Here is a 47,242-nt window from a genome sequence, read left to right on the forward strand (position 1 = left end):
GCTATTTATATTATAAGGAATACCTACTTTATTTTAACTAAAAAACGTGCAATATCTATGGCTCCTAAACAAATTTTTATGTATTAGAATATTGAAAAAATAAAATTCCTATAGAAGATTATAGTAATATAAGATATATTTTATAATAAAAAATAATTTATTGATTTAGTTTTGCAACAAACCTATTAAATCTATTATTACAAATATAATTAGTGAATAAAATACTATAATCAATTAAATTTATTTATTTTTTATCATTTTTGCCTTTAAGAAGCGGCATATAATCAAAAAATGAATATATAGTAATAATAGTTACAACAAGTAAACTATAATATATTATTTTATCATAAGGCAAAACTATAGAAGTATATTTAAGTATCTTTATTAAAAATATTATCACAACAGCCATAGCCCTTGAAGCAGTTTTTAATTTTCCGCTAAACTTGGCAGCAACAGCAAATCCTCTAAGCCCTCCAAGTATCCTTACAAACATAGAAAACATATCCCTATAAAGCGAAATAATATACATCCACATAGGCATAGAGCCTTCATACAAAAATATTGTAAACATAGTAATATGAAAAACAGTATCAGCAAAAGGGTCTAACACTTTACCCAAATCACTTACTATGTTTAATTTTCTCGCTAACATACCGTCTAAAGCATCGGTTATCTCTAATACAATTAAAAATATTAAAGCAAGCACTGCCGTAATGATAGAATTATAAAAATACAAAAATATCACTAAAGGCGATAAAATAATTCTGCTGAAGCTAAGTAAATTAGGAATATGCTTTTTCATAGTTTTATCCTTAAATTATTTTTATAAAATTATTTTTCTAAACTCTCGTATAATTTAAGACTCTCTTCAGAGGTTAATGCTTCTTCATTATCTTCCACACTATCGCTTTTTTCATAATAATCTTTACTTCTCATAGCAGCATCATATATAGAATAATCTACCTCATAAACTATACCGCTTTTAGGCTTTACATATATTCTGTCATCTACAGTATAAATTAATTCATAAACTTCTTTAGTATTATCTTGCATATATATTGTAATAACAGCATCTGGAACTTTGAATAACTGCTTCATCAAATCTTGATCATATACAAAAGCAGACGCCTTTACTAAAGATAAAGTTTCAAAATCTCTGTATGCCTTATCTAAATCTGTTTGCTCAGCCAAATCATCAACAACCCAATTAGTTCTATTTAATTTTTCTATTGTGTTAGTATAATCTTTAGTAGCAACTTCTATCATTTTTACAGAATCTAAAACTATAGGGCTTTCAAATATCTCTTTATCTCTAAGCATATCTACTGTTTTTTTAAGAGCTTCTATATAAACATATTCCACACTAAAATACTCATCATTATATTTCACATAATATCTCTCGCCGTCAGGAGTTTTATTTCCAACATATATTTTATGTTCTTTTTTTCCGTCCCAAACTGTAAACTCATTAGTTGGATTATCTAAACCAAAAGATGAAACTTCACTTAAATTTGTTATTATCAAATCTATATTAAGAGTATTAAAGTTCTTAACATTCGCAAAAGCTTCCATTTGATCAACTTTATAATTGTTATCCGGAGAAGTTATAGTCCAAATATTATTTTTCTTTTCAACTGTAATATCCTCGTTATCATATACAAGATGATATTTATTTACATTGGTTTCGTTAAGCTCAAAAATCTGAGTTCTTGGCTTATTTGCTATTAATTGCTCTTTTTTATATTTAGTGGTAAAGAAAGCAGCAAAGCTAATAATGATTAATACTGCTAAAAGAATAATTATTTTTTTTAAGTTTTTATTCATATGTTTATCCTAATTTTATTTTTTATATATCTTATTTTCTGTTTTGAAGAATTATATTTGCTAAATACAAAAATATAGTAGTTACAGAAAGAAAATAAACAATATCTCTTAAATCTATTACCCCTCTTGCAATATTTGCAAAATGATAATCTCCGCTAATAAATAATATAAAATTAGAAGTATTTGGGAAAAGAAGCCCCAAAAACTTTAATAGTATATTTAAAGATACCATTATAGCTAAAGCAACAATCAAAGCTATTATCTGATTTTTTGTAACAGATGAAGCAAACACCCCTATAGCACATAAAGCAGATATTAAAAATACACTTCCAACATATCCTCCTATCACAGGACCAATATCTAATCTTCCCAAAAAAAGCAAAGTGATAGGATAAAGTATTGTAGGCACTAAAGCAAAAAGCATAAATACTACAGCAGATAAAAACTTGCCCATTATAATATCTAATGTAGTTACAGATTGAGTGCTTATTAATTCATAAGAACCGCTTGAAAACTCGCTCGATAATAAACCCATTGTAATAGGCGGTATTATTAAAGAAAGTATAAAAGGCAAAATTGAAAAATAATCCTGCATATCATTTTGCGATATTATAAAAAATCTTGAGAAGAAATATATTCCTGAAGCTATTAAAAATATTGCAGAAAATATATATGCTATTGGCGATAAAAAAATATGCCTTAATTCTTTTTTTAATATTATTGTTGTTTTATTAAAAGAAAAAACATTAGTCATTAATTTTCTCCTTTAGTTAAAGTATGGAACACTGTCTCTAAATTCTCTTTCTCTTTTACAAACTCGTATATTATCCAATCTGTACTTTTTATAAATTTGTATACCTTTTCAATAGGCTCTTTGTCTGTTGTTTTTATAATAATTGTTTTTATATTATTATCATCTTCTTCAATTAAAGTTATATCTTGAATATTTTCTAAACTATTTAATTTTGCTTTTATAGTATCAAAGTTATCATTAGTTTTTAGAGAAAGTTTAATAGAAGCTATTTTGTTGTCAACGCTTAAATGTTTAGGGTCATTATCAGCAATAATAGTTCCCTTGTTTATAATAATAGCCCTCGAACAAGTAGCCTCAACTTCGCTTAATATATGCGTAGATATTAAAACAGTCTTTTCTTTTCCAAGTTCTTTTATAAGCTCTCTAATTTCAACAATCTGATTAGGGTCAAGTCCATTTGTAGGCTCATCTAATATAAGTATTTTAGGGTCATGTATAATAGCACCAGCAAGCCCTACTCTTTGTTTATAACCCTTAGAAAGCTCTCCTATAGGTTTGGATATTACATCTTTAAGAGAACAAGCTTCTACTACATAATTAAGTCTCTCTGACAATTTATTTCTATCTAACTCCTGTATATCAGCCATATAAACTAAATAATCAAAAACACACATATCATTATATAAAGGAGCAGATTCTGGAAGATATCCTATTATTTTTTTTATCTCTATATCTTTATCTAAAATACTCTTTCCATCTATTATAGCATCTCCGCTTGTAGGAGAAAGGTATGATGTTAATATTCTTAAAGTTGTGGATTTGCCGGCACCATTAGGCCCCAATATGCCAACAATCTCTCCAGATTTTATTTCAAAACTAATGCCCTTCAAAGCTTGAAAATCATCATAATATTTAGTTAAATTCTTAACAGAAATCATCTTATCTATATCCTTAAAACTTTTATTGAAACAAAAATTTATAATCTAAATTATTAAAACCGTATAATCTGCAACCAATGAAAAAATATTATAATATAAATAATAGAAAATCTCAACTATAACAAAATCGTTTCAAAATTAAATTAGTAAATAGCATTTAATAGACTTGTTTCAAAACTAAATTAATAAATATTTATATGTTTTTAGTTTAATATTTAGTATGTAAAATATAATTAGTATTACTTTCTTAACTTGCACTTTTTGGTTCTTTGACGAAGTCCGCACCGCGAAGGCGGGAAAAAGAACAATTATTATAAACTTAAAAATTTTTATGTTTTTATTATTTGTAGTGGCTTTGCCCCCTGCGAAGCGTACCCGTAGGGTAAAACCCCAGTTCTTTTGCCGATAGGCACCTACTCGGTATTGGTATAAAAGAACCTTATATCCTACGGATACACTTCGCGAAGAACTGCATTTTTATATAATAAAATAATTAATGATACAACATGTAAAACACAATTTTATAACTAAAATTATGTTGAAAATTACACAACTAATTTTGTCAAGTACTTTTGAAACAAGTCTAATAGTTTTTAATAGTAAGACATTAAAATGTTATAAGATTTTTTAAAATAAATAATTATATATAAGCTTAACTAATCAAGATAATATTTACACATATTGAGAACATATATTAATAATTATGATTCATTCACAAAAACTAAAAATAGGTATTTTTTTTTATTTTACAACTTATATATTGTTTTTTTAAACTCAAAACTTCATATAATATAAAATATTCTATTACAAGAGGTCTTTATATATGGAAAATGAAATCTTATTATATAATTTAGGCTACAATATAAGATTACTTAGAAAAAGCAAAAAGATGACTATAGATACCTTAGCCGAAAAAGCAGGCGTATCAAGTAAATATTTACAAGGTATAGAAGTTGGTAATAGAAACATATCAATAAAAAGATTGAATAAAATAGCAAAAGCTTTAGAAACAACACCAGAAAGTTTGTTAACTATAAAAAGCAATAATTTAGAAAATAGAGATGATAAATTATTAAATACATTTGAAAAGCTTAAGCAAGTAGAATCTAGTAAATTAGATATTATTTCTAATCTAATTGATGATATAAATAAATTAGTAGTTTTAGACAATGATAAAAAAAGACCTTAAACAAAAATCGTTTTTGTTATAGGTCTTTTTATTTATCAAAAATTCATTAGGCAATTCTTAATTAATAGCTAATAATGTTTCTTGTAATGCTGCCATATAATCTTTAGCTCTTGAAACATTAGGATTATCCGGATAAGTATTAACAAATGTGTCTAAAGCTTTATAAGAATCTGAATATCTTCCAACTTTGAAATATGATAAACCAATATAAAGCAAAGCCTCAGCATCAAGTGTATAAACATTATTTAATCTTACTTTATTAAAATATTCTACAGCCTTATTATAATTTTTTTCATTATAGTAAGACTCTCCAATTTTAAATAAAGCCTCTTCCTGATGTTTGGTTCTAGGGAAAAGAGAAGCTATTTTATTATAATACATTCTCGCCTTAGTATAATTCTTTTCAACATACATTCTATGAGCTATAGCAGGAACCTGAATAAGATAAGTTCTCACAACCTCATTATAATATATGCTAGTATGATAATATTTTAAGAAATCTTCGTATATTTCAAAAGCCCTGTCATACTCATTCATAGCAAAATAAACTCTCGCCCTTCCCAAAACAGCCAACTCTCCGTCAGACCTTAAAAAATAACTCAAAGCTTCGCCATACTTTTTTTCAAAGAACAATTGATATCCATATTGCATATTTATAGTAGAAGCCAAAGATTTATCAGAAGGTTTTAAATTATTCTGCAATTTAGTAATAATATATTGGTCAGCACTATTTTCTAATCTTGCTATATCCGCATAAGCTATTATAGCATCAAGCTGATAGGCTTCAAACCCTACACCATCTATTATTTCAGACAAACGATTTTTAGCTAAATTATAATTCTTCATTTTTTTTAATGAATCAGCTACAAGAAAATAAGATTCGGCCACATTGCTGACAGGCTTTGACCTGCTGTCTATAGACAAATATTCATTTAAATTATTAATAGCTTCATTATAATTTTCTAATTCATAATATCTTTTTCCCTTTTGGAAATATCTTTCAGGAGAAGATAATACAGAAACTTTAGTGATAAAAACACCTATCAATATAGCTACTACCGTAATAACAGACGCTAAAACTGCTGCGTAAGTTTTCATAATCTCTCCTTTTTTTATTATAAATCGCTTAAAACCTGATTAATCCAGAAATTAACTTCATTAGGATTAATAGATTTTATTTTTTTAAGTGTATCTAAAGCATTCTTTTTTCTTCCGGTATTTTTATAAGACTTACCAAGCAGCAAATTAATATCATAATATAAAGCACTATCAACTTTTTTTCTTGATATAGGCTCTAAAATAGAAATAGCTCCGGCATAATTATTAGCTCTAAATTGAGCTAAAGCCCTCTGATACTCAGAACTATATCTCTGATATTCTGTTGGAGTTGTCTTTTTAGTATTATCTTTTTTTATCTCAACTATATTCTCATTCTTACTATTTGTAAAAGTAGTGATTTCTAATTCATTGGTAACGTTTTCAATCATACGGCTTTGATTTGTAAAGTCATTAGTATTATCCATCTCATTAGTATACAAATTATCATTAGTAGGATTAATTATATATATCTTTGTAGTATTATAATAATTAGTATAATTGTTAGTGTAATAATTAGTATAATTATAATAATTAGTAGTAAAAACTATTCCCCTATTTGAGTCTATTCTATTAGTAGTGTAATAGAGATCAACATAGTTAGTAGGAGGCAATATACTATAATTTGTATCAAATAAATTAGTATTAGGGTAATAACTTAAAAAATCATTACTGTTTACTATATTTGTAATCATATCATTTGTGAAGTAAGTATTATTAGTATCAAAATCATTAGTAATAATATCGTTTGTAATAATTTCATTAGTATTTATTTCATCACTGAAATTAGTTATATCATTTTTAAATTGGTCATAATACTCAAACTGCATCAAATCCATATTCTCTGTAGCGGTATAGAAATTAATATTATCTATATACGATATTACAGCATAATAATATTTATCGTATTTAGGCAAATTATCATATATAGTATATGTAGTAGAAGCATTTGTAGCCTTTGTAGAAGCGACTACTTTTGCATTAGTAAGCACAACTTTACTTAATATAGGCTCTTCGCTTCTATAAACATAATACATCAAATTGGGGTGATATATACCAACCCAGCTCACTTCCACTTTATTTTCTTCTATATGTTTAATATTAAGTTTAGTTACAAGTCTTCGAGAGTTAGGCAAATCATTATAACTTTCCATACTAATTCTATCAGAAGATGTCTGAGCAATCAAACTAGTGTATAAGTATATAAAGGCCACTAATACTAAAGTTAATAATAGATATAATTTATTGTTATTTAATCTTTTCATCATTATTATCCTCTTTGTACTACTACAATACTCGGATGCATATATAATAAATTTTAACTATACTCTATAAAAAAATAAACAAAAACTCTATATTTTTTCCATAATCATAGCAATTAAAAATCCAAAGCACATAGATAAAACAGTAGCTGTAAGCATTCCCAAACTTAATGTTGTGATATTAGGCCATAAACTTAAAAAAGACACAACAATTATTCCAAGTACAAAACCAAATAATACAGACTTATGTTTTTGTATAACAATGGTAACAAGTTTAGAAATAGTAAAAATACCTATAGCAACTCCAAGACCTAAAAATATTAATGGATATACATTGGCAAAATTTTTAGTAAGAGTAGATACAAGATTAGATACATTCTCATACTCGCCCAATATCAATAAAAGCAAAGAGCCGGATATTCCCGGTATCACCATAGCAACAGCAGCAGCTATACCGCATAAAAATAATTTGATTCCATAAAATATAGAAAAATCTCCAGTATATGTAGTCTCTCCTGCAGGCTTATTAATATCAAAATAAACAAATATTGCCATTATAAAAGCACCTATAAAGAAAGAGATAAATACTTTAAAATCGAATTTATCTATTGTTTTAGTAACGAAAGGGAAAGAACCAAGTATAAGCCCTACAAAAAATATCTTAGTAGGTATAGGATAATACTGAAACAAATAGTTAATAATATTTAGAAAAAGAACTATTGAAATGCCGGCACCCAAAAAAACAGGCACTAATATTTTTAAGCTCTCTCCTACTTCCTTCCATTTTAATTTAATAATAGCGGTAGGCAAAATAGATATAGCATAAGTAAGATTTTCGTATATTCCAAGTACAAATGCTATAGTTCCACCCGAAACACCCGGTATAGCATTAGCAATACCTATAGCCATACCTTTAACAAGATAAGATATATAATTTCTTATGTTCATTTTATTCTCTTTTAAGTTATTTGATTTAGATTTTTATGGTTTTTATTAACATATAAAAAATAAAGTGATTAAAAAATAAGCCATGTATAAAAACACATGGCCTTTTAAAAGTCTAATTATTCTACAACAGCTATAATCTCAACTTCTACCAAAGCATCTTTAGGTAAAGCCTTAACAGCAACAGTGCTTCTTGCAGGAGGATTTTCTGTGAAGTATTTAGCATATACTTCATTGAAAGCAGCAAAATTAGCCATATCGCTTAAGAAACAAGTAGTTTTAATAACATTAGCAAAAGTTAGATTTTCAGATTCTAATAAACCTTTAATATTTTCCATTACTCTTTCTGTTTGTGCTTGAATATTGTTTTCAGCCATAGCACCGCTAACAGGGTCTAAAGGTATTTGACCTGAAGCAAATATAAAATTTCCGCTTTTAACAGCTTGAGAATAAGGACCTATAGCTTGAGGTGCTTTATGAGTTTTTATTATTTTTTTCTCCATAAAAAATTCTCCTTTTTTTTATATTATTAATTTAATCACCATTTTATCTGATGAATTATAATAATTTTTTACAAAATATCAAGCAAATAATAAAAAACTTTGTATATTTTATACAAAATAAAACAAAATAAAATATAAAATATATTTATTAAAAAATGCTCTTGACAATTTTTTATTATATAGTATAATTCGGTACTCATAAGCTTTTAGAAATAAAAAAATCAATACTGGGGTGTCGTCAAGCGGTAAGACAAGTGGTTTTGGTCCATTTATTCGGGGGTTCGAATCCTCCCACCCCAACTTTTCTTTATTTATGGTTGTTAATTATGGGTATAGAAGAAGAAATATTAGTTTTAAGCGGTACAGCTAACCCTCAGCTTGCTAAAGATGTTGTTGATAATTTAGGTATTAAATTGGGCAATATGCAAATACGCAAATTCGCTGACGGTGAAACTTTCGTACAAATAGAAGAAACTGCAAGAAATAAAGATACATACATAATTCAGCCTACAGGAAGACCTTCCAGTAATGAAAGCTGGATGGAATTATTTTGTGTAATAGATGCCTTAAAAAGAGCTAGTGCTAAAAGAATTACTGCTGTTATACCCTACTACGGCTATTCTAGGCAAGATAGAAAAAATGAGCCGAGAGTACCTATAACTGCTAAATTGGTAGCTAATCTTCTGCAGGCTTCTGGTGTTCACAGAGTTTTAGCACTTGATTTGCATGCTGCTCAGATACAAGGCTTTTTTGATATACCTGTTGATCATATGCTTTCTAAAAATGTTTTCTTAGAAAAAATAAGAAAGGATATAGATATATCAAATGCCATGGTTGTATCTCCGGATATAGGCGGCGTAGGAAGAGCAAGATTTATAGCAAAGACCCTTAATCTTGATATTGCTATTATAGACAAAAGAAGAGACAGAGCCAATGAATGTGAGGTTATGAATGTTATCGGCAATGTAGAGGGTAAAGATGCTATTATTATAGATGATATTATTGATACTGGCGGAACATTGCTTAAAGGTATTGCCGCTCTTAAAAAAGCAGGCATGAGAAAAATATACATATTCATAACTCATGCAGTATGTTCAGGCGATGCTTATGAGAGAATTAATGCAAGCGAAGTAGAAAAACTTTATATCACTGATAGCTTAAAAGTAATGACAGACAGATTAGGCAGCAAAATAGAAGTGCTTTCTGTTGCTCCTGTTATTGCTAATGCTATTAAATATATACATTTAGAACGCTCTATAAGCGTTTTATTTGATCAGTAAAACATTATTTTTTGAAGGAAACTAAAATGAGTGAAAATTACACTATTAAAGCTTTACAAAGAGACACTACTAAAAAAAGCGTTGGCCACAAACTAATCAATGACGGATATGCTTTAGCTACTCTTTATGGAAGAGGAAAAGAGTATTCTATTGCTGTAGAATTAAAAGAATTCGTAAAAGTATTCTCTTTAGCTGGACAGCATGATATTATTACTTTAGATATTGAAAATGATAAAGCAAGAGAAGTTTTAGTAAAAGACTATCAGCTTGACGGCATTAAAAGAACTATCAGACATATAGATTTCTATGAGATAGACAGAAACAAAAAAATCAAAACTTTTGTACCTATTCGTATCGAAGGTACACCTGAAGGCGTTCGCTTAGGCGGCGGTACATTAGAGCAAGTTGAATATGAATTGCCTATAAAAGCTTTCCCTGCTTCTATACCTAGAGAAATTACTATCGATGTTACAGACCTTAAAGTTGGAAGCAGCTTACACATAAGCGATATCAAATTCCCTGAAGGCGTAGACCCTGTAGGTGATGCTTCTAAAGCTGTTGTTACTGTTGTTACTACACAAGATGAAGATACTCCTAACAAAGGTGCTGCTGCTGAAGCATAATAATAAAGTTATAGGATAATCTTATTTTATGATGAAATTAGTTATGGGACTTGGCAATCCTGGAAGTGAATATCAAAATCATAGACATAATGTAGGTTATATGATACTCGATAAGGTTGCCAAGAAACTTAATGTTGAATTAGATATTAAAAAAAAGAAAACCGTATTTGGTAAGGCAAAATACGGCAAAATAGAATATCTTCTCCTAAAACCGCAAACTTTTATGAATCTTTCTGGCGAGGCTGCTTTATATATGGCTAGCTTTATGAAGATTGCTGTTGATGATATTATCGTTATATATGATGATATGAATATACCTGTGGGCGAGTTTAAACTTGTAGTTGCTAAAAGCGATGCTGATGAAAATGATGATGAAGAGAAGGAAGGCCCTATAAAGCATAACGGCATAAAAAGCATAGAAGATTCATTAAAAAGCAATAATTTCACCAGAGTTGGTATTGGTATAGGTGCACCTGCCGAAGGTCAAGAAATAGCTGATTTTGTACTTTCACCTTTCACTAAAGATGAAAGAAAAAAAATAAAAGATATCACCGATGATGTAGTTGATGCTATATGTAAGGTTTTATTTGAATCTAATAATAAAACATCTAAAAAGAAGTATCTATGACTAAGCTTATAATTGGACTTGGAAATCCGGGTGAAGAATATAAAAATCATAGACATAATATAGGCTTTATTATTATTGATAAATTGGCACAAAACCTATCTCTTAAATTCGATAACAACAAAAAAAAGTCATTATTCACAAGAACAAAACTTAACAACATAGATTTGATACTATTGAAGCCTCAAACATTCATGAATCTATCTGGGGAATCTGCCATTTATATATCTAAATTTTTTAATGTAAAACCAGAAGATATAATAGTAGTATATGATGATATGGATATACCTTTTGGAACTTTTAGAATAAAAAAAGGAGGAAGTTCCGGAGGGCATAATGGAATTAAAAGTTTAATAGCACAATTACAAACTGATGATTTTATAAGAGTGAGAGTTGGTATTGGAAGACCAAGTTTCGGAAAAAAGGTCAATGATTATGTTCTATCTTCTTTTAGTAAAAGCGAAAGAGAAAATATAGATAATGATTTGGGAGAAAATGTAATAGAAGCTATAAAAACTATATTATTTGAATCATACACTATAGCTCAAAATAAATACAATAAAAGAATTAATAATAAGGATATAAATAATGATTAAAATTGTGGCTAAAAATTATATAAAAAATGATAAAAAAGATATATTTCTAAAATTGGCTAAGGAATTAATAATAGAAAGCAGAAAAGAAGATGGATGCATAGCTTATGATATTTATGAAGGTATAGACGGAAGGTCTTTAACTTTTATAGAAGAGTGGAGAGATGAAAAAGCTATAGAATCTCATAACAACAGCAATCATTTCAAAACAATAGTCCCTAAATTAGCTGAATTTGTTGACGGCGAAATGGATGTAAGCTTATACAAAAAAATATATTTATAATAAAAAATTAAATATCTTAAAACTTTTAGAGTTATAGTGTATAATCTTAAAATTAATTATTAGATTTAAGGATATTTATGATACTCAAAGAACTAACTTTACGTTCTTTTAGAAATTATAATGAAAATACATTTGAGTTTTCAAACCATATTAATATACTATATGGCAGTAATGGATGCGGCAAAACTAATATATTAGAAGCTATATATATTCTTGGAAATGGTATATCTTTTAGAACTCGTTTAGACAGAGAGTTAATAAAATACGGAAATGATAATTATTTTTTAAGAGGAATATTCAAAGAAGATGATTTGAACTATGACACTAATATAGAAATAGTATATCAAAAAAAAGCAAAAAAAGTTTTTATAGACAAAAAAGAAATTCCTTCAAGAAAAAATTTAATAGGCAAAATACTTTACGTTATATTTCTTCCAAATGATACTGACATGGTGATATCTGAGCCTAAACTTAGAAGAGACTATTTTAATATGCTAATCTCAAGCATTTCAAATGAATATCTCTTATCACTCATAAAATATAATAAGCTTCTAAAAATGAGAAATATTTATCTAATAACAAAACCTAATGATGCTCATATTTATAATGATGATATAGCAAAATTATCTTTATATATTGCAAATGAAAACAAAAAATATTCTATGCTTTTAGAAGAGAAAATGAATGAAATATATAGAACTATTTTTAAAAATGATAATCCTTATAAAATAAAATATTTATCTACTATAGAAGATATAGAAAATGAAAACGAATATATAAAAAAATTAGAAAGCACAATAAAAGAGCAAATTAAAATGCGTACCACATATTTTGGCATACATAGAGCTGAGTATCAATTCTTTTATAAAGATTCACTATCAAGAAAATTTTCTTCTCAAGGCGAAAAAAGAATGCTCACTCTCATAATGAAACTTGCAAGCGAAAAGATATTAAATGAATACAGAAAAAAATCTCCAATACTATTAATAGATGATGCTATGCTTGAACTTGACAACATAAAAAGAGAAAGTATATTAGAATATATAAAAACATTAGGGCAAGTATTCATTACGGTTACAGAAAAAGAAAAACTCTCAAAATTTGAAGAGAGCAGAGTTTTTGATATTGTTAATATGAGAAATTAATTTTTTAATATTATTTAATAAATTTCTTTACTTTATAATTGTTTATGTTAAACTTACTATAAATAATCAATAAAAAAATGGAGTGTTATATTATGGGATTATTCTCTAAAAAAATTCAAATAAAAGCACCTATCAAAGGAAAATTAATTGATATCACAGAAGTAAAAGATGAGGCCTTCTCAAGCAAAGCACTTGGAGATGGAATGGCAATCATACCTTCTGAAGGTAAAGTATATGCTCCTGTAGACGGTGAAATTATTACTATGATAGATACAAATCATGCTATAGGTTTATTATCTGGAGGAGTTGAAATATTAATACATATAGGAATGGACACTGTAAGACTTGGAGGTAAATACTTCAAAGCTCATGTTAAAGAGGGAGATAAAGTAAAAGCAGGTACTTTGCTTATAGAATTTGAAAAAGAAGAAGTTGAAAAAGAATATGATATAACATCTCCTATAATAATTTCAAATTACAGCGAATTAAAATCACTCACAAAAACAGATTCAAGAGAAGTAAGCACAAGCGACATTATAATGACAGCTGTGAAATAATTTTTTGAAAAATAAATTTATGAGGGGGCTTTTAAAAGTCCCTTTTATTATATAATTTTTTTTAATTTTAATTATTGCGGTGGCTAGCCCCCGCACCCCCACTTCTTTTGCGACCGAAGGAAGTGCCGGAGGCGTGACCCAAAGAAGCAAAAGGACTGCATTTAATGAAGTATAGCTTTTGATGTATATAGAGAATATAGACATTATTTTATATATCCCAAAATATAAAGCTAAAACATTTGCACTTTTGGTTCTTTGACGAAGTCAGCACCGCGTAAGGCGGGAAAAAGAACAATAACATTTCTAAATATTTCATTATTCGTGGGGACTAACTATATACCTATCAATCAACATTATAATCTTTAAGCTTTCTGTAAAGCGTTGCACGCTCTATGCCTAAAATCTTTGCTACCTGTGCTTTATTAAAATTATTCTTACTTAAAAGATGATTTATATATTTTTTTTCAAGCTCTTCTAAGGTCATCTCTTTATCTACAACAAAATCATCTCCGCCGGAGTTTAAAACCCAATTAGGAATATTGCTTTCATCTATCTTGCCGTCTTTAGACATTACAACCATAGTCTCTACAGTGTTTCTAAGCTCACGTACATTACCTTCCCATTTCAAAGAAGACAATAATTTATATACTTTTTTATCTACGTTAGTAATCTCTATATTATGAACCTGAGAAAACTCCTTAATAAAATTATCTATAAGCAAAGGGATATCCTCTCTGCGTTCTCTAAGAGGAGGCATCTCTATTTTTATAACATTAAGTCTATAATATAAATCCTCTCTAAACCTGCCCTCTTTTATTTCTTCAGATAATTTTTTATTTGTAGCAGCAATAACCCTAATATCAACATTAATAGGAGTATTAGAACCTACCCTCTCTATCACCCTCTCTTCAAGCACCCTTAAAAGTTTTACCTGAACAACCTGATTAATCTCCCCTATCTCATCTAAAAATATAGTGCCTTTATTAGCCGCCTCAAACCTTCCTATTTTTTTGTCTATTGCCCCTGTAAAAGAACCTTTCTCGTGCCCAAATAACTCACTCTCTAAAACACCCTCAGAAAGTGCCGCACAGTTCACTGTAATATACGGCTGTTTTGCTCTGTCTGATATTTGATGAATTGCATTAGCAACTAATTCTTTACCCGTTCCGCTTTCACCCTCTATAAGCACAGTAGCCTTTGTTCTTGCAACTTGTTTTATTGCTTCATATACTTTAAGCATTTTACTGCTGTGTCCTATCATTCCATAAAAACTTTCATGATAGTCCACTCTTTTTTCTAATGTTTCATTTGTCTTTTTTATATTTTTATTTTCTAATGCCCTCGCTATAATAAGAAGCATCTTGTCAATATTAAAAGGCTTAGTCATAAAATCATAAGCACCAAGACGCATCATATCAACTGCAGTTTCTATATTGCCATGCCCCGTGAGTATTATAACTGGTATATGTTTATCAAACTCTAATATATCATGCAAAAACTCTTCACCTGTTTTCTCTGGCATTTTTAAGTCTGTGATAACTAAATCAATTCCGCCCTTATAAACTGTTTCTATTCCCTTCTCTCCGTTTTCGGCTGTAACTACCTCATAGCCCTCATACTCTAAAGACTTCTTTATACCATCTCTTATGTTTTTCTCATCGTCTATAACTAATATCTTAGGCATAAATTAAAAATCACTCTCCAAAAATTTTTGATTCTCAAGCATCAAAGGAAGTTTTATAATAGCTTCGCTTCCAACTCCGTACTCGCTCTCTATATTAAAACTGCCATTATGTGCCTCTATTATTCGTGTAACATTCGTAAGCCCCAAACCTGTGCCGTTTCTTTTGGTTGTAAAATACGGCTCGAATATCTTTGACAACTCTTCTTCTTTTATACCAATTCCTGTATCTTTAATTGATATTAAAGCATAATTATCTAATAACTTTAATTTTATTGATATGCTCTTATCTTCTATATTAAACTCTTTATGTTTTTTCTTCTCTATAATAGAATCTATTGAGTTTTGTATTATGTTAATTAAACATTGCTTTATATATCTTTCATCTATTTTTAAAATTAAATTTTCTATATCAAATTTTATATCTATTTTTATATCATTATTTTCTATTTCATATTTCAAAAAATCAACAGTAGAAATTATTAAAGAGTTTATATTAACATCTTCCAAATTAAGCACCAATTTACGCACAGAAAATAAAAATGAATTAATAGTATCTTCAAGCCTGCTAATCTCTTCTTTAATAATATTACAATAATCCTTAAACTCATTATAACATTGGCAATCATTGTCCATATTTTTTTTAATAATCTTCTCTATTAATTGCACATATATAGAAATAGAGCCAAGAGGATTTTTTATTTCATGAGCAACACCCGCCGCAAGCGTTGTAAAAGAGGCTAATTGTTCTGCACGTTTAAGCTTCTGAGCACTTTCATAGCTTTTTGTAATATCAAATATTTTTATTAAAGTACCTATAATGATTCCAGAATCTCCAAGAGGCAATATATCTATTTGAAGCATTCTGTCGTTTTTATCATCTTTTATAATTTTAGTATCTGTGTTATTTGCTTCTAATAATTCTAATATTAATCTTCCTATGTTGGTATTATTTATACATTTTGAAATTGCTTTATCTTCTGAGTTTCTTGGAATGGATAACAAAAAACATGCCTTTTTATTTATACCTTGAATTATGCCGTTTATATCTATTGCTATTATGCCTTCTTCTAAATTCTCTATTATTACGTTCTGAGAATTTGATAGTAAAGCAAGTCTTTCAATTATTCTTTTCTTTTCTGCATCCGAAACTTTATCGAAGTTTTTTATTATCTTATCAAAAAATTGATTTCTTCTATTCATTCTAAAAGTATAATAAAAAAATAAAAAACTTCAATACTTTACACAAAGAAACATTTATTTCATTTTATAATTCTTTATAAGCTTCTTGAAATAAATATTTAAAAAATTTTCATTATTCAATCTTTCAATTAATACCATTTGTTTTGCATTATGATAATGAAATTCATATTCTTTAAGAACAGAAGAGGAGTATTTAGTGGCTTTTATTAAAAGACTATTATCATATATTCAGCCTACAATTTTTTCTTAATAGTAAATTACATATTTGACCATTATAGATATATAGTTTATATATTATAAATCGCTTAAACAATTCAATATAAAATTCAAATACTCTACACTTGAAGACATAAAAATCTATAAACTTTTTTAGTCTTCAAGTATATTCATATCTTAAAATTAATGCAATAATCAGCTATATAAATTAAATGTATTAATTTTTTATCTAGAAAGCTCTCTCATCAATTTTTCGTTTTCTCTTTCTATTTTTTCAATCTGTCTTCTTTGATCCGCAATAAATTTATCGATATTTTCAAAAATTTTGATCATATCCTTATTGTTTTTGTCAACTTCTTTCATTATAGTTTTGATTTTAATTTCTGTAAGCATTTTGCCCTCCAAAATTTATATTATTAAAAATTAAATTGATTATCATAAATAATTTCACAATTTTTATATTTTTCAAACCATTTAGAATTCTCCGTATGAATGGGAATTATATATTTAGGTTCGGTTCTTTTTATCAAATTGTCTATGGCATTTACATCCGCATGTCCGCTCGTATGTAAATAAACAGTTTCAACTCCTTTATTTTCCATAAATTTTATAAAATTACTCATATCCTCATTTTCCAAATAACCTTTCCACATTGAATAAAAGAGAATACCTCCGTTAAAAGAAATTTCATTTGATAATTTTTCCAAATAACTTTTCATTGAAGATCTTACGCACATAATAAAATTTTCTTTTGCTATTCCCTTCCTGCCTATTTTTTTATCTCTATACGATTTTAATATTTCATAATTTTTATTACTAGGCATGGTTAAAAATACCCGTACATTTTTAAAATCTTTTGGATTTGGTATATTATTTCCTGCTATTGTCGTTATACTTGCCATATAGGTATCCTGCAAAAATATTCTATTAGTCTTTATAGCTACTTTATAAAATGTAACTATTCTATCGATATTTGTAGAAGGCATTAATACAAAAACAGGATAATTATTGTTTTGTATAGTTTCCACGGCATTTTTTTCCAAGTCTTTTTCTGTATATGAATAAAAGTTTTCTCTTGAAAGAGTAGTTCCCTCGGTTATTAAAACGTCTACTTTATCAAGCCTTTTCAGTAAAGAGTAAAAGCTTTTTCTTCCGCTCGCTCTGAAATCTCCTGTATAAAGTATTTTTTTATTTTTAGAAAATAATGATATCATATATGAATCGAAAGCAGAATGATCACATAATATAGGTTTTATATTAATATCTCCTATATAAAATTCTTTCTCAGACCGAAAAAAATTTGATATTTCAACTGTATCATTATTCAAATATTCCATTGAAGTTTTATAAACATTATAGGCTTTTTCACCCATAAAAATAGAGATATTCGGCAATATATTATTAATCAACCCTATATGATCTCCATGATAATGGCTAATTAAAACAGCATTATAATTTGCTTCACCTTGAAATAATCCATTTACCAAAGGAACATCTGGAATTTTCTCATCCAACTCAATTCCAACATCGAGAATTATTTTAGTACTTTCTGTACCAACCTCTATTATATTTCCTCCTATTTGATTTTGTCCTCTAATAATACGAATATGCATATATTACAACTTTATATTTGCAGAAACCAAATACGCTTTAATCATGCTGTCTAAAATATTTATTAAAGAATCAATTTCTTCATCAGTTTGTATCTTATTTGACATTATAATAGTTATAGTCTGATTTTTATAAAATGCTTCAGACATCTTATTGCTATATAATTTAAATATAAAATCTCTAATGTTAGAAGCTATTTTCTCATATCTTTCTTCTAATTCCTCAGGTTGCAATAATAAACCTTCAAAGAAAGTGCCTTTATTTAAATGAAAATCTATTTTTATATCATTTCTGTTATAATTACTTTCTTTTATTTCAGGAAATCTTACAAACCATCCAGAATTTTTTGAGAAATTAGCTCCTTTATAAAAATTATTCATGTCTGTAAACATATCATAACCATAAAAGCCTTGTTTATCTATATCGCTCTTTTTTATGATAGTTCTGTTATTTTGAGCCCAACTATCCAGTTTATTTTTAAATCTATCTTCAAAATTTATATTAATTTTTTTACTAAAAAAATCTCTAAAAATCAACAGCAACACCATTACTGCCACCATAGTTGCAGATATATCTTTTACGGCACCGGCTATAGACGTCATTTCATATCCGCTAAAATACATTTCCATTACGGCTGCAACAATCGATACAAGACCAAAAATACCGCCAAAAATAGTTTCAGCATTTACTTCTTTCATAATATAATCCATCCTTTTATAATGTTATAATTATTTTGTTTTTTAATATAAAATGGAACAATGTCTAGTTTATTCATCAACTCTTTTAAATATTTGCAATTATCTATATCCTGCATTTCTTTATGTTGATATCCTCCAAAAAATACTAATGGAGACGCTTCAATGATAGAATCAGTGGGCAATTTAAAATCATCCAAAAATTTTTCCGTATCTATAGTTTTAAAATATGTATAAGCTTCTAAAACACATCTAAGCATTGTTTCTTTGCTGTCTTCTCTTTTTAGTTCCAAAATATGTACGGTTTTATTTTCATCTATACTTATAATATCAATTTTTCCTGCTCTATCGCTTCTCTTGTTTTTTAAAGGAGTTTGATAATCTATAATTTTTCCTACAATTGGAAGCTCTTTGATTCTAAACAATTCCATTGCCAGCAATTCCTCTTCACGATTTGAATTATCGTTATCGGGAATACCATCATGTGTATCAACTTTATAAGAAGAAAAACGAGTTATTTTTTCTATTTTGTTTAATAAATAGATATTCTCTATAAGCCATTTTGAAACTACCTCTGTATATTCTTTATTCGTATCTATAGTTTTTCCTCTATAATTAATAAAATCTTTTTTATAAAATTCAGACATATTCTTTGAACTTTCTTTTACCATTTCTATAATTTGATTTTCAGTATATCCTCTGCCCATAATATAATCCTTATATTAAAGTTAAATATTTTTGCAATATCAAAACCGAGCAATTAAAAAAGTTGTAAATGCACTTAAAAAAATATTTTAAATAAAAAGTTTTAATTAATGCGATGCGATGCGATGCGATGCGATGCGATGCGATGCGATGCGATGCGATGCGATGCGATGCGATGCGATGCGATTAAGAATTACATTTTTTATCATAATAGATATTATATTATAAATTGATATTTTTGTCAATCATTTTTAAGAAATATAAAACTGCATGAACTATTAAAAATTATAGCATAAGGTCAAAAAAATTTACAAATATTTTTGATAAATATTGTTATAAAATGAAATTAGAACGAAAATATATTTCTATAGCAGCACCAAGATATAACAGACTTGCAGAAATGCTACACGGAATATATGAAAAAATTTTTCTTACGATTAAATAAAAATATAACTGTAAAATTATTAAAACAAAAAATTAGGATAATATACTAACTTTTATAACAATTCAGATCGATTTCTCTGTTAGGTTGTATTACAATCAAAGATAGAATCAAAAATATTATAGTAAGAAAAAGTACAATATCTATAGCTTCATGACAATATAATTATAAAAAGAACTTGACTATAAATAAAAAGTTTATTATTATATAATAACTATTATTAATAGAAGAAGCGGATTTTACGAGGAGTATAAAAAATATATGATTAGAGAATTAGTGATTTACGGAGATGAAAGATTAAAGCAAAAATCATCTTATGTAGAAAATGTAGATGAAGAGATTTTAACTTTAATAGATGATATGTTTGAAACTATGTATAAGGCTAATGGTGTTGGACTTGCTGCTGTACAGGTGGGGGTATTAAAAAGAGTAATAGTAATATCTGTACCAGATTTTGATGATGAGACTAAACCTGATTTCAAATTAGCTTTAATTAATCCTGAAATAATTTGGCATGGAGAAGATACTGAAATATTGGAAGAGGGTTGTTTATCTTTTCCTAAAATAAGCGATGAGGTTGCAAGATACAAAGAAATAAAAGTAAAATACATAGACAAAGAAAATAAAGAGCAAATATTAGAAGCTAAAGATTATATAGCTAAAGTGCTTCAGCATGAAATAGACCATACTAATGGAGTTACTTTTATAGACAGGCTTGAATCATATCAAAAAAGAAGATTAAAAAAAGAACTAAAAGAGCTTAGAAACACTCATAAAAAAACTGTTTCTGCATAAAATATATTATGATTAAAAATATAATATTTGATTTAGACGGAACATTGATAGATTCTATTCCAGATATAAATTCAAGTGTAAATAAAACTTTGGAATATATAAAATTTCCAAGTTTAGATATAGAATACACAAAAAAATATGTAGGCAATGGTGCTAAACTTTTAATAAATAGAGTGTTAAATCATTTTGCTGATAAATATAACAAAGAATATTTAGAAAGCATAGAAAATGATGTGTATAACTTTTATATTGATTATTACAGCAAACATTCTACAGACAATACAAAGCTATATGAGAATGTATTAGAAACATTAAAAAATCTTTATAAACTCAATATCAATATGTTTATAATATCAAATAAGCCAAATGAGATAACAATCACAACAGCAAAAAAGCTAAACATATTTAATTATTTCAAAGCTGTTATAGGTGATGGAGTATATCCTTATAGAAAGCCGGATATAAATATTTGGTATAACTTAAAAAAAGATTATAGTCTAATAGAAGAAGAAAGCCTTATGGTTGGAGATGGTGTTCCTGATTATGAGTTTGCCAAAAACGCCAACATAAAAGCATTAATTGCATTATACGGCATCACAGACAAACAAACTTTATTAAACCTAAAAAATGATTATTATATAAACAATTTTAAAGAAGTAGAAGATTTCGTATTAAGCAGAAATAAGTAAAATCTGCTACATTTTTTTAATTTGCTGCATCATCTACCGCACGCTAAATCAAACAACAAATATTAATAATTTCATAAAACAATTTTAATTATATTTATAAACAAGCTAAACGTGCGGAAGTATAGACTAAAAAGTTAATAAAAACTTGGGTGGGAGTGCTTCTTTTAACAAAACAATAAAATTAATAAAAATTCAATTCTTCAATTTTAAACAATAAATATTATAGGGCGGGGTGTGTAAATAATTTAAAAAAAGAGAGACTCCTGAATATTCAAAAGCCTCTCTCTGGTTTTTTATAATATAGATTTACCCATTTCAAATGCTTTATTTAATAATTCCTCTTTACCTTTAATATCTCCAACATTAAACACTCCTCCAGCTATTAAATATCCTAAATCTTTCCAACCAAGATAATTTAATAAATAATGATAATATTCTATAACAGGTTTAGAATTATTTTTATCATCTCCCTCTGCTGCCATAAGCATAAAACACTCTTTATATGGAGTTTTGTAATTTGGGTCTATTTCTGTAACAGCAAATAATCTGTCTATAGCTATCTTTAACTGAGCAGAAAAAGCCCAGTAATACATAGGAGAAGCTAAAACAAGTATATCCGCTTCTTTATAATATGGGTATATTTTTAACATATCATCTTTTTGAGAACAAAGACTATCAGGATTTTTCCCTCCTTTCAAACACCCCTTACAGCAATGTATATCCATTCTGTCTAAATCAAATCTCATTACATCATTTCCATTAAGTTTCGCACCTTTTGTAAATTCTTCTATTAAAGAAAAAGTGTTGCCGTTTAATCTTGGGCTTCCATTTAAAATTAATATTTTTTTCATTTTTTGCTCCTATTTATAAAATTACTATTGATATTATAATTATAGTATTATATATTATTAGAATCAAGTACTAATAAAAATGTTATATACTAACTAAAAGTAAAGTATAAAGGTATATTTTTATGAAAAAAGATAATTTAAAAGAAAAATATATGGAAGATACAGGCTTTGCTTATACAATGTCTTTAATATCTGGTAAATATAAAATGATAATACTATATATATTATCAGAATTAAAGATTGTAAGATATAATGAATTAAAAAGAATAATATCAAACATATCTCATAAAACATTGAGTGTAACTTTAAAAGAATTAGAAAAAGATGATTTAATTAGCAGAAAAGAATATCCTCAAATACCACCAAAAGTGGAATATAGTTTATCAAAAAGAGGTAAATCTTTAATACCAATATTAGATGCCATATGCATTTGGGGCGAGAAAAACAGAAAATGATATTATTAAAAATTCTGTAAAATAAGTTTAAAATAATATAAATAAAACAGCTGCGTTTTTTAAATTTAATTCACATACCCCACCCTATAGGCTTTCTGTATTCACTTCTATTTTTTGTGTTGCTATTCTTTTTTGCTTTAAATTCTAATTTCTGCCCCCACCCAAGATTTTTTAAATTTGCTGTATTATTTACCGCACGGCAGACTAAGCAAAAAATATTTAATGATATTTGTAAAATAATTTTTATTATATTTTTAAGCAAGCTAAACGTGCGGAGTGAAACTTAAAAAACTAATAAAAGCAAGGGCGGGAGTGCTTCTTTTAACAAAACAATAAAATTAATAAAAATTCAATTCTTCAATTTTAAACAATAAATATTATAGGGCGGGGTGCGTAAATAATTTAAAAAAAGAGAGACTCCTGAATATTCAAAAGCCTCACTATAATTTATTGTTTTATAAAATATTATTTTTCAGTATTGTCATAATAAGCATAGAAAAACTTATGTTTGCCAAGTACATCATACTGAACATCTTTTAAATTATCATTTACCAATAAAGGCAATGTGTAATAATATAAAGGAATAATAGGCATGTCTTCAATAAACAATTCTTCTGCTTTGTGAAGCAAAGGCATTCTTATAGTATTGTCATCTGTAGCAGAAGCATTAGCCAATAACCTATCATATATAGCACTGTTATAGCTTTCAACGTTCTGAGGGCTGTAACTTAAAAACATACCCAAAAAAGTCATAGGGTCATCATAATCGCCAATCCAACCGTTTCTCGCTATAACATAAGTTCTGCTATAACGTGATGCTTGGAATACTGCCCACTCTTCGCTTACTATAGTAGTGTCTATGCCTAAATTATTTTTCCACATCTGCTGAATAGCTTCAAATACAGAGGTATGTTCACCGGGGTTAGTTTTAAACTCAAGCACAGGGAAATTCTCGCCGTTTGGATATCCTGCTTCAGCTAATAGCTTTTTTGCCTCTTCTATATTTTTTTGATAATCTTCAGCCTTTAAACTAAAACTGTCCATGCCGTTTTCTCTAAAACTTCCAGTAATATCAGATATCTGCGGAGGAACAACAGCAGCAGCAGGAGTTTGACCGCCTCTTGTAACCTGCTCTACTATATAATTTCTATCAATAGCCAAAGCCAATGCTCTTCTCACTCTCTTATCTTTCAATGTCTCATTTGTAACATTTAAACTGTAATAATATAAGCCCAAATAAGGTTTTATTTCTAAATATCCTTCTTCTTTTAGTGTATCCATATCCTGAGCAGGTACTCTGTCAGAGAAATATATAGAACCATCTTTTATACCAGCAACAACAGAAGTAGGATTATCCATCAATATAAAAATTAATTTCTTAGGAACTATAACAGAACGATTCCAATAATTAGTATTCACTTCCATTACTATTCTGCTATCAATTTGTCTTTCAGTCATTTTAAAAGGACCATTTCCAATATAAGTATCAGCACTCATAGTCCAAGTATCAGGATTAGCCTCAACAATATCTCTTCTCAAAGGGAAATATACAGGATAAGCCATAAGCTGGTCAAAGTATGGCGTAGGAGCTTCCAAAGTAACCTCTAAAGTATTATCATCAATAGCCTTAACTCCTAAAGATTCAACAGGCATCTCACCAGCAGTAATCTTTTTAGCATTTTTTAAAGGCTCCATCTGATAACTATAATTAGCAGCAGTTTTAGGGTCAGTAGCCCTTCTCCAGCTATATACAAAATCATCAGCTACAACAGGCTTTCCGTCAGACCACTTAGCATTGCTTCTAATATGAAATATATATTTAGTACCATTCTCGCTAATGTCCCAACTCTCAGCAACACCGCCTACAATTTTACCCTCTTTATCTTTTTGTGCTAAGCCCTCAAAAGCATGTATTATATACATACTTCCGTCTATAGCAGAGTTTAATGTTGGGTCTATAGTTTGAGGTTCCGGACCAACATTCAAACGCAAAACGCCTTCTTCGTATTTGTTTCCGCCGCCGCATGAGGCAAGTAAAAACAAAGAAAAAGCCAATAATAAAAACTTAATAGCCTTATTCATAATTATAACTCCAATATCTATATTTTTATGAATAGTATTTTATAATAATAAGCATGAAAGGTCAAATTTTTAATTTCCAATTTTTTAAGTAGTTTTTTGTATAATATTGAATTTATAAAAAATTAGGCTTATTGTAAATCTAAATTAATAAATTTTATATTGTTTTTAATTTAATATTTAGTATGTAAGATATAATTAGTATTATTTTATATAATTTCTTAGATATAAAATTTAACTACTTGTGTTTTTTGCAACTTTTTGCCACGGGAAAAAGTTGAATAAAATAAAAAACTTATATAACAAAATTTTTAAGTTTTGAGTAGACTAGCCCCCGCTTCTTTTGCCGACGCTCTGCGTGCCGTAGGCAAGGCACCTTACTCGGTACGACCGTAGGAAGTGCCTTCGGTATTGCCGCAAAGAAGCAAAAAGTCTGTATATTTATTACTAAAATAATTAATTATATACTTTTTAAAATTAAATGATTTTATCAAGCAGTTTTGAAACAAGTCTATTAAATAAAAAAATAATAGTAGCTTAAAATGAAAATATTAATAGCTTATTATTCGCAAATACTAAAAAACTTGCTGATGCTATAGCAAAAATCATAAAAGAAGAATCACAAAATACTCAAATAATAAAAAGTTTAAAATAATAAACAAACTAATAAAATATATTTGTAGTTTTTTAATTTTAACAAAACAGAATTATTTTACATATTCGCCGTTGCTGTCAAACTTCACGCCTGTCTTTGGAAAATCTAAATCTGCATATTCATTCAACTTTTTTATGGCAGTATTAGATGAATCAACACTCGGTATGCCGCCATTTACTAAACGCACAGGTATAACCTTTGCCTTAGAAAATTTTAAATTGTCATCTAAAGTGATTTGGAGTATTGCACTAATTCCATTGTTGCCTGATAAAGAGAATTGCTTATATCCAACAAAATTGCCGAGAGAATAAGCTATAAAAGTATTATTATACATTTCCATAGCTCTAAGCACATGCGGACCATGACCAATTACTAAATCAGCACCTGCATCGCTAACAGCCCTTGCAAACTTATAAACATCACCCCTATTCTCTTTATAAAAATATTCAGTAGTTTTAGGCACCCTAAACATACTGCTTCCCTCAGCTCCGCCATGAAAACTTACAACTAAAAAATCACATTCTTTTTTTGTTTTTTCAACTAAAGCCTTAGCAGCTGCAATATCTTGTATTGCATTATTAGCATAAGAAAAATAATAAAAAGCCAAAAAGCCTATTTTTTTACCATTTACATTTATAAAAGAAGCCTGATTTAAAACATTGCCTACAACTTCCATTCCAGCTTTTTTTACATACTCTTGAGTTTGAGTATAGCCCTTAGCACCAAAATCTCTTGAATGATTATTAGCAACGGCAACTATATCAAACCCTGCCTCAGATATTCTATCAGCCATATATGGAGGCATACGAAAAGAATATGAACGCTTACCTGTTTTAGCAGATTTTGTTTCTGAGTTTGCTATGGCTCCTTCTAAATTGGCAAAACTTATATCTGAAGCTTTTAAAAATGATGACACACTTTTAAAAACATCTTTTCCTTCATTAGGAGGCAAGTAACTTTTATCCGGATGGTCGCTTCCTGTCATAACATCGCCTACAAAAGATAATGTTATCTCGGAATATAAAGAAAATTGAAATAATAATATTAATAATACAACAAAACTTCTCATAATATTATGATTTTAGCATAAAAATAAATAAATTCAATATTATGTTTACAATTTATATTAAAAGTTTTTCCTTTTTTACCGAATTAATATAAAGTTAGATAATATTTACATTATATGTACTTGACAATATGTCAAAATTTAGTATTATTCTAATTAATAATTTTAATAATTTAATAATCCAAAATAAAAGAATTAATTGCCATGAAAAAATTTAAATACACAAGAGTAAGAAGAAAACAAAGTATCATACAAAAAATAAAAAAATATTTAATAGAAGACAGCGATAAAAATCTTTTTCCATACTTTCTAAAAAAATCATTATTAGTAGCAATATCATTTATAATGTTCATAGTTTTAATTAATTTTTTGATACTTGGAGCTAAAAGGAATTCTAATAATAATTTGTATGCTCAAAATATAGATGATTCAAAAAGCACTTCTGAAGTATATAATAAAATATTAGATGAAGTAAAAGAAATGAAAATAGAAACTAATAATATAGTTACAGAGGAAGACATAGAGAATATACCGGCAGTTACTTCTACACCTGTTGCTTCTATAGAAAAGGCATCTGACGCTTTTTATGATTATTTAGTTTCTGATAACTCACTTGTAAGCGACGGCACTATTAGTCTTAAATACGATGAATATACAATAGAAGAAGGCGACAATTTAAGTAGCATATCAAAAAAAATAGGTGCTAATTTAGATACTATAGTAAGTGTTAATAAAATAAGCAATGCCAACAAGTTAAGACCGGGGCAGACTATAATGATACCAAATAGAAATGGATTGCTTTATGTTGTTAAGAAAAATGAAACTTTAGAAGAGATTAGCGACAGATATGATGTTGAAATTAACAGAGTATTAAGCTTTAACAAAATAGACAGAGATAATATTAACACTGGAGATGAAATATTTTTACCTGGTGCTAAATACACATTAGATGAAAGAATAGATAAGTTTGGTCAAATGTTCAGCTTGCCTACAGTTGTAACAAGAATAAGCAGCGTATTTGGATATAGAGTACATCCAATCACAGGCGTGAGAAGAAAACATTTAGGTGTAGATATACCGGGCGGATTAAATACTCCTATATATGCAGCAAGAAAAGGAAAAGTTATATTTGCAGGATACAGCGGCGGATTTGGAAATTTAGTTATAGTTCGTCATGATAAAGGATACACTACATACTACGGACACTTAAATAAAATCACTACTACAGTTGGTGCTAATGTGGGCGTTGGCGTAATGATAGGAAGAATGGGAAGCACTGGTAATTCTACAGGAAGCCATTTACATTTTGAAGTGAGAAGAAACGGAGTGGCATTAAACCCTGCAGACTTTATACCTATAGGAAAATTCATTAAAAGAAGATAATTAAAATAAATAATCTAAAAAATAAAATAAGGAAGCAGTAAATAACGCTGTTTCCTTTTTTGTTTATAAAAAATATAATTATTGCTAAAATATATTAATAAATATTCATATTGTTTTAATTTTACTGATTATTAATATATATAAAATAATGCTATATGTTGTGGTTATATTTCATTAAATGCAGTTCTTCGCGAAGCGTATCCGAAGGATATAAGGTTCTTTTATACCAATACCGAGTAGGTGCCTATCGGCAAAAGAACTGGGGGTGTGTACCCTAAGGGCACGCTTCGCAGGGGGCAAAGCCACCACAAATCACAAACTTACAAAAAATGTCATATAAGTTTTTTATTTTATTCAACTTTTTCCCGCCTTCGCACCTAAAGGTACTTCCTTCGGTCGCACCCACAGGCACTCCCGTTGGTCGCGGTGCGGACTTCGTCAAAGTTTTTACCCTACGGGTACGCTTCGCGAAAGTGCAAGTTAAGAAAATAATACTAAATCATATTCATTATTTTTATTGTAAGACAACTTATTAATTTATACTACAATTATTATATTAACTTAATAAAATACAGTCCTTCACAAAACATATTCTAACAATATAAATTTCTTTTATAAACACAATGATTCTACTAAGCAACAAAAAAATCGCTATCTTCTTCTCTTGATAAAAAATTTCATAACCTCATTAATATAATTACTAGATGTGTCTAATACTATATTTTCTATAGAGTTTCTTTTCAAAAACTGTAATTTATCTTCAAGTATTTTACTCTGCTCATTGATATAAGCCTCTCTCACATTCTTGTTGCCCATATCAAAATAAACATACTCATCATTCTCTAAATCGGATAAAACTAACGTGCCAAGCAAATGCGGCATTTCATATTCCAATTTATCATTAACCAAACAAACTACAAAATCATTTCTCTTTCTTGTGATGTCTATCTGTTTTTTCGGCAAATCAGAACATGCATCTGTTATAAGGAATGTAATACTATCTCTTTTTTGTATCTTATTAAAATATTCTAAAGCATTAGCAATATTAGTTTCAGCACTTTTAGGTTCAAACTCAATAAGCTCTCTAATAATTCTAAGCACATGATTTTTTCCTTTATTTAGAGGAATAAACTTTTCAACGGTATCTGTAAATATTAAAAGCCCTACTTTGTCATTGTTTTTAAGGGCAGAAAAAGAAAGCAAAGCACTAAGCTCTACAATAAGATTATGTTTAGTTTTTGTAAGTCCAAAATCGGTAGAAGCAGAAAAGTCGGCTAATATAACAACATTAAGCTCTCTCTCTTCTCTAAATCTCTTGATAAAAGGCTCATTATACCTCGCACTCACCTTCCAATCCATAGCCCTCACATCATCGCCAATATTATATTTTCTCACCTCATCAAACTCTATACCATGCCCCTTAAAAGCAGAATGATACTGCCCGGCAAAATAAGAGTTTACTATACGCGAAGTTTTTATTTCTATTTGTCTAACCGATTTTAGTATATCTTTGGTTGTTATAGTGCTGTCTCTAAACATATTTATTTCCTTTAGTGTTTTAACTATACAAAAGATTTGAGGTTTTGTCAATTTTTATATTTTCTCAATTTCTATTTTTTAATTATTTGCAGGGCTTTGCCCTTAACGAAGTACACACCGTGCAGCACCCCACTTATTTTGACGATAGGCACCTACTCGGTATTGGTATAAAAGAACCTTATATCCTTCGGATACGCTTCGCGAAGAACTGCATTTTATAAAGTATAGCTTTTCATGTATATACAAAATATTAATACTGTTTTATATATTCCAAAGATATAAAACTAAAGCATTTGCACTTTTTGCGGCAGGAAAAGTTGAATAAAATAATCATATAACAAAATATAGTTATTTTAGAATATACCAAAAATTTTAACTCTTTTATTTTAGTTATTTGCAGGGGCTAGCCCCCGCACCCCCACTTCTTTTATTGGTATAAAAGAAGCAAAAGAACTGCATTTAATAAAGTTTAGCTTTTTATGTACAGTCAAAATATCAATATTATTTTAGTTTTATATATTCTAAAAAATATTAATTATAGTATTTGCACTTTTTGCAACTTTGACGAAGTCCACACCGCGACCAACGGGAGTGCCTGTGGGTGCGACCGAAGGAAGTACCTTTAGGTGCGAAGGCGGGAAAAGTTGAATAAAATAAAAATTACAAAATATATTTATTCAATCACATAATAACTTCAATCAATATAAAAAAACAAGGGCACACTCTCTTCAAGCATACCCTTGCAATGTATTCATATTAATTATTGATTACAGATTCACTACAGAATTAACTCTCTCATCTGTAATAGCTTTAGTAGGACATTTAGCTATACTCTCTTCTGTGATAGCATAATCTTCATAATTAACTATAGCCAAATTATTGTCCATTCTCATTCCGCCCTCTTTAGTGTTTTTCACACAAATACTGCATCCAATACAAGCCCTATCACAAGCTTTTTTAGCAATAGGACCTTTATCTTTAGATTTACAATATACATGAAACTTTTGTGATACAGGGTGAATCTCTATAAGCTTTTGCGGACAAGCCTTCACGCAAGCATTACAAGACACGCATTTATCTTCAACTATAATAGGAACCCCAGTCTCACTTTTAATAATAGCACCAAAATCACAAGCTTTCATACAATCATAAAAACCCACACAGCCATAAGTACAATCCTTGTTTCCTCCTGCCATAACAGCAGAAACACAAGTCTGAGCACCATTATAAACTTGATTAGATTTTGCTATTTCCTTATGCCCATGACAAAATATATAAGCTCTCGTTCTCTCTTTTTGAGGCGGAGTAACTTTTCCTAAATATTTAGCAACAGCCTCAGCAGTAGCAGCACCGCCTACCGAACAGCCGTCAACCGGAGCTTCATCAGCAACTAAAGCCTTAGCAAATTGAGCACAGCCCGGATAACCGCAACCTCCGCAATTAGCACCCGGAAGCATCTCTGTAACTTCTGTAACCCTCTCATCAACCTCAACTCTAAAGATTTTAGAAGAAAATATTAATAAAACAGCCAATATCAAAGCTATTAAAGCAGAAGATATTGAAGCCACCAATATAGATGTAACCATTTTTACTATCCTTTAATTAAGAATCATCAGATTTTTATGATACCTGAAAAACCATAGAATATAAGTGCTAATATGCCGGCAGTAATAAAAGGCATAGCAGGTCCCTTAAAAGCCTCTGGTATATTTGCAGTTACTAAACGCTCTCTAATACTAGCCATTATAACCAATGCCAAAGTAAAACCAACTCCAGCACCCAAAGCAAATACTATATTCTGTATAAAATTATATTTGTATAAAACGCCAAATAAAGCCAAACCCAATACACAGCAGTTAGTAGTAATAAGAGGAAGATAAATACCTAAAGATAAATACAAACTCTCACTAGTCTTTCTTACAACCATCTCTACAAATTGTACTAAGGCAGCTATTACTATAATAAATAAAATAGTCTGTAAAAACTCAATTTTAAAAGGCACTAATATATAATATTGTATCATCCAGCTAACAGCCGCAGTAAGCACAAGTACAAATGTAACAGCAATCCCCATACTCACAGCAGAATCTAATTTATTGGAAACTCCCAAAAAAGGACATATTCCTAAAAACTTAGTTAATACAAAATTATTAACTAATACAGTAGCAACAAAAAGAAGCACTAAATTCATAATAATTACCTCACTTTAGCATCTATAGTTCTTTTGATAGCTATTAATACTCCCAAAGTAAAGAAAGCACCCGGAGCCAATATCATAACAATCCAAGGAGTAGTAATTTCGTTGTAAGCATTCAAAGCAAAAGGCATAGCAGATTCAACAAAACCTCTTACAGTACCAACTAAATCAAATCCAAGCCAAGTACCATTACCTAAAATCTCTCTTATAGAGCCTAATAATAATAAAGCCATAAAGAAACCTACACCATTACCTAAAGCATCAAAAATACTTGGTATAACTCCATTCTTATTAGCAAAAGCCTCTGCCCTGCCCAATATTATACAGTTTACAACGATAAGCGGTATATATGGTCCTAATGCCAATGATAAAGTGTAAAACTTAGCCTTCATAACTATATCAGTTAAAGTTACAAAAGCAGCTATCACTACAATGTATCCCATAATTCTAACTTCATTAGCATAAATCTTTTTTACTATAGAAATCAAAGCTGATGAACAAACAAGTACAAATATAGTAGCCACTGACATACCAATGGCATTCATAACACTATTTGTTACTGCTAAACTAGGACACATTCCAAGAATCTGTACGAAAGTAGGATTATTTTTCCATACTCCATCAATAAATACTTGAGAATTTTTCATATTGATTAAACCTTAATTTAACTAAAATTAATTTTAAATATTTTAACATATATAGGTATAATTTCAAGCATAGGAGAGTCATTTGATAGTTGTATATGCAGAGTTATGCGTGCTTCGTCAAAGTTTTTCCCTACGGGCACGCTTCGCGAAAGTGCAAATGCTTTAGCTTTATATTTTGGAATATATAAAACAATGGCTATATTTTGATATGCATAAAAAGCTATACTTCATTAAATGCAGTCTTTTTGGTTCTTTGTGCCAACACCATGGGCACTTCCTTCGGTCGCAAAAGAACTGGGGTGCGGGGCAAAGCCCTGCAAATATCTTATTTAAATAAATGTTTTTTGCAAAAATTAAGTTAATTTTATTGTTCTTTTTCCCGCCGCAAAAAGAACCAAAAAGTGCAAATGCTTTAGCTTCATACCTTTGGAATATGTAAATCTAAAATTCTATATACTAATTCTTAATTCTTATAAACTACAAAACAACTAAATAATTATTTTTTTCTAAAACATTTATAATTTCAGCTTTATTTTTTTATTTTTTTATATATAATATTTCGCATGAAAAACATAGATTTAAACAACATAAAAAGAATAGTTTTCAAATTTGGAACTAATGTATTAAGAAATGATGAGGGATATATTTCTTTAGCTCGAATATATTCTTTTATAGAAGCTATAGCTAAATACAAAAAAATGGGTAAAGAGGTTTTGGTAGTTACATCAGGAGCTGTTGGGTTGGGAGCGAAAAAAATTAATGCAACAGATTTAAGCGAGGTATCACTAAAACAAGCATGTGCCGCAATTGGTCAATCACAGCTTATGTCTATTTATGAGGACGGATTTTCTAAGTTTAATATTGTTACAGCACAGATTCTGCTTACAGAGGAAGATTTTTCAAACAGAAGAAGATATTTAAACCTTCGCTCTACATTAGATACATTATTAAAATATAATGTGGTGCCTATAATAAATGAAAATGACACTGTTTCAAGCGATGAGCTTAAATTATTATACGATGTTACTCAAATAAGTTTTTCTGACAATGATAAACTCTCTGCTTTGGTTGCAAGTGAGCTTGATGCCGATTTGCTTATAATACTTTCTGACATCAACGGTCTTTATGATGACAACCCTAAAACTAATCCAAATGCTAATTTTATACATGAAGTTTTTGAGGTTACAAAAGAGATAGAAAGCTTGGGACTTGATGCTTCTAAAGGCGGAAGAGGCGGAATGAAAACAAAATTGCAGGCTGCCAAAATTGTTACAAGGTCAGGCTGTGCTTTGATTATTGCAAACGGTAAAACTCCAAACGTTTTAAATAATATATTCACTACCAAAGAAAAAACTATATTCTACCCTGTAGAAGAAAACAATGAACTTAACACCAAAAAAAGATGGATTGCCTATGCTACCACTATTATAGGAAAGCTTGTTGTAAATGCTGGTGCTAAAAAAGCTATAATAGAGAAAGAATCTAGCCTTCTTCCTATTGGCGTAACAAAGGTTATAAACAATTTTAAGAAAGGAGACATTGTAAGCATTATAGATGAAAACGGCGAAGAGTTTGCAAGGGGCATTATTAATTACAACTCTGAAGATACAATTAAGATAATAGGCAAGCATTCAGATTCTATACTGGAGATATTAGGCTACAAGAATTATGATGCTTTAATTACAAGGGACTACATAGTGTTGTTATAAAATAATATAGCTAAACAAGTATATTATTAATAAAAGTTTTTATTTTATTCAACTTTTTCCCGCGTACGAGCTGTACCACCTTGCCGCACGGTAATGTTATGCTTTAATTATAACTTCTTAGTCGTGCGGAGGAGTGCCTTTTAATGTACAATTAAATTATAAAATTTATAATAAAAATGCAGTTCTTTTATACCAATACCACAGGCACTTCCTTCGGTCGCACCCACAGGCACTCCCGTTGGTCGCACCCACAGGCACTCCCGTTGGTCGCACCCACAGGCACTCCCGTTGGTCGCTGTGCGGACTTCGTCAAAAGAACCAAAAGTGCAAATGTTTTAGCTTTATATTTTTGGAATATATAAAACTAAAATAATATTTATATTTTGACTATACATAAAAAGCTACACTTCATTAAATGCAGTCTTTTTGGTTCTTTGTGCCAACAAAAGAACTGGGGGTGCGGGGCAAAGCCCTGCAAATATCTTAATTTAAAGAAATAATTCTTTTATATTAATGTATGTTTTATTCAACTTTTTCCCGCCGCAAAAAGTTGCAAAAAGTGCAAGTGTTTTTAGCTTTGTATGTTGGTAAATATATATAAATAAATGTAAGATATTTTTATCTATACATAAAAAGCTATAATTTATTAAATCAGTTCTTCTCAAAACCTAATAAATATATAAAAACTAAATTTTGACAAAACCCAACTTTTTCAGTATAATCTAAAACATTGCAAAAATATTACTTTTATTATATAGTATTTAAATCATTAAAACTAAGAGGACTTTTTTATGACAACTAATAGAGAAGAATTAGAAGCTCTTTTATATCAAACTAGATTAAAAATAGAAGATAATCAAAAAGACGAAATGCTAAATAGATTAAATAAAGATTTAGCTTTTATAGAAGAACTATTTGATGTAAATGTTGATAATATAGACCCTTTATATCATGTTATTGATTTGCCTGAATATTTGAGAGAAGATACGGCAGGTGAAACTTTACAAAATGAAGTGATAATGGATTTATGTAGAAGCGGCGAATATGGTTATATAGTAGTTCCTGCTGTACCTGCTGCTTTAGAAAACAGCGAACACCAAGCTAAAAAATCTAATTAAAAAATAATTTATAATAAGGTTTCAAATGCTCATAATGAACTATTCTTATGATGACAGAGAAAGCATAAAAAAAGAAAAGAGAAATGCATTAAAAGCAATATTAAAGCCTTTTATATTTATATATTATAGAAGCAACAATTTATTATATAAAACTATAGCAAGGCTTATTTTAGGCTTTATTATAGCATTCATACTCTTTGGACTCATTACGCTATTCGTACGCTTTGATAAGATGAAAAGTTCAACTATGTTAAACACTATTGAACCAAATAAAATGATTATTACTTCAAAATTAAGATATGCTGTTGAAATAAAACCTTTTGTATCAAAATTAACAGGAAAAACTATAGTATTTTCAAGACCAAAAAGAGGAGATATAGTTTTTATTACTGACCCAAGAAGTAAAAAAGAAAATATTTTTAAAAAGTTTATATCATATACAGTTTATTTTTTCACTTTCGGAAATGTTAATATATCCGGCACAAGGTATTTAATAAAAAGAATAATAGGTCTTCCAAATGAAACAATAGAAATAAAAAACAAAACCGTATACATAAACGGAAGTGAGTTAAATGAACCTTGGGCAAATATTGGTAAGGATAACAGAATATTAGAAAGCAATATTTCTTCGAGGGATAATTTTGGTCCTTATATTATAGGATACAATGAATATTTTGTGTTATCAGACAATAGAGATTATGCTTACGACAGCAGAGTTTTTGGAAGCATTCATTTCTCTCTCATAGACGGAAAAGTAATATCTTATTAAATAAAATGCTTGAAAAATATTATATAGATGCTATAATACTTCAATTAAAAACCGAAAATATAATTTTTTATGAGGATATATATTTATGAATGCTTTACTAACTTTAGGAATAATCGTTTACTCAATAATTTGTATACTGTTACTTTTACTTATAATCATACAAGGCGGTAAAGCAGAAGGCTTATTTTCTAGTGCTCAAGCAAATGTACTTGGAAGCCAAAGAGGAAATGCTCTCACTAAAGCAACTACTATCTTATCTACAATATTTGTTGTAGGAGCTTTACTTATATCTATGGCTATAAGCACTCAAAAAACTGCTTTCGACCAAACAACAACTACTCCTGCTAATGTGCCAACAACAACACAGCAAGTGCCTACAAATAATACTTTACCAGACACTAATTTAAATACTAATAATTAATTTTGATTAATTTAAGAATTGAAATATTATACTTGTTTCAAAAGTGCTTGACAAAATTAGTTGAAAAAAAATAAAAATAATTTTACTTACAAGACAATGTTTTACATGTTGTATAATAATAAATTTTAATGTATATAATTGCAGTCTTTTTGCTTCTTTGTGGCAATACCGAAGGCACTTCCTTCAGTCGTACCGAGTAGGTGCCTTGCCTACGGCACGCAGAGCGTCGGCAAAAGAAGCGGGGGCTAGTCTACTCAAAACTTAAAAATTTTGTTATATAAGTTTTTTATTTTATTCAACTTTTTCCCGTGGCAAAAAGTTGCAAAAAACACAAGTAGTTAAATTTTATATCTAAGAAATTATATAAAATAATACTAATTATATCTTACATACTAAATATTAAACTAAAAACATATAAATATTTATTAATTTAGTTTTGAAACAAGTCTATTTAATTGTCAAAAATAAATAATAGAAGAAGTGTTTTATATATTATCATAAATATACAGCACTTCTTCTATATTATTATCATCATCTATTTTTAATATCTTTTTTTTGCCAGAATCTTTAAATCCGTTTTTTAGATAAAATCTTTTAGCCTCTTCATTTTTATCAAAAACATAAAGGCATAAGTTTTTATACCCATTATCTTTCATGTATGACATGCAATGATTTAATAATTCAGTTCCTATTCCGGAGCCCTGATAAACTGGGTGAACATATAAAGACATTATCTCCCCATAGTTTTCTATGCTGTATCTGTTATTTCCGCATGATATAGCACCTATAACATTATCATCTAAAAGAGCAATATGCACTTCTCTTGTCTTTGTCTTTATACCCTCAGAAAACTCTTCGCACCAATCATCTAAATATATCTTTTTTAAAAAATCTTCCGACACAATATCCTTATAAGATTGCTTCCAACATATAGCATGAAGCTTGCTTATATAAAACACATCATCTATATTAGCTTTTCTTATAACTAAATTCATACTCTCTCTCGATTTATTCGTTATAAGCCTCTTCAGCACTCATTAAAAGGTCAGTATCATCTGCTTTTTTAGAAGCTTTTTCTTCTTCTTTTTTATCTTCTTTTTGATTCTTATCTTCTTTAACAACAGCGTTTTTATTTTCAAGATACTCTTCTAATTTTTCTTTTACCTTATCTGCTCCGCCCATATTAAGTGCCTCTCTAATCTGTATCTCAAGCTCCATACGCATTTTAGGGTCTGCCGCAAGAAGTTCTCTCACCTTCTCTTTACCCTGTGCAATCTGCTCTCCGTTGTAGTAGAACCAAGCACCGCTTCTTGTGATGATTTTTGCCTCCATCGCTAAATCTATTAAAAGCCCCTCAGAAGATATACCCTTACCGAATATTATCTCTAAATTAACCACTTTGAACGGTGAAGATAATTTATTTTTTACAACTTTTATTTTTACTTTATGACCTATAGTATCATCACCTTTTTTAATCCATTCAGTTCTTCTAATGTCAAGCCTTACAGAAGAGTAGAATTTCAAAGCCTTACCGCCTGTAGTAGTTTCTGTAGGACCAGCACCATAACCAGTGGTAGCAATGTTTTGTCTTAATTGGTTAATGAATATTACAGCAGTATTTGTGTTGCTTATTATAGCAGTAAGTTTTCTCAAAGCATGACTCATAAGCCTTGCCTGTAAAGCAATATGAGCGTCCCCTATATCACCAGCAAGTTCTGCCTTTGAAACAAGTGCTGCAACAGAGTCCACAACAACAATATCGAAAGCAGAAGAAGACACAACCCTTTCTAATATTTCAAGAGCCTCTTCACCGCTGTTTGGCTGAGAAATATATAAATTGTCAATATCAACGCCCAAAGCACTCGCATATACTGGGTCAAGAGCATGTTCAGCATCTATAAAAGCAGCATAACCGCCAGCCTTTTGAGCCTCTGCTATAATGTGTAGAGTGAGTGTAGTTTTACCGGAAGCCTCATGCCCGTAAATCTCTATTATTCTTCCGCGAGGAACCCCGCCTACTCCTAAAGCATGGTCCAAAGTTAATGCCCCAGTAGAAATAACATCAACATTAACTGTTTTATTGCTTCCAAGCCTCATAAAAGAGCCGGGGCCGTATTTTTTATTTATCTGGTCGGTAATAGCTTCTATTGCTTCACTTTTACCGTCTTTTTTTACTTCAGTAGTTTCTTTCTTCTTAGTAGCCATATTCTCTCCAAAAATTATTAACTTAAATATCATTTATAAAATTTATTATATTGTACAAAAATACATTATTTTGTCAAGCTAATTATATAAATAAAACTAAAAAATAATTATTTTATTGGCAAAAGTGAAAGCTATAAAGTACTATATCTTTTCTAAATATGTTTATTTTAATTTGTTCATTAATGTCTGCATGAGAGAAGTGATAAATATAAAAAGCACCATAATAGATACATAATCCATAAAGAAAAATATTATAGGCTCTTCATAATCAAAAAAAGCAAAATCCACAAGCAAAAACATTTTATTGTATAAGCCTCTCTTAATAAACAAAACAACTCCGTATATAGAAACAAACAAAGCTATTATTATAGATATTTGTTTTTTAATAAACTTTTTATTTATAAACATACCCCAATGCATTCCCAAATGTGCCGACATAAATACAAAAGCCCAAGAGTTTGAAATCATATGAAGGCGTCTTGTAAACATTCCGCTGTTATGAATATTAAGAAAACCTAACACCCTTTGAGAAAATAGTATTCCGCTAATCATGAGTCCCGCCATACACAAAAAAAGCATAGTGTTAATAAAAGTGTTTAATATTCTATTAAAATTATATTTGCCTTTATAAATATTTTTATACCAATTAAAATTGAGTATATGATGAAGTATAAAAAATATAAAAAGCATAAAGCCCAAATATTCATGCACGGCATCACCTGTAAAGTGATATGCCATTAAAACAAAGAAGAGCAGCGTCATTATTATGTCTACTGTAATTTTAATTATTCTTTTCATCGAAGCTTCTCCTTGAACGAGTTTGCTGTTTTATAGTTTTGTTAATAATATTTTAACATTACATAATTCATTGCTTTTTGGGGACTAGTCCCCCTGCGAAGCGTGCCCTTAAGGGTACGCACCCCCAGTTCTTTTGCGACCGTAGAGAGTCATTCAGGGCGACCTAAGGAAGTACCTTTAGGTATGGTATTGCCACAAAGAAGCAAAAAGGCTGCATTTAATAAAGTATAGCTTTTTATATACAAACAAAATATAAACATTATTTTAGATTTATATATTCCAAAATATAAAGCTAAAAAAATCTCGCACTTTTTGCAACTTTTTGCTGCGGGAAAAAGTTGAATAAAAAACTCATATAAAAGAGATAGTTATTTTATAATATACTAAAAAATTTCAACTTTATTTATTTTAATTATTTGCAGGGCTTTGCCCCGCACCCCAGTTCTTTTGTCGCCACAAAGAACCAAAAAGGCTGCATTTTTAAGTCTAAGTATTATTTTACATCTATTATATTTTATAATATAAAAACATCTATCAACTTTAATAGCCTAGATTCCTTAGCCAATCCAAAACTCTACTTTTTGAGTTCTTTACTTCTGGTCTATACACCCCTATAGGCTCTAACACTTCGCAATTTTCTGGAAGTATGTTTTTTAAATCTCTTATTGTTCTTGATAGTCCTCCTGTGCCATGTGTGCAAAATGGTATTATTGTTTTGCCTGATAAATCATAGCTTTCAACAAATGTAAAAACTGCCATTGGGCATGTATACCACCAGTTCGGAAAGCCTAAAAATATAACATCATAATCATCAATGTTGTTCAATCTCCCTACTAATGCTGGTCTTTCATTGTTGTCCCTTTCTTTTCTTGCCTGGTTCAAACATTCATCATAATCGCTTGAATATTTGTTTTGTGTCTTTATGCTAAATAAATCTCCTCCTGTCTCTTCAGCTATCCAATTAGCAATGAGTTCAGCATTTCCCGGAGATAACATGCTTGCAGAAGTTTCAGCATCTACGTCAATAGAATCAGGATTTTCTACTACTGTATTGTCTGACCAAGTGAAATATGCTATTAATATTTTGTTTTGAGTGCCCTTAATATTTAGAGCATTAATGTTTTGTGAAGTTTCTAAACTATCAACTATATAATCTTTTTTTTGAGTATCATTATTACCGCAAGATAACATAATTATTGATAAAAGCACAAATATTATTTTTTTTATAAACACATTCATCAACACACTCCTTAATAACTTTTAGTTTACATTAAAAAACTTTATTTACCCTCTGATAATTCTCCATACCACCAAGATGCAGTTACGCCTCCGTCCATAAGAAAATCGCTTCCAGAAATAAATGAGCCTCTATCTGTCATCAATAGCTCAGCAACATTAGCAACATCGTCTGGAGTTCCTGCTCTTTTTGATAGGCAAAGCTCAAGCATTCTCTTATACATCGCTCCCCTTGGTCCGTTTAATTCATCGTTCGCTAATGGTGTTATTATTATGCCAGGGCTTATTGAGTTTAATCTTGCCCCTCTCTTGCCCCAATTACCAGATTCATACATCACTCTAAGACAGTTGCATCTCTTTGATAACTGATAGGCTTTTAATGTGTCTGAAGCTTTTTCAAGTATCGGCAAAGATAATAATTCTTCTGTTGGAGTAGTAGCAAGTATTCTATTTTCTTCATCTGTGAGAGAGCCTAAACGATAACCAGATTGAGACGATATTATAACCCCGCTTCCTCCCTCTTCTATCACCTTGCCGAACTCTTCAAGAAGCACCGCTGTTCCATATAAATCAACTTTTAAAATATCTTTAATAGATGCCTGAGATGGTGAAACGCCTGCAGCATTAACAAAATATTTTATCTTTCCTAAACCCTTTGAGAAATCTATAAGTTTTAAAATTGATTCTCTTGAAGAAATATCCGTTTCAAATACAGAAGTTTCAAACCCTGCATTATATAATATTTGTGATTCTCTTTTAGCATTTTCTATATTGAAATCGGCAAGTACAATATGCTTTCCAATTCCTACCCTTCTTGCTATGGCAATTCCAATAGAGCCTGCACCTGTTAAAACAAAAACATCTTTTTTCATTTTATATTCTCCTTATATTTATTAAATCATTCAAGAACCCATTCTGATAAAAGTTTTACCATTTTATAATCCTGATACGAGAAAAAAGAACTTTCATTTTTGTCAAGAGATGAAATTAGTTTTATGTCGCTCTCATCTAATTCAAAATCAAAAATATTAAAGTTTTCTTCCATTCTTTCTTTTCTAACACTTTTAGGTATTACTACTATATTTCTTTTTACAAGCCAATTTAAAATTATTTGAGCTATAGATTTATTATACTTTTTAGCTATGCTTAATAATATTTCATTACTAAACATATTATTTCTTCCTTCAGCAAAAGGAGCCCAAGACTGCATTTGTACATTATATTCATTCATAATAGTTTGATAATCATTTTTTTGATAAAATGGATTTACTTCTACTTGATTTACAGCAGGTACTATCTCATTATGCATTATTAAATCAACCAATCTGTCAGCAAAGAAATTGCATACTCCAATAGCTTTAATTTTTCCATTTTTGTATAACTCTTCCATACATCTCCATTCTCCGTAATAATCACCTAAAGGCTGATGTATTAAATATAAATCCAAATAATCTAATTGAAGTTTTTCAAGAGAATTATTAAATGCTTTTTTAGTATCATCATAGCCGTTTTTTTGTATCCATAATTTTGTTGTTATAAATAATTCTTTTCTGTTTATACCGCTTTCTTTTATGGCATCTCCAACAGCTTTTTCATTTTTATATGAAGCTGCCGTGTCTATTAGTCTGTATCCTGTTTCAATGGCATTTAATACTGCTTTTTTACATTCATTATAATCTTGAATTTGATAAACTCCAAAACCTAAAATAGGCATTTCCAAACCATTATTTAATTTTACGTATTTCATTTTATAAATCCTTTTAATATTATTTTATTCTAATTTTTTTTCTTTTAAATATTTTTCAAGCAAATCAGCTATTTCTAAATTGTTTAAATCTGAAAAAGGAAAATGAGTATTTCCATATATTCCAATTTCTGGAAGAATTACAACATCTACATCAGCATTATAAGATTTTAAAGTTTCTTCCCATTTTTTTATTAACTCTACTCTTAATCTCCACTCTTCCAAATAAGGATTATCAGATTTTTCTTTTGGTATATTATCCCCATAATAAATCACTATAGGTATGCTTGCTAATTTTTTGAAATCATCTTCAGGAATTTCTTTTATAGGAAAATATGCGGGCATACTAATATTAGTAGGAGAAGCATTTTGAGGAAAAGGCAAACTGCATCCGCCAGGCTCATATAAAACTAATGCCTTAACATTTTTATTTTTTATTGCTGTAAAAAATGCAGGACCGGCTCCTTGAGAATGTGCTGCTAAAATTCCTTCTCCTATTCTATCAAATAATGCAGACAAACTATCAGATACTACTTCCTCATCAAAACTGCCAGTATTAGGAGTAACCTGCTGAAAGTATTGAGTTAAAGTTTCTTTATCATTTTTGAATTGCACATTGTCAAAAAAATGAGGCCAAGAACCTATTCTAAACCTATTAAACAAAGACTGTTCATCAGGGGTAGGATTAATAGTTATAGCTACAGAACTTCTTCCAGCTCTTCCTCTCCTCGGCTGATCTACTAAATATACGCTATATCCTTTTTTTAAGAAAATATTTTGAAAACCTTCTCTGCCGTCTGGAGTGGTTTCAAAACTTTTAGCAGATTGTCCGCCGCCATGCAAAAATACTATAGGATATTTTTTAGCATTGACAGGTATTTGATAAAATGCATATCCATGGTCGCTATGATATGTTTGTCCGTTTGAACTTGGAAATAAAGTATCTTTTTCAAATTCTCCATTTGCAGATGATACTTTACCGCCAAATGTGAAACTTCCTTGTTTATCTATAATAATTTTATTTTGCGTATCATTAGAATTATTGCATGATATACTTAATAATATTATTGAAAACACTAATAATAATTTTTTCATTATATAATCCTTAAAATATTTTTTATTTGCTACTGCCTATTAATTATAATAAGCAGTAAGTAAATATAAAAGTTTTATAATATATTAATATTTTGAAGCCATGTTTTTATATTATTTTCTGAGCTATTAACGCTTCCTCCAGATATACTCAAACCCTCTAATATAGTTGAATTAGGACATAATGAAGTTATATCAGTAACGCTTCTTCCCATTCTGCTTCCGCCATGAGTACATAAAGGAGCAATTTTTTTACCGCTGAAATCATGAGTTAATAATAATTGCTTTACCGCCTGCGGAATAGTACCCCACCAATTAGGGTAACATAATATTATAGTGTCGTAGCTTGACAAATTATTTATATTAGCACTCAACCTTGGCAAAAAATCATCATTTTGTTCTTTTCTTGCCTGATTCACAGTGTCATTATAAGAACTTGGATATGGTTCAACGGTTTTTATTTCAAACATATCTGCTTGAGTGAGGTTTTTAATCATATTGGCAGCGGTTCTGGTATTTCCGCCCCAAGAGAAATACACTATTAAGACTTTAGAGCTTTGAGCGTTTAAGCCTCCGACTAATAATGTACTTGAAATAAGCAATGACATTAACATTGTTTTAATTATTTTCATCATTTAAATTCTCCTTGTAATATTAATTTTTAAATTATATTAAATAGGCATGATTGTTAATTAATATAGTTATAATATATTAATGTTATAAAGCATTATTTTTTATTAATAAAAATATCATACATACTTTAAGTAAAAATGCAGTCTTTTTGGTTCTTTGTGCCAATACCGAAGGCACTTCCTACGGTCGCCCTGAAAGACTCCCTTCGGTCGCAAAAGAACTGGGGTTTGGGGCAAAGCCCCAACTATAAAACACAAAAATTAAAAATACTATTATATTTTTTAATTTAGTTTTGAAAGAAGTATAATATAATTTTTTTATCATTTTATATTATTAATTATAGCTATAGCATTCAATGTTCTTGGGTAGCCTATATAAGGTATGCATTGTGTTACAGCTTCTATTAACATATCTTTACTGTTGCCCATCTTAATATTTGCATTCGCATGTGCTATCGCTTGAGGTTCTGCTCCTCCTAATGAAATAAGCATTATGAATGTTAAAAGCTCTCTTGTTTTTAAATCTAAACCTTCTCTTGTATAAAAATCTCCAAAACAATTAGCCGATAAAAAATTCTGTATATGCTTTTGATTAGGTGCGGCATTCGAATGTGCAGTAAGTATCGCATCTCCATACATGCTTACTTGTGTTTCTAACCCCTTATCAAATCTTGTACTTTCTGTAACTGTTGATTGAGATTCTATAGGAAGCGAAATATTTTTTTCTTTAAATACTTCATTTGCCTTTTCTAATGCAGCAAACACTCTAGGAAATCCTACATAAGGCGAACATTGATATAATGCTTCTTTTATCTCTATAGGACTAACTCCAATATTTAAAGCTGTTTCTATATGAGGTTTTATCATATCAGTTCCTTGTGATGCTGTTAAAGAAACTAATGGTACAAGCTCTCTTAATTTAGGCTCTAATGTGCCATGATTATAAACTTCTCCATAAACAAAATTATTAAATATACTTTCTAAATCTGCATCATTAGTTTTAGTTATAGATGCATCTCTTTTTAGTAATTCATTGTATTTAGTTTTTGCTTTTTCTGTCATAGTTAAACTTTCTCCTTTATTTTGTGAATTTGCTATGCATGAAAATACTATTACTATAATAGATAAAGATAAAATAATTTTTAATATTTTTTTCATTTAGTAAACATCTCCTAAAATATTTATTATTTATATTTTTTAATTCACTTAATTAATTCACCCTTTCAATGCGTATATCAAAATTGCCTTTCATATTTGAAAGTTTCTCAACATCTGATACATTTTCAAACCTGCCTAAATAAATTAAATTATTTGAGTATCTGAAATCTCTATAAAATATAGCAATGTTTCCCCAAGGAGCATAATAGGTGATATCGCCTGCTTTAGGGTTTATGCCGTCTGGTTCATTTTCTATATTTAATTTTTTGCTTAAATAAAATATTTTTTCTGTGCTGTTAAAATCTTCTGCTTTAATGCTTAAAGGAAGAAGAGATAAAAAATCGTTTCCTGCTTTTGAATTGTTGATTAGAGCATAGATTTCATTATTGTTAAATGTTAATTTTATTTTAGTAGTTTGTGCAAAAGCGTTCATAGTGAATAATCCTATAAAAAAAGTTATAATAATTTTCTTCATATTTTAGCCTCCTATGTAATCATCATGATTGATTTCATTCTAACTAAAAAGATAAATATATCAAATACTTATGTATTATAATTAATTATAACTAAAAAGCATTACAATTATTTTTTAATATTTAATCAAAATATAAATGTTTTCTTAAATAAAAAATATAAAAAACTTTCTAAATCGTTTGACATTGGAGCATACTCTAATGCTATAATATAATTAATAAAAAAAATAAGAGGTTATAAAATGAGTAAAAAAGTATTAATAATATCATCTAGCCCAAGAAGAGGAGGCAATTCCGATACATTATGCGATGAGTTTTTAAAAGGTGCTAAAGAAAGAGGACATAATGGAGAAAAGATATTTTTAAAAGACAAAAAAATTAATTACTGCGAAGACTGCGGAACTTGCTATAAAAATAATAAGCCTTGCGTACAAAAAGATGATATGAAAGACATTTTAGACAAAATGCTTGAGGCTGATGTAATAGTAATGGCTACACCTGTTTACTTTTACACAATGAATGCCCAAATGAAAACTTTTATAGACAGATGCGTTACTAAATATTTAGAGATTAAGAACAAAGATTTTTATTTTATTGCGACTGCTGCTACTGAAGATGAAAAAGAAATGGTTAGAACTATTGACGGCTTTAGAGGATTTTTGGATTGTTTAGAAGATGCAAGAGAGAAAGGATTTATATTAGCACATAGTGTTTGGAATAAAGGCGAAATCAATGATAAAAAATTTATGCAAGATGCATACAATATGGGGTTAAATGTCTGATTATTTTAATTTTATAAAATCATAAACAATTTCAATATAATTAAAAAATTGGTATATCTTAAAAAAGGTATGCCAATTTATTTTTTTAATATATTTTTTAAGTTTATTAATTTTTATATTCAATTCTCCATTCATTAAAAGTTATACTGATAAATATTTAACGCAACTATATTAAATATTTATGTCTTATAATAAATTATAACTAAAAAGCATTGATAAAAATATATAGTATGTTAGTATAAAAGTAAGGTAAATATATTTTATAAATATATCTATTTTTATAGATGTATTATCAACTTTTTTGCCGCTCAAAAAAGTTGCAAAAAACGCAAATACTACTACATTATATTTTTTTAAATATAGTACAATTCATAAAAATTCGGCTATATTTAAAAATTGATTTATAAAAATGCAGCCTTTTTGGTTCTTTGCGGCGGCAAAAGAACTGGGGGCGTGGGGGCAAAGCCACCACAAATAAAAAACTTAAAAATACATCTATAAATCTATGAGGTACTATAATGGACATAAAAGCTTTGAAATATTTTCTAATTTCGGCAAGAGAAGGTAGCATCACTAAAGC

General features: G+C 29.0%; 49 protein-coding genes and 1 tRNA gene. 18 read left to right on the forward strand and 32 right to left on the reverse strand.

Annotated features, from left to right (window positions below; translation table 11 throughout):
* Nucleotides 1-244: 244 nt before the first annotated feature.
* The 4 genes from pgsA to Q0H31_RS04220 are packed head-to-tail and all read right to left on the reverse strand — an operon-like array spanning nucleotide 245 to nucleotide 3,516.
* Nucleotides 245-802 carry a CDP-diacylglycerol--glycerol-3-phosphate 3-phosphatidyltransferase gene (gene pgsA, locus Q0H31_RS04205; RefSeq protein ID WP_295296000.1) on the reverse strand — a complete coding sequence of 186 codons (558 nt, stop codon included), beginning with the start codon at nucleotides 800-802 and terminating at the stop codon, nucleotides 245-247.
* Nucleotides 803-831: 29 nt separating this feature from the next.
* Nucleotides 832-1,824 (reverse strand): DUF4340 domain-containing protein, encoded by a 993-nt coding sequence (locus tag Q0H31_RS04210; protein ID WP_295296001.1) that lies wholly within the window; start codon nucleotides 1,822-1,824, stop codon nucleotides 832-834.
* A gap of 31 nt (nucleotides 1,825-1,855) precedes the next feature.
* Nucleotides 1,856-2,578, reverse strand: coding sequence for an ABC transporter permease subunit (locus tag Q0H31_RS04215; protein ID WP_295296002.1), 723 nt, complete (start codon nucleotides 2,576-2,578; stop codon nucleotides 1,856-1,858).
* Nucleotides 2,578-3,516, reverse strand: a complete 939-nt coding sequence (locus tag Q0H31_RS04220) for an ABC transporter ATP-binding protein (RefSeq protein WP_295296003.1) — start codon at nucleotides 3,514-3,516, stop codon at nucleotides 2,578-2,580. Before Q0H31_RS04220 ends, Q0H31_RS04215 begins: the two co-directional genes overlap by 1 nt.
* Before the next feature lie 823 nt (nucleotides 3,517-4,339).
* On the opposite strand from Q0H31_RS04220, the gene Q0H31_RS04225 reads away from it, so the two are divergent.
* Complete coding sequence (locus Q0H31_RS04225; protein WP_295296004.1) at nucleotides 4,340-4,705, forward strand: helix-turn-helix transcriptional regulator; 366 nt, start codon at nucleotides 4,340-4,342, stop codon at nucleotides 4,703-4,705.
* Nucleotides 4,706-4,762: 57 nt separating this feature from the next.
* Here the strand turns inward: Q0H31_RS04225 and Q0H31_RS04230 are convergent, their stop codons facing one another.
* From Q0H31_RS04230 to Q0H31_RS04245, 4 genes are all read right to left on the reverse strand, one after another.
* Complete coding sequence (locus Q0H31_RS04230) at nucleotides 4,763-5,803, reverse strand: tetratricopeptide repeat protein (RefSeq protein WP_295296005.1); 1,041 nt, start codon at nucleotides 5,801-5,803, stop codon at nucleotides 4,763-4,765.
* A 17-nt stretch (nucleotides 5,804-5,820) separates the two neighbouring features.
* Nucleotides 5,821-7,068, reverse strand: a complete 1,248-nt coding sequence (locus Q0H31_RS04235; RefSeq protein WP_295296006.1) for a tetratricopeptide repeat protein — start codon at nucleotides 7,066-7,068, stop codon at nucleotides 5,821-5,823.
* An 84-nt stretch (nucleotides 7,069-7,152) separates the two neighbouring features.
* Nucleotides 7,153-8,010 carry a DUF368 domain-containing protein gene (locus Q0H31_RS04240; RefSeq protein WP_295296007.1) on the reverse strand — a complete coding sequence of 286 codons (858 nt, stop codon included), beginning with the start codon at nucleotides 8,008-8,010 and terminating at the stop codon, nucleotides 7,153-7,155.
* A 116-nt stretch (nucleotides 8,011-8,126) separates the two neighbouring features.
* Nucleotides 8,127-8,510: a RidA family protein gene (locus tag Q0H31_RS04245; RefSeq protein ID WP_013244849.1), complete on the reverse strand. Its 384-nt coding sequence runs from the start codon at nucleotides 8,508-8,510 to the stop codon at nucleotides 8,127-8,129.
* Between the two features lie 228 nt (nucleotides 8,511-8,738).
* On the opposite strand from Q0H31_RS04245, the gene Q0H31_RS04250 reads away from it, so the two are divergent.
* The 8 genes from Q0H31_RS04250 (at nucleotide 8,739) to Q0H31_RS04285 (ending at nucleotide 13,616) form a co-directional block, all read left to right on the forward strand.
* Nucleotides 8,739-8,810 (forward strand) — tRNA-Gln (locus tag Q0H31_RS04250).
* Between the two features lie 26 nt (nucleotides 8,811-8,836).
* Entirely contained in the window at nucleotides 8,837-9,790 is a 954-nt protein-coding gene (locus Q0H31_RS04255; protein ID WP_014932685.1) for a ribose-phosphate pyrophosphokinase, read from the forward strand.
* Between the two features lie 26 nt (nucleotides 9,791-9,816).
* Nucleotides 9,817-10,413: a 50S ribosomal protein L25 gene (locus tag Q0H31_RS04260; RefSeq protein WP_295296008.1), complete on the forward strand. Its 597-nt coding sequence runs from the start codon at nucleotides 9,817-9,819 to the stop codon at nucleotides 10,411-10,413.
* Between the two features lie 28 nt (nucleotides 10,414-10,441).
* Complete coding sequence (gene pth, locus Q0H31_RS04265) at nucleotides 10,442-11,041, forward strand: aminoacyl-tRNA hydrolase (protein WP_295296009.1); 600 nt, start codon at nucleotides 10,442-10,444, stop codon at nucleotides 11,039-11,041.
* Nucleotides 11,038-11,634 (forward strand): aminoacyl-tRNA hydrolase, encoded by a 597-nt coding sequence (pth, locus tag Q0H31_RS04270; RefSeq protein ID WP_295296010.1) that lies wholly within the window; start codon nucleotides 11,038-11,040, stop codon nucleotides 11,632-11,634. Before pth (Q0H31_RS04265) ends, pth (Q0H31_RS04270) begins: the two co-directional genes overlap by 4 nt.
* Nucleotides 11,627-11,914, forward strand: coding sequence for a putative quinol monooxygenase (locus Q0H31_RS04275; protein ID WP_295296011.1), 288 nt, complete (start codon nucleotides 11,627-11,629; stop codon nucleotides 11,912-11,914). The genes pth (Q0H31_RS04270) and Q0H31_RS04275 overlap by 8 nt, the downstream gene beginning before the upstream one ends.
* A gap of 77 nt (nucleotides 11,915-11,991) precedes the next feature.
* Complete coding sequence (locus Q0H31_RS04280; protein ID WP_295296012.1) at nucleotides 11,992-13,059, forward strand: DNA replication/repair protein RecF; 1,068 nt, start codon at nucleotides 11,992-11,994, stop codon at nucleotides 13,057-13,059.
* Nucleotides 13,060-13,151: 92 nt separating this feature from the next.
* On the forward strand, nucleotides 13,152-13,616 hold the full coding sequence (locus Q0H31_RS04285; RefSeq protein ID WP_295296013.1) for a PTS glucose transporter subunit IIA: 465 nt from the start codon (nucleotides 13,152-13,154) through the stop codon (nucleotides 13,614-13,616).
* A gap of 343 nt (nucleotides 13,617-13,959) precedes the next feature.
* Here Q0H31_RS04285 and Q0H31_RS04290 read toward each other — a convergent pair whose 3' ends face one another.
* From Q0H31_RS04290 to Q0H31_RS04315, 6 genes are all read right to left on the reverse strand, one after another.
* A complete protein-coding gene (locus Q0H31_RS04290) occupies nucleotides 13,960-15,300 on the reverse strand; it encodes a sigma-54 dependent transcriptional regulator (protein WP_295296014.1) in 1,341 nt (446 codons plus the stop codon).
* Between the two features lie 3 nt (nucleotides 15,301-15,303).
* Nucleotides 15,304-16,500, reverse strand: a complete 1,197-nt coding sequence (locus Q0H31_RS04295) for an ATP-binding protein (RefSeq protein WP_295296015.1) — start codon at nucleotides 16,498-16,500, stop codon at nucleotides 15,304-15,306.
* A 441-nt stretch (nucleotides 16,501-16,941) separates the two neighbouring features.
* Complete coding sequence (locus tag Q0H31_RS04300) at nucleotides 16,942-17,109, reverse strand: hypothetical protein (RefSeq protein WP_157151650.1); 168 nt, start codon at nucleotides 17,107-17,109, stop codon at nucleotides 16,942-16,944.
* Nucleotides 17,110-17,132: 23 nt separating this feature from the next.
* Nucleotides 17,133-18,329, reverse strand: a complete 1,197-nt coding sequence (locus Q0H31_RS04305; protein WP_295296016.1) for an MBL fold metallo-hydrolase — start codon at nucleotides 18,327-18,329, stop codon at nucleotides 17,133-17,135.
* 3 nt (nucleotides 18,330-18,332) lie between these two features.
* Entirely contained in the window at nucleotides 18,333-19,025 is a 693-nt protein-coding gene (locus Q0H31_RS04310) for a hypothetical protein (RefSeq protein ID WP_157151648.1), read from the reverse strand.
* Entirely contained in the window at nucleotides 19,022-19,729 is a 708-nt protein-coding gene (locus Q0H31_RS04315) for a hypothetical protein (protein WP_157151647.1), read from the reverse strand. The genes Q0H31_RS04310 and Q0H31_RS04315 overlap by 4 nt, the downstream gene beginning before the upstream one ends.
* Before the next feature lie 701 nt (nucleotides 19,730-20,430).
* On the opposite strand from Q0H31_RS04315, the gene def reads away from it, so the two are divergent.
* Together def and Q0H31_RS04325 are read left to right on the forward strand one after the other, a co-directional pair.
* Nucleotides 20,431-20,964 (forward strand): peptide deformylase, encoded by a 534-nt coding sequence (gene def, locus Q0H31_RS04320; protein ID WP_295296017.1) that lies wholly within the window; start codon nucleotides 20,431-20,433, stop codon nucleotides 20,962-20,964.
* A gap of 8 nt (nucleotides 20,965-20,972) precedes the next feature.
* Nucleotides 20,973-21,653, forward strand: coding sequence for an HAD family hydrolase (locus tag Q0H31_RS04325; protein ID WP_295296018.1), 681 nt, complete (start codon nucleotides 20,973-20,975; stop codon nucleotides 21,651-21,653).
* Nucleotides 21,654-21,946: 293 nt separating this feature from the next.
* Here the strand turns inward: Q0H31_RS04325 and Q0H31_RS04330 are convergent, their stop codons facing one another.
* Entirely contained in the window at nucleotides 21,947-22,504 is a 558-nt protein-coding gene (locus Q0H31_RS04330) for a flavodoxin family protein (protein ID WP_295296019.1), read from the reverse strand.
* A gap of 122 nt (nucleotides 22,505-22,626) precedes the next feature.
* On the opposite strand from Q0H31_RS04330, the gene Q0H31_RS04335 reads away from it, so the two are divergent.
* Nucleotides 22,627-22,959 carry a helix-turn-helix domain-containing protein gene (locus Q0H31_RS04335; protein ID WP_295296020.1) on the forward strand — a complete coding sequence of 111 codons (333 nt, stop codon included), beginning with the start codon at nucleotides 22,627-22,629 and terminating at the stop codon, nucleotides 22,957-22,959.
* Between the two features lie 465 nt (nucleotides 22,960-23,424).
* Here the strand turns inward: Q0H31_RS04335 and Q0H31_RS04340 are convergent, their stop codons facing one another.
* Nucleotides 23,425-25,041: a peptide ABC transporter substrate-binding protein gene (locus Q0H31_RS04340; RefSeq protein WP_295296021.1), complete on the reverse strand. Its 1,617-nt coding sequence runs from the start codon at nucleotides 25,039-25,041 to the stop codon at nucleotides 23,425-23,427.
* Nucleotides 25,042-25,745: 704 nt separating this feature from the next.
* Entirely contained in the window at nucleotides 25,746-26,762 is a 1,017-nt protein-coding gene (locus Q0H31_RS04345) for a CapA family protein (protein ID WP_295296022.1), read from the reverse strand.
* 201 nt (nucleotides 26,763-26,963) lie between these two features.
* Between Q0H31_RS04345 and Q0H31_RS04350 the strand changes: the two genes are divergently transcribed.
* A complete protein-coding gene (locus tag Q0H31_RS04350) occupies nucleotides 26,964-28,142 on the forward strand; it encodes a M23 family metallopeptidase (RefSeq protein WP_295296023.1) in 1,179 nt (392 codons plus the stop codon).
* 651 nt (nucleotides 28,143-28,793) lie between these two features.
* On the opposite strand, the gene Q0H31_RS04355 is transcribed toward Q0H31_RS04350, so the two are convergent.
* The 4 genes from Q0H31_RS04355 to rsxE form a co-directional block, all read right to left on the reverse strand.
* Nucleotides 28,794-29,681: a DUF58 domain-containing protein gene (locus Q0H31_RS04355; protein ID WP_295296024.1), complete on the reverse strand. Its 888-nt coding sequence runs from the start codon at nucleotides 29,679-29,681 to the stop codon at nucleotides 28,794-28,796.
* A 767-nt stretch (nucleotides 29,682-30,448) separates the two neighbouring features.
* Nucleotides 30,449-31,267 carry an RnfABCDGE type electron transport complex subunit B gene (locus Q0H31_RS04360; protein ID WP_295296025.1) on the reverse strand — a complete coding sequence of 273 codons (819 nt, stop codon included), beginning with the start codon at nucleotides 31,265-31,267 and terminating at the stop codon, nucleotides 30,449-30,451.
* A gap of 26 nt (nucleotides 31,268-31,293) precedes the next feature.
* Complete coding sequence (gene rsxA, locus Q0H31_RS04365) at nucleotides 31,294-31,875, reverse strand: electron transport complex subunit RsxA (RefSeq protein WP_147731414.1); 582 nt, start codon at nucleotides 31,873-31,875, stop codon at nucleotides 31,294-31,296.
* 2 nt (nucleotides 31,876-31,877) lie between these two features.
* On the reverse strand, nucleotides 31,878-32,525 hold the full coding sequence (rsxE, locus tag Q0H31_RS04370; RefSeq protein ID WP_295296026.1) for an electron transport complex subunit RsxE: 648 nt from the start codon (nucleotides 32,523-32,525) through the stop codon (nucleotides 31,878-31,880).
* Between the two features lie 563 nt (nucleotides 32,526-33,088).
* Between rsxE and proB the strand changes: the two genes are divergently transcribed.
* The 4 genes from proB to Q0H31_RS04390 all read left to right on the forward strand — a co-directional run bounded on the left by proB (nucleotide 33,089) and on the right by Q0H31_RS04390 (nucleotide 36,542).
* A complete protein-coding gene (gene proB / locus Q0H31_RS04375) occupies nucleotides 33,089-34,234 on the forward strand; it encodes a glutamate 5-kinase (RefSeq protein ID WP_295296027.1) in 1,146 nt (381 codons plus the stop codon).
* A gap of 791 nt (nucleotides 34,235-35,025) precedes the next feature.
* Nucleotides 35,026-35,352: an Asp-tRNA(Asn)/Glu-tRNA(Gln) amidotransferase subunit GatC gene (gene gatC, locus Q0H31_RS04380; RefSeq protein ID WP_295296028.1), complete on the forward strand. Its 327-nt coding sequence runs from the start codon at nucleotides 35,026-35,028 to the stop codon at nucleotides 35,350-35,352.
* A gap of 34 nt (nucleotides 35,353-35,386) precedes the next feature.
* A complete protein-coding gene (gene lepB, locus Q0H31_RS04385; protein ID WP_367117122.1) occupies nucleotides 35,387-36,121 on the forward strand; it encodes a signal peptidase I in 735 nt (244 codons plus the stop codon).
* 85 nt (nucleotides 36,122-36,206) lie between these two features.
* Nucleotides 36,207-36,542 carry a preprotein translocase subunit SecG gene (locus Q0H31_RS04390; RefSeq protein WP_295296030.1) on the forward strand — a complete coding sequence of 112 codons (336 nt, stop codon included), beginning with the start codon at nucleotides 36,207-36,209 and terminating at the stop codon, nucleotides 36,540-36,542.
* A 485-nt stretch (nucleotides 36,543-37,027) separates the two neighbouring features.
* Here Q0H31_RS04390 and Q0H31_RS04395 read toward each other — a convergent pair whose 3' ends face one another.
* The 10 genes from Q0H31_RS04395 to Q0H31_RS04440 all read right to left on the reverse strand — a co-directional run bounded on the left by Q0H31_RS04395 (nucleotide 37,028) and on the right by Q0H31_RS04440 (nucleotide 45,882).
* Nucleotides 37,028-37,537 (reverse strand): GNAT family N-acetyltransferase, encoded by a 510-nt coding sequence (locus tag Q0H31_RS04395; protein WP_295296031.1) that lies wholly within the window; start codon nucleotides 37,535-37,537, stop codon nucleotides 37,028-37,030.
* A 13-nt stretch (nucleotides 37,538-37,550) separates the two neighbouring features.
* Entirely contained in the window at nucleotides 37,551-38,747 is a 1,197-nt protein-coding gene (gene recA / locus Q0H31_RS04400; protein ID WP_295296032.1) for a recombinase RecA, read from the reverse strand.
* A gap of 162 nt (nucleotides 38,748-38,909) precedes the next feature.
* A complete protein-coding gene (locus tag Q0H31_RS04405; protein WP_295296033.1) occupies nucleotides 38,910-39,545 on the reverse strand; it encodes a DUF4405 domain-containing protein in 636 nt (211 codons plus the stop codon).
* Between the two features lie 540 nt (nucleotides 39,546-40,085).
* Nucleotides 40,086-40,784 (reverse strand): flavodoxin, encoded by a 699-nt coding sequence (locus tag Q0H31_RS04410; RefSeq protein ID WP_295296034.1) that lies wholly within the window; start codon nucleotides 40,782-40,784, stop codon nucleotides 40,086-40,088.
* Between the two features lie 41 nt (nucleotides 40,785-40,825).
* Nucleotides 40,826-41,653 carry an SDR family oxidoreductase gene (locus Q0H31_RS04415; protein ID WP_295296035.1) on the reverse strand — a complete coding sequence of 276 codons (828 nt, stop codon included), beginning with the start codon at nucleotides 41,651-41,653 and terminating at the stop codon, nucleotides 40,826-40,828.
* Between the two features lie 26 nt (nucleotides 41,654-41,679).
* Nucleotides 41,680-42,528, reverse strand: a complete 849-nt coding sequence (locus Q0H31_RS04420) for an aldo/keto reductase (protein WP_295296036.1) — start codon at nucleotides 42,526-42,528, stop codon at nucleotides 41,680-41,682.
* 24 nt (nucleotides 42,529-42,552) lie between these two features.
* Complete coding sequence (locus Q0H31_RS04425) at nucleotides 42,553-43,620, reverse strand: alpha/beta fold hydrolase (RefSeq protein ID WP_295296037.1); 1,068 nt, start codon at nucleotides 43,618-43,620, stop codon at nucleotides 42,553-42,555.
* Between the two features lie 74 nt (nucleotides 43,621-43,694).
* Nucleotides 43,695-44,252: a flavodoxin gene (locus Q0H31_RS04430; protein WP_295296038.1), complete on the reverse strand. Its 558-nt coding sequence runs from the start codon at nucleotides 44,250-44,252 to the stop codon at nucleotides 43,695-43,697.
* A gap of 318 nt (nucleotides 44,253-44,570) precedes the next feature.
* The gene (locus Q0H31_RS04435; RefSeq protein WP_295296039.1) at nucleotides 44,571-45,407 is read right to left on the reverse strand and encodes a carboxymuconolactone decarboxylase family protein; all 837 of its coding nucleotides are present in this window, start codon (nucleotides 45,405-45,407) and stop codon (nucleotides 44,571-44,573) included.
* A gap of 52 nt (nucleotides 45,408-45,459) precedes the next feature.
* A complete protein-coding gene (locus Q0H31_RS04440) occupies nucleotides 45,460-45,882 on the reverse strand; it encodes a cyclophilin-like fold protein (RefSeq protein WP_295296040.1) in 423 nt (140 codons plus the stop codon).
* Nucleotides 45,883-46,122: 240 nt separating this feature from the next.
* On the opposite strand from Q0H31_RS04440, the gene Q0H31_RS04445 reads away from it, so the two are divergent.
* A complete protein-coding gene (locus Q0H31_RS04445) occupies nucleotides 46,123-46,662 on the forward strand; it encodes a flavodoxin family protein (RefSeq protein WP_295296041.1) in 540 nt (179 codons plus the stop codon).
* Nucleotides 46,663-47,005: 343 nt separating this feature from the next.
* Here the strand turns inward: Q0H31_RS04445 and Q0H31_RS04450 are convergent.
* On the reverse strand, nucleotides 47,006-47,242 hold a 237-nt coding region (locus Q0H31_RS04450), incomplete at its 5' end, for a hypothetical protein (protein WP_295296042.1).

Source organism: uncultured Brachyspira sp. (genome assembly GCF_934747485.1).
Taxonomy (GTDB): domain Bacteria; phylum Spirochaetota; class Brachyspiria; order Brachyspirales; family Brachyspiraceae; genus Brachyspira.

Bases quoted from the DNA above. Each gene is read 5' to 3' on its own strand.
- Q0H31_RS04255 (WP_014932685.1), top strand. From the start codon at position 8,837: ATGGGTATAGAAGAAGAAATATTAGTTTTAAGCGGTACAGCTAACCCT.
- Q0H31_RS04240 (WP_295296007.1), bottom strand. From the start codon at position 8,010: ATGAACATAAGAAATTATATATCTTATCTTGTTAAAGGTATGGCTATA.
- Q0H31_RS04300 (WP_157151650.1), bottom strand. From the start codon at position 17,109: ATGCTTACAGAAATTAAAATCAAAACTATAATGAAAGAAGTTGACAAA.
- Q0H31_RS04390 (WP_295296030.1), top strand. From the start codon at position 36,207: ATGAATGCTTTACTAACTTTAGGAATAATCGTTTACTCAATAATTTGT.
- Q0H31_RS04425 (WP_295296037.1), bottom strand. From the start codon at position 43,620: ATGAAAAAATTATTATTAGTGTTTTCAATAATATTATTAAGTATATCA.
- Q0H31_RS04260 (WP_295296008.1), top strand. From the start codon at position 9,817: ATGAGTGAAAATTACACTATTAAAGCTTTACAAAGAGACACTACTAAA.
- Q0H31_RS04280 (WP_295296012.1), top strand. From the start codon at position 11,992: ATGATACTCAAAGAACTAACTTTACGTTCTTTTAGAAATTATAATGAA.
- Q0H31_RS04440 (WP_295296040.1), bottom strand. From the start codon at position 45,882: ATGAAGAAAATTATTATAACTTTTTTTATAGGATTATTCACTATGAAC.
- Q0H31_RS04445 (WP_295296041.1), top strand. From the start codon at position 46,123: ATGAGTAAAAAAGTATTAATAATATCATCTAGCCCAAGAAGAGGAGGC.
- Q0H31_RS04310 (WP_157151648.1), bottom strand. From the start codon at position 19,025: ATGAAAGAAGTAAATGCTGAAACTATTTTTGGCGGTATTTTTGGTCTT.
- lepB (WP_367117122.1), top strand. From the start codon at position 35,387: ATGAACTATTCTTATGATGACAGAGAAAGCATAAAAAAAGAAAAGAGA.
- pgsA (WP_295296000.1), bottom strand. From the start codon at position 802: ATGAAAAAGCATATTCCTAATTTACTTAGCTTCAGCAGAATTATTTTA.
- Q0H31_RS04410 (WP_295296034.1), bottom strand. From the start codon at position 40,784: ATGAATGTGTTTATAAAAAAAATAATATTTGTGCTTTTATCAATAATT.
- Q0H31_RS04435 (WP_295296039.1), bottom strand. From the start codon at position 45,407: ATGAAAAAAATATTAAAAATTATTTTATCTTTATCTATTATAGTAATA.
- Q0H31_RS04225 (WP_295296004.1), top strand. From the start codon at position 4,340: ATGGAAAATGAAATCTTATTATATAATTTAGGCTACAATATAAGATTA.
- Q0H31_RS04230 (WP_295296005.1), bottom strand. From the start codon at position 5,803: ATGAAAACTTACGCAGCAGTTTTAGCGTCTGTTATTACGGTAGTAGCT.
- Q0H31_RS04430 (WP_295296038.1), bottom strand. From the start codon at position 44,252: ATGATGAAAATAATTAAAACAATGTTAATGTCATTGCTTATTTCAAGT.
- proB (WP_295296027.1), top strand. From the start codon at position 33,089: ATGAAAAACATAGATTTAAACAACATAAAAAGAATAGTTTTCAAATTT.
- Q0H31_RS04340 (WP_295296021.1), bottom strand. From the start codon at position 25,041: ATGAATAAGGCTATTAAGTTTTTATTATTGGCTTTTTCTTTGTTTTTA.
- def (WP_295296017.1), top strand. From the start codon at position 20,431: ATGATTAGAGAATTAGTGATTTACGGAGATGAAAGATTAAAGCAAAAA.
- Q0H31_RS04360 (WP_295296025.1), bottom strand. From the start codon at position 31,267: ATGGTTACATCTATATTGGTGGCTTCAATATCTTCTGCTTTAATAGCT.
- Q0H31_RS04245 (WP_013244849.1), bottom strand. From the start codon at position 8,510: ATGGAGAAAAAAATAATAAAAACTCATAAAGCACCTCAAGCTATAGGT.
- Q0H31_RS04290 (WP_295296014.1), bottom strand. From the start codon at position 15,300: ATGCCTAAGATATTAGTTATAGACGATGAGAAAAACATAAGAGATGGT.
- recA (WP_295296032.1), bottom strand. From the start codon at position 38,747: ATGGCTACTAAGAAGAAAGAAACTACTGAAGTAAAAAAAGACGGTAAA.
- Q0H31_RS04235 (WP_295296006.1), bottom strand. From the start codon at position 7,068: ATGATGAAAAGATTAAATAACAATAAATTATATCTATTATTAACTTTA.
- rsxE (WP_295296026.1), bottom strand. From the start codon at position 32,525: ATGAAAAATTCTCAAGTATTTATTGATGGAGTATGGAAAAATAATCCT.
- Q0H31_RS04415 (WP_295296035.1), bottom strand. From the start codon at position 41,653: ATGAAAAAAGATGTTTTTGTTTTAACAGGTGCAGGCTCTATTGGAATT.
- Q0H31_RS04325 (WP_295296018.1), top strand. From the start codon at position 20,973: ATGATTAAAAATATAATATTTGATTTAGACGGAACATTGATAGATTCT.
- Q0H31_RS04210 (WP_295296001.1), bottom strand. From the start codon at position 1,824: ATGAATAAAAACTTAAAAAAAATAATTATTCTTTTAGCAGTATTAATC.
- Q0H31_RS04330 (WP_295296019.1), bottom strand. From the start codon at position 22,504: ATGAAAAAAATATTAATTTTAAATGGAAGCCCAAGATTAAACGGCAAC.
- Q0H31_RS04315 (WP_157151647.1), bottom strand. From the start codon at position 19,729: ATGGGCAGAGGATATACTGAAAATCAAATTATAGAAATGGTAAAAGAA.
- Q0H31_RS04355 (WP_295296024.1), bottom strand. From the start codon at position 29,681: ATGTTTAGAGACAGCACTATAACAACCAAAGATATACTAAAATCGGTT.
- Q0H31_RS04395 (WP_295296031.1), bottom strand. From the start codon at position 37,537: ATGAATTTAGTTATAAGAAAAGCTAATATAGATGATGTGTTTTATATA.
- Q0H31_RS04275 (WP_295296011.1), top strand. From the start codon at position 11,627: ATGATTAAAATTGTGGCTAAAAATTATATAAAAAATGATAAAAAAGAT.
- Q0H31_RS04350 (WP_295296023.1), top strand. From the start codon at position 26,964: ATGAAAAAATTTAAATACACAAGAGTAAGAAGAAAACAAAGTATCATA.
- Q0H31_RS04345 (WP_295296022.1), bottom strand. From the start codon at position 26,762: ATGAGAAGTTTTGTTGTATTATTAATATTATTATTTCAATTTTCTTTA.
- Q0H31_RS04335 (WP_295296020.1), top strand. From the start codon at position 22,627: ATGAAAAAAGATAATTTAAAAGAAAAATATATGGAAGATACAGGCTTT.
- Q0H31_RS04220 (WP_295296003.1), bottom strand. From the start codon at position 3,516: ATGATTTCTGTTAAGAATTTAACTAAATATTATGATGATTTTCAAGCT.
- Q0H31_RS04405 (WP_295296033.1), bottom strand. From the start codon at position 39,545: ATGAAAAGAATAATTAAAATTACAGTAGACATAATAATGACGCTGCTC.
- pth (WP_295296009.1), top strand. From the start codon at position 10,442: ATGATGAAATTAGTTATGGGACTTGGCAATCCTGGAAGTGAATATCAA.
- pth (WP_295296010.1), top strand. From the start codon at position 11,038: ATGACTAAGCTTATAATTGGACTTGGAAATCCGGGTGAAGAATATAAA.
- Q0H31_RS04305 (WP_295296016.1), bottom strand. From the start codon at position 18,329: ATGCATATTCGTATTATTAGAGGACAAAATCAAATAGGAGGAAATATA.
- Q0H31_RS04215 (WP_295296002.1), bottom strand. From the start codon at position 2,578: ATGACTAATGTTTTTTCTTTTAATAAAACAACAATAATATTAAAAAAA.
- Q0H31_RS04285 (WP_295296013.1), top strand. From the start codon at position 13,152: ATGGGATTATTCTCTAAAAAAATTCAAATAAAAGCACCTATCAAAGGA.
- Q0H31_RS04295 (WP_295296015.1), bottom strand. From the start codon at position 16,500: ATGAATAGAAGAAATCAATTTTTTGATAAGATAATAAAAAACTTCGAT.
- gatC (WP_295296028.1), top strand. From the start codon at position 35,026: ATGACAACTAATAGAGAAGAATTAGAAGCTCTTTTATATCAAACTAGA.
- Q0H31_RS04420 (WP_295296036.1), bottom strand. From the start codon at position 42,528: ATGAAATACGTAAAATTAAATAATGGTTTGGAAATGCCTATTTTAGGT.